The organism is Gilliamella sp. App2-1 (genome assembly GCF_001690255.1).
GTDB classification, from domain to species: domain Bacteria; phylum Pseudomonadota; class Gammaproteobacteria; order Enterobacterales; family Orbaceae; genus Gilliamella; species Gilliamella apicola_G.
In genome coordinates this window covers 57,672-115,342 of sequence record NZ_LZGR01000073.1, presented here as the reverse complement: position 1 = coordinate 115,342, position 57,671 = coordinate 57,672, and the positions used below count along the sequence as shown (strand labels likewise).

General features: G+C 35.4%; 51 protein-coding genes and 3 pseudogenes (2 of these 54 cut by a window edge). 25 read left to right on the top strand and 29 right to left on the bottom strand.

The window, feature by feature from the left end; all coding sequences use genetic code 11:
* Positions 1-764, top strand: partial view of a phage tail protein gene (locus tag A9G22_RS10465; RefSeq protein ID WP_075508846.1) — the 3' end only. Its footprint begins 1,447 nt before the window's first position; the window shows 764 of its 2,211 coding nt (coding positions 1,448-2,211); its start codon lies off the left edge, out of view; it ends in the stop codon at positions 762-764.
* A 76-nt stretch (positions 765-840) separates the two neighbouring features.
* Here A9G22_RS10465 and A9G22_RS10460 read toward each other — a convergent pair.
* The 5 genes and pseudogenes from A9G22_RS10460 to leuA form a co-directional block, all read right to left on the bottom strand.
* Positions 841-1,371, bottom strand: a pseudogene (locus tag A9G22_RS10460) (class I SAM-dependent methyltransferase); the annotation flags it as partial.
* Between the two features lie 40 nt (positions 1,372-1,411).
* Positions 1,412-2,014, bottom strand: a complete 603-nt coding sequence (leuD, locus tag A9G22_RS10455) for a 3-isopropylmalate dehydratase small subunit (protein WP_065586933.1) — start codon at positions 2,012-2,014, stop codon at positions 1,412-1,414.
* Between the two features lie 11 nt (positions 2,015-2,025).
* The gene (leuC, locus tag A9G22_RS10450) at positions 2,026-3,426 is read right to left on the bottom strand and encodes a 3-isopropylmalate dehydratase large subunit (protein WP_075508844.1); all 1,401 of its coding nucleotides are present in this window, start codon (positions 3,424-3,426) and stop codon (positions 2,026-2,028) included.
* Between the two features lie 86 nt (positions 3,427-3,512).
* Positions 3,513-4,592 carry a 3-isopropylmalate dehydrogenase gene (gene leuB / locus A9G22_RS10445; RefSeq protein WP_065586931.1) on the bottom strand — a complete coding sequence of 360 codons (1,080 nt, stop codon included), beginning with the start codon at positions 4,590-4,592 and terminating at the stop codon, positions 3,513-3,515.
* A 68-nt stretch (positions 4,593-4,660) separates the two neighbouring features.
* Complete coding sequence (gene leuA / locus A9G22_RS10440) at positions 4,661-6,208, bottom strand: 2-isopropylmalate synthase (protein ID WP_065586930.1); 1,548 nt, start codon at positions 6,206-6,208, stop codon at positions 4,661-4,663.
* A 423-nt stretch (positions 6,209-6,631) separates the two neighbouring features.
* Here leuA and nfsB point away from each other — a divergent pair, with 423 nt between their 5' ends.
* Both nfsB and A9G22_RS11195 read left to right on the top strand, forming a co-directional pair.
* Positions 6,632-7,276, top strand: a complete 645-nt coding sequence (nfsB, locus tag A9G22_RS10435; protein ID WP_065586929.1) for an oxygen-insensitive NAD(P)H nitroreductase — start codon at positions 6,632-6,634, stop codon at positions 7,274-7,276.
* A gap of 703 nt (positions 7,277-7,979) precedes the next feature.
* Positions 7,980-8,120 carry an IS3 family transposase gene (locus A9G22_RS11195; protein ID WP_082264541.1) on the top strand — a complete coding sequence of 47 codons (141 nt, stop codon included), beginning with the start codon at positions 7,980-7,982 and terminating at the stop codon, positions 8,118-8,120.
* Between the two features lie 49 nt (positions 8,121-8,169).
* On the opposite strand, the pseudogene A9G22_RS11275 reads toward A9G22_RS11195, so the two are convergent.
* Positions 8,170-8,277: pseudogene (locus A9G22_RS11275) on the bottom strand (IS3 family transposase); the annotation flags it as partial.
* A gap of 193 nt (positions 8,278-8,470) precedes the next feature.
* Here A9G22_RS11275 and ettA point away from each other — a divergent pair.
* Positions 8,471-10,138, top strand: a complete 1,668-nt coding sequence (ettA, locus tag A9G22_RS10430; RefSeq protein WP_065586928.1) for an energy-dependent translational throttle protein EttA — start codon at positions 8,471-8,473, stop codon at positions 10,136-10,138.
* A 94-nt stretch (positions 10,139-10,232) separates the two neighbouring features.
* Here the strand turns inward: ettA and A9G22_RS10425 are convergent, their stop codons facing one another.
* Genes A9G22_RS10425 through A9G22_RS10415 form a run of 3 tightly spaced genes read right to left on the bottom strand, consistent with a single transcriptional unit; the run spans position 10,233 to position 13,797 of the window.
* Positions 10,233-11,861, bottom strand: a complete 1,629-nt coding sequence (locus A9G22_RS10425; protein ID WP_075508843.1) for a DUF2813 domain-containing protein — start codon at positions 11,859-11,861, stop codon at positions 10,233-10,235.
* Positions 11,862-11,876: 15 nt separating this feature from the next.
* Positions 11,877-12,680 (bottom strand): lipopolysaccharide core heptose(I) kinase RfaP, encoded by an 804-nt coding sequence (rfaP, locus tag A9G22_RS10420; protein WP_075508842.1) that lies wholly within the window; start codon positions 12,678-12,680, stop codon positions 11,877-11,879.
* Complete coding sequence (locus tag A9G22_RS10415) at positions 12,673-13,797, bottom strand: glycosyltransferase family 4 protein (protein ID WP_075508841.1); 1,125 nt, start codon at positions 13,795-13,797, stop codon at positions 12,673-12,675. The genes rfaP and A9G22_RS10415 overlap by 8 nt, the downstream gene beginning before the upstream one ends.
* A 535-nt stretch (positions 13,798-14,332) precedes the next feature.
* Between A9G22_RS10415 and A9G22_RS10410 the strand changes: the two genes are divergently transcribed.
* Both A9G22_RS10410 and glyA read left to right on the top strand, forming a co-directional pair.
* Positions 14,333-15,259, top strand: coding sequence for a TIGR01212 family radical SAM protein (locus A9G22_RS10410; protein ID WP_065586924.1), 927 nt, complete (start codon positions 14,333-14,335; stop codon positions 15,257-15,259).
* A 757-nt stretch (positions 15,260-16,016) separates the two neighbouring features.
* Positions 16,017-17,273 (top strand): serine hydroxymethyltransferase, encoded by a 1,257-nt coding sequence (gene glyA / locus A9G22_RS10400; RefSeq protein WP_075508839.1) that lies wholly within the window; start codon positions 16,017-16,019, stop codon positions 17,271-17,273.
* Positions 17,274-17,342: 69 nt separating this feature from the next.
* Here the strand turns inward: glyA and A9G22_RS10395 are convergent, their stop codons facing one another.
* Complete coding sequence (locus A9G22_RS10395; protein WP_075508838.1) at positions 17,343-19,514, bottom strand: MerC domain-containing protein; 2,172 nt, start codon at positions 19,512-19,514, stop codon at positions 17,343-17,345.
* A gap of 198 nt (positions 19,515-19,712) precedes the next feature.
* On the opposite strand from A9G22_RS10395, the gene A9G22_RS10390 reads away from it, so the two are divergent.
* Positions 19,713-21,638, top strand: a complete 1,926-nt coding sequence (locus tag A9G22_RS10390; protein ID WP_075508837.1) for an ABC transporter ATP-binding protein — start codon at positions 19,713-19,715, stop codon at positions 21,636-21,638.
* A 72-nt stretch (positions 21,639-21,710) separates the two neighbouring features.
* Here the strand turns inward: A9G22_RS10390 and A9G22_RS10385 are convergent, their stop codons facing one another.
* Together A9G22_RS10385 and tpx are read right to left on the bottom strand one after the other, a co-directional pair.
* On the bottom strand, positions 21,711-22,892 hold the full coding sequence (locus A9G22_RS10385; protein WP_065586919.1) for a sugar transporter: 1,182 nt from the start codon (positions 22,890-22,892) through the stop codon (positions 21,711-21,713).
* A 142-nt stretch (positions 22,893-23,034) separates the two neighbouring features.
* Positions 23,035-23,547 (bottom strand): thiol peroxidase, encoded by a 513-nt coding sequence (gene tpx, locus A9G22_RS10380; protein WP_075508836.1) that lies wholly within the window; start codon positions 23,545-23,547, stop codon positions 23,035-23,037.
* A 436-nt stretch (positions 23,548-23,983) separates the two neighbouring features.
* Here tpx and A9G22_RS10375 point away from each other — a divergent pair, with 436 nt between their 5' ends.
* Positions 23,984-24,724 carry an acid phosphatase gene (locus tag A9G22_RS10375; protein WP_065586917.1) on the top strand — a complete coding sequence of 247 codons (741 nt, stop codon included), beginning with the start codon at positions 23,984-23,986 and terminating at the stop codon, positions 24,722-24,724.
* 137 nt (positions 24,725-24,861) lie between these two features.
* Here A9G22_RS10375 and apbC read toward each other — a convergent pair whose 3' ends face one another.
* Positions 24,862-25,935, bottom strand: a complete 1,074-nt coding sequence (gene apbC, locus A9G22_RS10370; RefSeq protein WP_218058803.1) for an iron-sulfur cluster carrier protein ApbC — start codon at positions 25,933-25,935, stop codon at positions 24,862-24,864.
* Between the two features lie 226 nt (positions 25,936-26,161).
* Here apbC and metG point away from each other — a divergent pair, with 226 nt between their 5' ends.
* Positions 26,162-28,189, top strand: coding sequence for a methionine--tRNA ligase (metG, locus tag A9G22_RS10365; protein WP_075508834.1), 2,028 nt, complete (start codon positions 26,162-26,164; stop codon positions 28,187-28,189).
* A 139-nt stretch (positions 28,190-28,328) separates the two neighbouring features.
* Here metG and A9G22_RS10360 read toward each other — a convergent pair whose 3' ends face one another.
* Both A9G22_RS10360 and A9G22_RS10355 read right to left on the bottom strand, forming a co-directional pair.
* Entirely contained in the window at positions 28,329-28,904 is a 576-nt protein-coding gene (locus tag A9G22_RS10360) for a hypothetical protein (protein WP_065580444.1), read from the bottom strand.
* A gap of 103 nt (positions 28,905-29,007) precedes the next feature.
* Entirely contained in the window at positions 29,008-30,165 is a 1,158-nt protein-coding gene (locus A9G22_RS10355) for an MFS transporter (RefSeq protein ID WP_065567694.1), read from the bottom strand.
* A 147-nt stretch (positions 30,166-30,312) separates the two neighbouring features.
* Here A9G22_RS10355 and A9G22_RS10350 point away from each other — a divergent pair, with 147 nt between their 5' ends.
* Positions 30,313-30,615, top strand: coding sequence for a MerR family transcriptional regulator (locus A9G22_RS10350; protein ID WP_065586914.1), 303 nt, complete (start codon positions 30,313-30,315; stop codon positions 30,613-30,615).
* Between the two features lie 616 nt (positions 30,616-31,231).
* Here the strand turns inward: A9G22_RS10350 and A9G22_RS11675 are convergent.
* The 4 genes and pseudogenes from A9G22_RS11675 to tolC all read right to left on the bottom strand — a co-directional run bounded on the left by A9G22_RS11675 (position 31,232) and on the right by tolC (position 34,082).
* A pseudogene (locus A9G22_RS11675) lies at positions 31,232-31,915 on the bottom strand (SDR family NAD(P)-dependent oxidoreductase).
* A gap of 125 nt (positions 31,916-32,040) precedes the next feature.
* On the bottom strand, positions 32,041-32,208 hold the full coding sequence (locus A9G22_RS11435; RefSeq protein WP_176700266.1) for a hypothetical protein: 168 nt from the start codon (positions 32,206-32,208) through the stop codon (positions 32,041-32,043).
* A gap of 258 nt (positions 32,209-32,466) precedes the next feature.
* Positions 32,467-32,721, bottom strand: coding sequence for a hypothetical protein (locus tag A9G22_RS11180; RefSeq protein ID WP_082264538.1), 255 nt, complete (start codon positions 32,719-32,721; stop codon positions 32,467-32,469).
* Positions 32,722-32,735: 14 nt separating this feature from the next.
* Positions 32,736-34,082, bottom strand: a complete 1,347-nt coding sequence (gene tolC, locus A9G22_RS10335) for an outer membrane channel protein TolC (RefSeq protein WP_075508833.1) — start codon at positions 34,080-34,082, stop codon at positions 32,736-32,738.
* A gap of 139 nt (positions 34,083-34,221) precedes the next feature.
* On the opposite strand from tolC, the gene nudF reads away from it, so the two are divergent.
* Positions 34,222-34,851: an ADP-ribose diphosphatase gene (gene nudF / locus A9G22_RS10330; RefSeq protein WP_065586909.1), complete on the top strand. Its 630-nt coding sequence runs from the start codon at positions 34,222-34,224 to the stop codon at positions 34,849-34,851.
* A 169-nt stretch (positions 34,852-35,020) separates the two neighbouring features.
* Positions 35,021-35,851 carry a 3',5'-cyclic-AMP phosphodiesterase gene (cpdA, locus tag A9G22_RS10325; protein WP_075508832.1) on the top strand — a complete coding sequence of 277 codons (831 nt, stop codon included), beginning with the start codon at positions 35,021-35,023 and terminating at the stop codon, positions 35,849-35,851.
* A gap of 44 nt (positions 35,852-35,895) precedes the next feature.
* Here cpdA and cls read toward each other — a convergent pair whose 3' ends face one another.
* The 5 genes from cls to fldA all read right to left on the bottom strand — a co-directional run bounded on the left by cls (position 35,896) and on the right by fldA (position 39,508).
* Positions 35,896-37,359 carry a cardiolipin synthase gene (gene cls / locus A9G22_RS10320; protein WP_065586907.1) on the bottom strand — a complete coding sequence of 488 codons (1,464 nt, stop codon included), beginning with the start codon at positions 37,357-37,359 and terminating at the stop codon, positions 35,896-35,898.
* A gap of 6 nt (positions 37,360-37,365) precedes the next feature.
* Complete coding sequence (gene yciA, locus A9G22_RS10315) at positions 37,366-37,821, bottom strand: acyl-CoA thioester hydrolase YciA (RefSeq protein WP_065586906.1); 456 nt, start codon at positions 37,819-37,821, stop codon at positions 37,366-37,368.
* Positions 37,822-37,845: 24 nt separating this feature from the next.
* Positions 37,846-38,388, bottom strand: a complete 543-nt coding sequence (locus tag A9G22_RS10310; RefSeq protein WP_065586905.1) for an inner membrane-spanning protein YciB — start codon at positions 38,386-38,388, stop codon at positions 37,846-37,848.
* Between the two features lie 70 nt (positions 38,389-38,458).
* Positions 38,459-38,917: a ferric iron uptake transcriptional regulator gene (fur, locus tag A9G22_RS10305; protein ID WP_065586904.1), complete on the bottom strand. Its 459-nt coding sequence runs from the start codon at positions 38,915-38,917 to the stop codon at positions 38,459-38,461.
* Between the two features lie 78 nt (positions 38,918-38,995).
* Positions 38,996-39,508 carry a flavodoxin FldA gene (fldA, locus tag A9G22_RS10300; RefSeq protein ID WP_065586903.1) on the bottom strand — a complete coding sequence of 171 codons (513 nt, stop codon included), beginning with the start codon at positions 39,506-39,508 and terminating at the stop codon, positions 38,996-38,998.
* Positions 39,509-39,701: 193 nt separating this feature from the next.
* On the opposite strand from fldA, the gene sucC reads away from it, so the two are divergent.
* The 11 genes from sucC (at position 39,702) to hslU (ending at position 49,578) form a co-directional block, all read left to right on the top strand.
* Positions 39,702-40,871 (top strand): ADP-forming succinate--CoA ligase subunit beta, encoded by a 1,170-nt coding sequence (sucC, locus tag A9G22_RS10295; protein WP_065586902.1) that lies wholly within the window; start codon positions 39,702-39,704, stop codon positions 40,869-40,871.
* A 27-nt stretch (positions 40,872-40,898) separates the two neighbouring features.
* Positions 40,899-41,771 (top strand): succinate--CoA ligase subunit alpha, encoded by an 873-nt coding sequence (sucD, locus tag A9G22_RS10290; RefSeq protein ID WP_065586901.1) that lies wholly within the window; start codon positions 40,899-40,901, stop codon positions 41,769-41,771.
* A gap of 100 nt (positions 41,772-41,871) precedes the next feature.
* A complete protein-coding gene (locus A9G22_RS10285) occupies positions 41,872-43,443 on the top strand; it encodes a cytochrome ubiquinol oxidase subunit I (protein WP_075508831.1) in 1,572 nt (523 codons plus the stop codon).
* A gap of 18 nt (positions 43,444-43,461) precedes the next feature.
* On the top strand, positions 43,462-44,598 hold the full coding sequence (gene cydB / locus A9G22_RS10280; RefSeq protein ID WP_065586899.1) for a cytochrome d ubiquinol oxidase subunit II: 1,137 nt from the start codon (positions 43,462-43,464) through the stop codon (positions 44,596-44,598).
* Between the two features lie 9 nt (positions 44,599-44,607).
* Positions 44,608-44,718 (top strand): cytochrome bd oxidase small subunit, CydX/CbdX family, encoded by a 111-nt coding sequence (locus tag A9G22_RS11175; protein WP_081296979.1) that lies wholly within the window; start codon positions 44,608-44,610, stop codon positions 44,716-44,718.
* Positions 44,719-44,895: 177 nt separating this feature from the next.
* Complete coding sequence (ybgC, locus tag A9G22_RS10275; RefSeq protein ID WP_065586898.1) at positions 44,896-45,291, top strand: tol-pal system-associated acyl-CoA thioesterase; 396 nt, start codon at positions 44,896-44,898, stop codon at positions 45,289-45,291.
* Complete coding sequence (gene tolQ, locus A9G22_RS10270) at positions 45,292-45,972, top strand: protein TolQ (protein WP_065586897.1); 681 nt, start codon at positions 45,292-45,294, stop codon at positions 45,970-45,972.
* Positions 45,973-45,974: 2 nt separating this feature from the next.
* Positions 45,975-46,394 (top strand): colicin uptake protein TolR, encoded by a 420-nt coding sequence (gene tolR, locus A9G22_RS10265; RefSeq protein WP_065586896.1) that lies wholly within the window; start codon positions 45,975-45,977, stop codon positions 46,392-46,394.
* Positions 46,395-46,421: 27 nt separating this feature from the next.
* Entirely contained in the window at positions 46,422-47,552 is a 1,131-nt protein-coding gene (gene tolA / locus A9G22_RS10260; RefSeq protein ID WP_065586895.1) for a cell envelope integrity protein TolA, read from the top strand.
* 149 nt (positions 47,553-47,701) lie between these two features.
* On the top strand, positions 47,702-48,229 hold the full coding sequence (hslV, locus tag A9G22_RS10255) for an ATP-dependent protease subunit HslV (protein ID WP_025316169.1): 528 nt from the start codon (positions 47,702-47,704) through the stop codon (positions 48,227-48,229).
* 23 nt (positions 48,230-48,252) lie between these two features.
* Positions 48,253-49,578, top strand: a complete 1,326-nt coding sequence (hslU, locus tag A9G22_RS10250; RefSeq protein ID WP_065586894.1) for an HslU--HslV peptidase ATPase subunit — start codon at positions 48,253-48,255, stop codon at positions 49,576-49,578.
* 68 nt (positions 49,579-49,646) lie between these two features.
* Here hslU and asmA read toward each other — a convergent pair whose 3' ends face one another.
* From asmA to mltA, 3 genes are all read right to left on the bottom strand, one after another.
* Positions 49,647-51,527 carry an outer membrane assembly protein AsmA gene (gene asmA, locus A9G22_RS10245; RefSeq protein WP_075508830.1) on the bottom strand — a complete coding sequence of 627 codons (1,881 nt, stop codon included), beginning with the start codon at positions 51,525-51,527 and terminating at the stop codon, positions 49,647-49,649.
* A gap of 31 nt (positions 51,528-51,558) precedes the next feature.
* Positions 51,559-52,140 (bottom strand): dCTP deaminase, encoded by a 582-nt coding sequence (gene dcd / locus A9G22_RS10240; protein WP_065586892.1) that lies wholly within the window; start codon positions 52,138-52,140, stop codon positions 51,559-51,561.
* A 70-nt stretch (positions 52,141-52,210) separates the two neighbouring features.
* The gene (gene mltA, locus A9G22_RS10235) at positions 52,211-53,299 is read right to left on the bottom strand and encodes a murein transglycosylase A (protein WP_065586891.1); all 1,089 of its coding nucleotides are present in this window, start codon (positions 53,297-53,299) and stop codon (positions 52,211-52,213) included.
* A 199-nt stretch (positions 53,300-53,498) separates the two neighbouring features.
* Between mltA and cycA the strand changes: the two genes are divergently transcribed.
* Positions 53,499-54,872, top strand: coding sequence for a D-serine/D-alanine/glycine transporter (gene cycA, locus A9G22_RS10230; RefSeq protein WP_065586890.1), 1,374 nt, complete (start codon positions 53,499-53,501; stop codon positions 54,870-54,872).
* A gap of 48 nt (positions 54,873-54,920) precedes the next feature.
* Here the strand turns inward: cycA and A9G22_RS10225 are convergent, their stop codons facing one another.
* Positions 54,921-55,946: a TerC/Alx family metal homeostasis membrane protein gene (locus A9G22_RS10225; protein WP_065586889.1), complete on the bottom strand. Its 1,026-nt coding sequence runs from the start codon at positions 55,944-55,946 to the stop codon at positions 54,921-54,923.
* A 184-nt stretch (positions 55,947-56,130) separates the two neighbouring features.
* Here A9G22_RS10225 and dacB point away from each other — a divergent pair, with 184 nt between their 5' ends.
* Positions 56,131-57,567: a serine-type D-Ala-D-Ala carboxypeptidase gene (dacB, locus tag A9G22_RS10220; protein WP_075508829.1), complete on the top strand. Its 1,437-nt coding sequence runs from the start codon at positions 56,131-56,133 to the stop codon at positions 57,565-57,567.
* A 74-nt stretch (positions 57,568-57,641) separates the two neighbouring features.
* Here dacB and A9G22_RS10215 read toward each other — a convergent pair whose 3' ends face one another.
* On the bottom strand, positions 57,642-57,671 hold the end of the coding sequence (locus A9G22_RS10215) for an ABC transporter ATP-binding protein (RefSeq protein ID WP_065586887.1). The gene runs 1,806 nt beyond the window's last position; 30 of the gene's 1,836 nt are visible here — the last part of the coding sequence; its start codon lies beyond the right edge, outside the window; the stop codon is at positions 57,642-57,644.

Here is a 57,671-nt window from a genome sequence, read left to right as displayed (position 1 = left end):
CTGAAGGTACTGATTTTACAATAAGAGGAACAGGCGACTTTACACCAAGTGCGGTATTAATCAGTAAACGTAAGTTAAGTAAAGTAGATACACAATTAAACGTGATTTTTAACAAAAATATGACAGATGTTTCAATTGGTAGTGCAGCTATCATTGGTAATGAAATTGTTAGAATTGATGCATTTGATGAGTTAAATGGCACCGTAACAATAGCAAGGGGATGTGCAGACACATTACCACAAACTCACAGTAAAGATTCGTTTATCTGGTTTTTTGATGGCCTATTCGAAACGGACGGCATTGAATATTTAAAAGGTGAAGTTGTTTATGTTCAGCAGTTAACACAAACTAATGCTGGAACACTCAGTGCAAATAAAGCTCCTATTCGAGCACTAAAATTTAACGCAAGAGCCGCACGACCATATCCTCCAGCTAATTTACAGGTAAATGGAGTTATTACAGAGACAATAACACTAAAAGAACAAGAAACAATAGTATTAACATGGTTACATCGAAACAAAGAAATACAACAAGATAATCTCATTGCATATAATGAAGGCAAGATTGATAAACCAGAAACCGTTGAATATCATATTGAATATTATTTAGCTGGTGAGCTAAAGAAAACAGTAGTAACAAATGAAAATTCTCACGAACTAGAAATTAATGAAACTGAACATTATGATGAAATTCGGATCTATGCATACGATACAATATCTGAATTAGAGAGTTTACAAAAACACATTTTACAAATTAAAGCTTAATATTTGTAATTTATTTTCATATGATGAAAAATACAGAATAGTTAATTATCACTTAATTTGGGCGTGATTTATCACGCTCGGCATCAGTATAGTCTCGAACGTGTGATGTGTCACGCAAGGCTTCAACGGTTTGAAGCCAAATATCTAATACAGGGTGACCAGGTGAAACAACATCCATAATAATTAATTTACCACCAGGTTTAGTTATGCGATGGAGCTGTCGAATACTTCTGCCGACATCATGCCAGTGATGTGCTGAATAACGGCTGACAACAATATCAAATTGATTATCAGTAAAAGGTGGATATTCCGCATAACCTTGCTTAACGGTTATATTTTGTAAACCGCGCTCTTTCGATGTTTGCGCTACAACCGATAACATTTCATTTGAAAGATCATAGGCTGTAACATGTTTAACATATTTTGCCGCAATAAAACTGACATGACCTGCGCCACATCCCATATCAAGTAGACTTGCCTCGGAATGTGGTATAAGTAGGTTAGATAAATATTCAAGATCAGGCCCTTGAGCATGTACTTTACTGGTTAAATAAGCATTGGCTTGTTCGCCAAACTGCTGTTTTACATTGTCATGATGTGTTGCCATTGTTGATTCTCATTATTGGGCGCAAATAAGCGCCCAAAAGTTAAGCTAAAAATGAAGGGATTTTATGTTCAAAGTCGCTAATCGCTTCTTCATGTTGTAAGGTTAAGCCAATATTATCTAACCCATTTAACAAGCAATGACGTTTAAAAGTATCAATTTTAAATGTATATCGCTTGTCGCCGGCAATAACCACTTCATTGACTAAATCAATGGTAAACTCAATGCCTTCATTGGTTTCGACCATTTTAAACAGCTCATCAACATCGTCTTCGGATAAATTAACCAATAGTAACTGATTGTTAAATGAGTTATTGTAAAAAATATCGGCAAAGCTTGAACCAATGATGGTTTTAAATCCATAATCAGCTAATGCCCAAGGGGCATGTTCACGAGAAGAACCACATCCAAAATTTTCACGTGCTAATAAAATGCTGGCACCTTTATAGCGGGGTTTATTCAAGACAAATTCAGGATTAGGCTGCTTGCCAGCATCATCTAAAAATCGCCATTCATGAAAGGCGTGTTGACCAAATCCAGTACGTGTTACTTTCTGTAAAAACTGTTTTGGAATGATTGCATCAGTATCAACATTAGCCGCGTCCAAAGGAACAACTAATCCGGTATGTTTTGTAAATTTAGCCATGACAAGTCTCCTTAAAACGGTTTGCGAATATCAGTAAAATAACCAGTAATAGCCGCGGCAGCAGCCATAGCAGGGCTGACTAAATGTGTTCTGGCATCCCGCCCTTGGCGCCCTTCAAAATTACGATTACTAGTTGATGCGCAGCGATCCCCTGGTGCTAATTTATCGTCATTCATTGCAAGGCACATTGAACAGCCCGGCAAACGCCATTCAAAACCAGCGTCGATAAAAATTTTATCTAATCCTTCGGCTTCGGCTTGTTTTTTGACAGGACCTGAGCCTGGCACGACTAATGCTTGTACACCCTCTGCCACTTTGCGACCTTTAGCAATTAGCGCTGCTGCACGTAAATCTTCAATTCGCGAATTTGTACATGAGCCAATAAACACTTTATTGATCTTAATATCTGTCATTTTGGTGCCAGCGGTTAATCCCATATAAGTTAATGCGCGCTCTGCGGAATGTTTCTCGATGAGATCAGAGAAACCATCGGGATTGGGTACTGTTGCATCAATGGACGTGACTTGACCCGGATTTGTTCCCCAAGTGACTTGAGGTGCAATATCTTTACCTTCAAGTGTGACCACGGTATCAAACTGCGCACCGTCATCGGTTTTTAGGGTTTTCCAATAGGCAACAGCTTTTTCAAAATCCTCCCCCTTTGGTGAAAATTGACGACCTTTTAAGTACTCAAAAGTCACTTCATCTGGCGCAATAATACCAGCTTTAGCCCCCATCTCGATTGCCATATTGCATAATGTCATGCGGCCTTCCATTGATAATGATTTGATGGCATCACCACAAAACTCAACCACATGCCCAGTACCACCAGCACTGGTAGTTTTACCAATAATCGCTAATATAATATCTTTGGCAGTGATTCCTTCAGCTACTTGACCTTTGACCTCGATTTTCATGGTTTTAGCTCGATCTTGCTTTAAGGTTTGAGTGGCTAGGACATGCTCAACTTCAGAGGTGCCAATCCCAAATGCTAGTGCGCCAAATGCGCCATGTGTTGCGGTATGTGAATCACCACACACAATAGTCATACCGGGTAAAGTCATCCCTTGTTCAGGACCGACCACATGGACAATACCACGTAATGGACTTTGTAAATCATATAACGAAACACCAAACTCTTTGGCATTTTTTGCCAGTTCAGTTAATTGAATGCGGGCCATTTCGCTGCAAGCATTTAAATCATTACTTTTGGTTGAAGTATTATGATCCATGGTCGCAAAAGTTTTATGAGGCTGACGCACTTTACGATTCATTGCACGCAAACCATCAAATGCTTGTGGAGAGGTGACTTCATGCACTAAATGGCGATCGATATATAAAATAGGTGTTTCGTTTGGTGCTTCATAAACGACATGTGCATCATACAATTTTTGATACAGTGTTTTTGACATTGCATATTCCTTATTATTTTTACAACAAGTACTAAAGACTGGGTTTATCGCATTATTTTATTTACGGTTATAATCAAACCATGCGGTTAAAGCAGCTTACAAATAATATCGCCCATTTCATTAGTAGATACTGGCTGCTCTTTTTGGGCTAGATCAATAGTACGATAGCCTTGCTCTAATGCTTTATTTACGGCTGTTTCGATAGCTGATGCAATATCATCTCTTTTTAAGCTATAACGTACTAGCAATGCTAAAGATAGAATTTGTGCTGCTGGATTAGCAATGTTTTTACCTGCAATATCTGGCGCACTTCCGCCCGCGGGTTCGTATAATCCAAAACCTTGCTCGTTAAGGCTGGCAGAAGGTAACATACCCATAGAGCCAGTTATCATGGCGCATTCATCAGACAAGATATCACCAAATAAATTTGAACATAAAATTACGTCAAACTGTGAAGGATCTTTAACTAATTGCATGGTGGCATTATCAATATACATATGCTCAAGTGCGACATCTGGATAGTGTTTAGCAACTTCATTCACTACTTCGCGCCATAAAATTGAGGTTTGTAGTACATTAGCTTTATCAATTGATGTCACTTTTTTACGACGTAAACGTGCGGCTTCAAAGCCCATTTTAGCGATACGTTCGATTTCAAAACGGTGATACACCTCTGTATCAAAAGCCTTTTCTTGAGCACCACTTCCTTCTCGTCCTTTTGGCAAACCAAAATAGATACCGCCAGTTAATTCGCGCATACATAAAATATCAAAACCACGCTGGGCAATATCGGCACGTAATGGGCAAAGATCTTCTAATCCTTGATATAAGCGAGCAGGGCGCATATTAGCAAATAATTTGAAATGTTTGCGTAGTGGCAATAACGCACCGCGTTCAGGCTGTTGGTCGGGTGGTAAGTTAGTCCATTTTGGTCCGCCGACTGAGCCAAATAAAATAGCATCGGCTTTTTCACAGCCTTCAAGAGTGTCATTAGGTAATGGGCAGCCATGAATATCAATTGCTGCACCACCGACATCGTATTCACTAGTAGTGATAGAAAGTTGATATTTTTGACGGATAACGTCTAGTACTTTATAGGCCTGTTTCATCACTTCTGGGCCAATGCCATCGCCGGGCAGAATTGCAATATGGTAGTTTTGTGACATTTTTTATTCCTTTACAATCTCATATAATTTTCTTATTTTGCTGTTAAACGAGCAAAACAAATTATTTGTTAATCTTGGTGTAATTTTTGTTTTTCTTGGGCAACTTGATTTGCTCTATACACATTATTTAATACATTAATTAAAGCCAAAGCGGATGAGTGAACAATATCAGTTGCAAGTCCAACACCATGGAATTTACGCCCCTTATATTCGGCAACAATATCCACTTGCCCTAACGCATTTTCGCCTTGCCCTTTAGAGGCTAATTGGTATTTAACAATCGAGATAGGTTCGCCAGTAATCCGATTTATGGCTTGGTAAACCGCATCGACAGGACCATTACCTGTTGCTGCATCGGAATACTTTTTATCGCCAATTAATAAACAGACTGAAGCAGTTGAAACCACTGTTGAACCTGACTGAACATTAAAGTAATCCAAAACATAATGTTCTTTTTCATCTTTCAATTGATTGATGAAGATTAATGCTTCTAAATCATAATCAAACACTTGACCTTTTTTATCAGCCAGTTCTAAAAACGCTTCATAGACTTGATCTAAGTTATAATCTTTATCGTGATACCCCAGTTCTTCTAAACGATGTTTAACCGCGGCGCGCCCAGAGCGAGAGGTTAAGTTTAATTGAATTTGATTTAAACCGATTGATTCTGGGGTCATAATCTCGTAAGTTTCACGATTTTTTAAAACCCCATCTTGATGAATCCCGGACGAGTGAGCAAAAGCATTACTACCAATAATTGCTTTATTGCCCGGAATTGGCATGTTACTAATTTGACTGACAATCTGACTTGTGCGATAAATTTCTTGATGATTGATATTAGTATGCACATTTAAAATATTTTGACGAACTTTGATTGCCATAATCACTTCTTCAAGTGCGGTATTACCCGCACGTTCGCCTAAACCATTCATCGCCCCTTCAATTTGGCGAGCACCTTCTTGAACCGCGCTAATCGAGTTAGCCACCGACATGCCCAAGTCATCATGGCAATGCACAGAGATAATCGCTTGATCAATGTTCGGGACACGTTCAAATAAGGTACGAATAATGCCACCAAATTGATAAGGGACAGTATAACCGACAGTATCCGGGATATTGATCGTTCTTGCCCCGGCTTTAATTGCTGCTTCAACGATACGACATAAGTTATCAATTGGGGTACGGCCTGCATCTTCACAAGAAAACTCCACATCATTAGTATAATTACGTGCACGCTTAATACAGTGCACAGCCCTTTCAATGACATCATCAAATGTCATTTTTAATTTATCTTTAACATGTAAGGTTGATGTTGCCATAAAAGTATGAATTCGGAATTGATCGGCAACTTTTAATGCCTCGGCAGCAACATCAATATCTTTATCAACACAACGAGATAAGGCACAAACTCGACTATCTTTAATAGTTTTTGCTATGGTTTGTACTGACTCAAAATCACCAGGTGATGAAATAGGAAAGCCAACTTCCATCACATCGACTCGCATTCGCTCTAATGCAAGCGCTATTTGTAACTTTTCTTTAACACTCAAACTTGCTTGTAATGCTTGTTCGCCATCACGTAACGTTGTATCAAATATAATGACTTGATCGTTCATCGTTTTTTCCTTTTTATTAGGCGCTATCACGGGCTCTATTTTGCAAAAACAAAAAAACCCGCACTTTAGCGCGGGTTTTTGTTAATTTGTAGAGTTATTCAATAAACTATCTTTTTACTCCACACAAAAACTATCCGCGCAAAAAGATGCGAGGAGGAAGCTAAGGTTGAGTGATAAATAGTTAACAAACATAAAATCTCAAATTTGATTGTAATATAGACTAAATTAGTAGTATTTTTATCAAATGATATGGCTGATGTCAATCATTTTTTCGAACTTAATATTCTATTTTTTAAATAAAATAACAAATACACAATCTATCAAGTCTTGCTTTGCTATTTAACCCATCTATTAAAATGATAAGTTGAGATATAACTTAACTTTATTATAATAATTGAAAGCATAACTCATGAGGGCACAACAATGAATATAGTTGATATTTCTCAAAAACGCTATACCACTAAACATTATGATGAAACCAAAAAAATTCCCGCCGATCAGATTGAACAATTATTAACAGTTTTAAGAAACAGTCCATCATCTGTCAATTCACAACCATGGCACTTTTATGTTATTGATAATGATGCGTCCAAAAATAAAATTTTACCCGCTATACTTGAATTTAATCAACCAAGAGTGGCTGGCGCTTCGCACACTATTGTTTTTTGTATTAAAACGCCAATAGATGAAGCCCATTTAGTCAATCTGCTTAATCAAGAAGATAAAGACGGTCGATATCCTTCAGCCGATCTTAAACAAGCGCAAGATCAAGGTCGTCGGCACTTTGTAAACCTCAATAGTGCAACCATTGAAGCGCAACAATGTTGGGAAAGTAAACAAGCTTATCTCGCATTAGGGCAACTGCTTTTTGCAGCAGCGGCAATTGGTGTTGATTCAACGGCTATTGAAGGATACGACGCCAAAAAAATGGATGAAATCTTAGATCTTAAAAGCAAAGGTCTTAAAAGTATTGTTGTTGCCACATTAGGCTATCGAGCTGAAAATGACGGCAATGCACACCGACCAAAATCACGCTTACCGAAAGAGCAAATTTTTACGTTTTTATAAAATAACTTGAAATATCCCCCTATTAATTGTGATAAATATGGGGGATATTTTTATAGTTTATTTCTATTTAACCAACACCAACTATTTATATTAAACAAAGATAATTGTTATGAAATGGTTAAATTTTATCGAATAGTAGTTTACTATTCTGCTCGCGCTATCGTTTATACTTAAATCATCATTATAAATAATGATAGACCAATGACATCATTCACTGTGGGAAACGCTGGGTTGTTTATACTTCATGATTAAAATAATTTTCTAAAAACTTATAAGACGTTTTACCCGAAATCGCTTTATGTGGTTTAACCGTTTTATAAAAATAAATAAATCCCTTAAACTTTTGTTTTCTCTTTTTTGAATCGTTAAATATTTGCTGTTTATGCTACATCTCAATTAAAGTACTTATCTCTCTTTCTGCTTTACCATTGGTTTTTGGGCAGGCAGGTTTCGTGAATTTATGATTGATACGATGATTATGATGGAAAATCATCCATGACCCAGATATGCCCGTTACTTGGCGCTAGTGCATCGGGTTATTATGCGGGGTTAAAAAACAAACAAATCAGCCAAACTCAGCGAGTATATCAAAAAGCAGTACTAGCAGCATAAGGCACGTTTTGGGGTGCATCGAGTCTATTTCATGATGCTAGAGATGCAGGATATCAAGTTTCAGAAAGGACGATGATCCTAATCATATTTTATTCATGATTGTTACTGCAAAACGAGGAAGCTGGCTAATAAAGCACTATTTGAATATATTGAAATCTATTATAATCGAATACACCGTCATTCATCCAACAGCTGGGTATCATCAGAACAATATGAACAACAATATTACTAAAACGACAAAATGATAGAGGTGGGCACTGTCTCATATTTTGGCGAGGATCAGAAATTGAAATCAGTTGACTTAACAATTTCCGAGAAAAATCATCTACCACATTCAATAATCTAAATCGACGATGGTTAGCGAGTTGATCGAAAGCGAAATCCATAGATCATCGTTTATTTTTGGGAATAGGTCAGTGATGATTTAAATGATCATTATTTATAGCACTTTGATATATAAGCCATTATCCAAATTCTAACAAATAACCCTAGACCCAATCTTCAGAATCGCTACAATATACGCCATTAGTCATATAGCAAATACTTTTTGCTATTTTTAATCAATTAAACGGATGATGTTTTATGGCGCAATATGTTTATACCATGAACCGCGTTGGGAAGATTGTTCCCCCTAAACGCTATATTTTAAAAGATATCTCTTTAAGCTTTTTCCCTGGTGCAAAAATTGGTGTGCTGGGTTTAAATGGTGCGGGTAAATCTACTTTACTGCGCATTATGGCGGGGGTGGATACCGAAATTGAAGGTGAAGCACGACCACAGCCTGACATTAAAATTGGTTATTTACCACAAGAGCCGAAATTAGATCCTAAACAAACCGTGCGCGAGGCTGTAGAACAAGCAGTTGGTGATGCTAAACAAGCACTGGCTCGATTAGATGAAGTGTATGCTGCTTATGCCGATCCTGATGCCGATTTTGACAAATTGGCTAAAGAACAAGCTGAACTAGAAGCCATTATTCAAGCGCAAGATGCGCATAATTTAGATAACCAATTAGAACGGGCAGCCGATGCGTTGCGGTTACCCGATTGGGATGCGAAAATTGAAAATTTATCGGGTGGTGAGCGCCGACGTGTGGCTATTTGTCAGTTATTGCTGGAAAAACCTGATATGTTATTAATTGATGAGCCAACCAACCACTTAGATGCGGAATCGGTTGCATGGTTAGAACGATTTTTACATGACTACGAAGGCACGGTTGTTGCGGTAACTCACGATCGCTACTTTTTAGATAACGTAGCTGGTTGGATTTTAGAACTTGACCGTGGTGAGGGCATTCCATGGGAAGGTAACTACTCATCTTGGCTTGAACAGAAAGATCAGCGTTTAGCGCAAGAAGCCTCGACCGAATCGGCACGTCGTAAATCGATTGAAAAAGAACTTGAGTGGGTACGGCAAAATCCAAAAGGGCGCCAAGCAAAAAGCAAAGCCCGTTTAGCCCGTTTTGAAGAACTCAACAGCAACGATTACCAAAAACGTAACGAAACTAACGAACTATTTATTCCACCTGGGCAACGTTTGGGGGATAAAGTGATTGAGGTGAATAACCTCACTAAATCGTATGGCGATCGTGTGTTGATTGATAATCTGTCTTTTAGCATTCCTAAAGGGGCAATTGTTGGCATTATTGGTCCAAATGGGGCAGGTAAATCAACGCTATTTAGGATGCTATCAGGCAAAGAACAACCTGATTCAGGTACCATTACTTTAGGTGAAACTGTGCAGCTAGCCTCGGTTGATCAGTTCCGCGATAACATGGATGATAAAAAAACTGTTTGGGATGAGATCTCAAATGGTCAAGATATTATGCGTATTGGTAATTTTGAAATTCCAAGCCGTGCTTATGTTGGTCGTTTTAACTTTAAAGGTGTTGATCAGCAAAAACGAGTGGGTGAACTTTCAGGCGGTGAACGTGGACGCGTGCATTTAGCTAAATTATTGCAAGTGGGCGGTAATGTTCTGTTACTTGACGAACCGACCAATGACTTAGATGTCGAAACGCTACGTGCGCTGGAAAATGCATTATTAGAGTTTCCGGGCTGTGCCTTAGTGATTTCGCATGACCGTTGGTTTTTAGATCGCATTGCGACCCATATTTTGGATTACCAAGACGAAGGTCATGTTGAATTCTTTGAGGGTAACTTTACCGAGTACGAAGAGTGGAAAAAACGCACACTGGGTGCTGAGGCATTAGAGCCAAAACGCGCTAAATATAAACGAATCACTAAATAGCCTTAACTTGCATTCCATTCCGCTGAAATAATGTCAGCGGAATGGTTTTATCTTCTTAATATCTATCTTAAAATATTTTTTACACAGCGATGACTTAAACTAACGCCTTAGAAACTTTAATAATGTTGGCAAAGGTATCGGTTAATAAACGCGGTATGGCGTTTATTCCACGTGATTTTGCATCATCACAAATGGCAATCGCAAGATCAGGTTTTGAACTTTTATGAATCGCTTTTTGAATAATTTGATGTACAGGCAGATCAATATGCTGTGTGGTATTATAAGCAGCGAGTTTATAAACGTGGCTAAATCCATGTTTAAATAAAAAGTTTTCAATATCTCGGGCAGGTAAAACGGTTAAGTAATCATTGGGGTTTTTATCGTCACCACATAGCGACTTTATGGTATCGGCATATTTTTTACCAGCCATATCTCCATCAGTTATCACATACCAATTGATGCCCATTTTATTGGCATATTTTATGAGTGGTTTTAAGCCGCACTGAGCAAACTCAATGAGCTGAACTCCTTCTGAACTCAAATGGTAACCACTTTGTTCTGCAAGCTCACGCAATAACCACACTTCGGTTTCGCCCTCGACTAATAACCAACATCGTGCAAATAAGGCGTTTGAGCGCCGGTAAAGAATATGAAAGGCAATACGACGGCTATCGCTAATACTTAATGAATGGGGAGCAATGTATTTGGAAACTATTTTATCAGGCAGACGAATTAACCGATAAAGGCTTTCTAATGGAAATAACGAAACTAAATCGCTCGAGTTTGAGGTAATAATTTTTTGCGTAGGAAAATGTTTTAACAACCGAAAACCCACCGACAAAATAATAGGATGCAGTTGGCTTTCAGGCTCTTCTAAAATCAAAATGGGCACAGAACTTTGCAAAAGTGAATTATTCCCTTTGGCATTGATGATAGAACCTAAAATACCCAATAATGCAGTGCGTAAAAAGTCGTTATCAAGCCCATCCAACACATTATTAATACGCTCAAGCGAATCCCAATCTTCACTACGTGGCGTCCCTTGTTTGGCTACTTGCTTATAATGGTAACGATGCTCTTGATCAGCAAAATAATATTCTAACAACGCTTTGGCGGCTTGCAAACCGCGGTGTAGATGATCTTGCGTTAATTGTGCTGAGTGAGCCTTTAACTGTTCAGAAAGTTGCAAAGTATAGTATTCCGATAACGGCTGATTGGTAATGGGCAGATTTTGAGGACTAATCGAATGCTTAAGTGCCATAACAGGATTGAGATCAATTAAATTGGCGATTAATGGCTCGTGATTCTCAAATGCAAAAGGTTTACCTTGTAAATCCACCAACATGTGCTGAGTAATAATTTTATCAACTTGCTTATTAGCCGTAATTAGGTAAGTAATTCGAAATAGTTTATCTTGATCTGAATGATAGGCAACGGGTAATAATGACTTATAGTCTAGATTATTAAGTTCATTGAGATAGGATTCACAATACGTTATTTGGATATTAATTTTATTACCATAGATTTCATTTCGGTCATGGTAAAAATCGGAATCGACAAATTGATAAAACTTATTATCAAGCGATAATAGTTGTAGCGCACTAATTAAACTCGAGCGCCCCCAACGATTTTCCCCCATGAGTACACTAGAGCCCGCATTTAATTTTAAAGATAGCTGACTGATCCCCTTAAATCCTGAAATATCAATTTGTTCAATAAACATAATGTATCCTTATTGCTAAAGGTGATACTTTTCGGTGCGTTTACGAATTCGTTCTGCTTTTTTGTGCGTACTATTAATTAATTTCGATTCATCATGCAAAATGGATTTCAGAGGCTTATTAAAATAGATTTTTAAAAACAGCCAAATATCACGATCAGTTAAGCCAATTTTAGTAGATGAAAAATAAAGCCCAATTAAATCTTTATCTCGCCAGCGAGTAGGCACTTTATTGCGAGTCTGTGCTCGGTGTAAATCGATAACCGATAATTTGATTTGCTGCTGATTTTCAAATAACGGTAAATCCAGCAAAAAATGACACAAATAACAGTCACGATGATTAACACCGGCTGCATGCATTTTTGCTACCATGTTAGCTAAATAAACAATTAAAGAACGCTTTAAGTGATAGCTTGGCGGCTTAGTTAGCCACGAGTTTGTAAAATCTTCTAAACTGATTGTCGGATTAAGATCTTGAGTGATAATAAATGAATGACGAGTCAGCGGATTTAATCCTTTGCGTCCAAAAGCACGCCCATCCATGGTATTTATGCCAGCTTGCGCTAGGCGATGAATAGCCTCCCATTCTTGCTTAGCATCTAAAACGGGTAAACGTAACGAAATTAGATTTTTCACAATTTCTTTAACCGTTGTGCCACGATGAATTTTAATAAAGTAAGATTGTCCAGCAAGCTCAAAATTTAACGTTTTGCGTTGTTTAACAGCACGATAGACTTTACCCGATATTAACTCAACCTCAGCAAATGGATCTTTACCACACCACAACTTCTCAAAAGGTGATTTTAACTTAATTTCATTCATGATTATCACAACCTAAAATAATATCTGCGGCACGCTGCGCTAAATGATATAAATCCGCCGTTTTGCCATAATCTATCGCATTGTTATGCCATGTTAGTAATTGATCGTGATTGGTTAGGGCATTTTGCAAAGTTTGATTGAGATCTGCTTGTACAAAAGGTTCGGCAAGTATCTGTCCAGCATTTGCATCATGTATATGATAAGCATACCCTGAAATGCCCGATACAATAACCGGCACACCAGCGGCCAATCCTTCAATTAAAACCATACCTGCAGCTTCTTGCCTTGCTGGATGTAACAGTAAATTGGCTGCAAATAAAATATCGGCAATGTCATTGCGTCCTGCAAAAAATCGGACTTGCTGCTCAATACCCAATTGTTTAGCCAGTTTTTGATAAGCATCGGGTTTATCTTGCCCAACCACTAAAAAAGTGACTTTTTGCTTTAATTCGTCAGGTAAAGCTGCAATGGCGATTAACGAACGATCCACCCCTTTACGTTTAAAATCTGAGCCAATTTGCACAATCACAAAATTATGTTCATCAATTTGATTGGCTTGCCTAAATTGCTTACCTTTAGCGAGCGATTCTGGAAAATATTGACGATCTTTCGCAATACCGGGTGGCAATAAGTAGAATCGTGATTGCTCAGTATCATAATACTGCACAAAATCACTGATTTGTTGTTTAGTTAAAACCATCACTTTGGTTTGACTATGTCGATTAAAAACCGCATCTTCAAAGGCTAAATAGTGTTTACAGCGTTTTGATATCTTATACCAAAAGCCCTTGTGTGACACTTTTTCAGCATAACAAGTATCACCCGCAAAATAGACATCAAGACCGGGCATTTTATTAAACCCAACCACACAATCAACAGGATTTGCTTGTAAATGCGCCTTGACCCACTGGGAATAAGATTGATTACGGCTATGATTAGATAAGCCTTTTTTAGGAACCAAAATAATATCAAACCCAGCAGGCTTATCGCCTTGCCACGCCATCACATAAATCCGCACACGATGACCACGAGCTTGACAAGCCTTAGCAATTTGCAAAAAATCGCGTTGCAAACCACCAAAAGGGAAATATTTATAGATACAAAATGCCAGTTGCATGCAGGTTGCCTCAATATTGAAAGGGGTATTATATACTTGTTGATAAGCAAGGTGCAAAAATAGCTGGTTTTGTGAGGATTCACTTAAAAATCAGTCAGGTAGGATATTGATTTTATTGATATTTTATTTATTGTTTTTTGTTAAATTTAAGCATTTACATAAGTTCAACAAAAAGAAAATATTTCACAAACCTTAATAAGCAAAGGTAAGTAAGTCTTTACCATTAATTAAAATCGATACTTTGTTAGCCAAAAAACATTCAGGTAGTATATTGATTTTATTTAATTTTTTGTTTGTTGTTTTTTATTAAAATCAATCAATCACATAAATTTAACAAAAAGAAGATGTTCCATAAATCTTATTGATCAAAAATAAGTAAACCTTTACTCTTAATTAAAAGGGTTGTTTCATAGCACAAAAATAGTGAGTTAGGAAATTGATTTTATTATTTAATGAGTAAATAATCCCATACATCGCCGCTTGAAGTAAGCCCTCTAACTCCGTAAAATAAACAAAATTTTATTTTTGGTCTATTATGCAACTTCATCTTGTTGTCAATACTTTTGGCTCCGATCTTCAGCGTCGATATGGCGAAAAGATCTATAAACTGACCTTACATGGGGGATTTAGCTGCCCTAACCGCGATGGCACTATCGGCTTGGGGGGGTGTACTTTTTGTAATGTTGCCTCGATTATTGATGAGTCGATTCAAGTTAAATCAATTGCCGATCAACTTGTATCGCAAGCTCATCAAATGAAAAAATCTAAACGCTATCTTGCATACTTTCAAGCCTACACCAGTACTTATGCTGAAGTTGCAATCCTAAAAAATATGTATGAACAGGCACTAAATAGTGCTGATATTGTTGGGCTTTGTGTGGGTACTCGCCCTGATTGCGTACCGAATGAAGCACTTGATTTACTGGCAGGTTATCAATCTCAAGGTTTTGAAGTATGGTTAGAACTGGGCTTACAAACCGCTCACGATAAAACCTTGCATGATATAAATCGTGGACATACTTTTAACGATTATCATCAAACCGTACAAAAAGCTCGTAATCTTGGTATTAAAGTGTGCACTCACTTAATTATTGGCTTACCCAAAGAAACCAAACAAGATAATTTAATCACGCTTGAACGTGTATTAAATAGTGGTGTTGATGGCTTAAAATTGCACCCTTTGCATATTGTTGATGGCAGTATTATGGCAAAAGCATGGCGAGCTGGACGTCTTGGCGTTTTATCATTAGATCAATATGTCGATATTGCTGGCGATATCATCAGGCAAACGCCCGCCAATATTTTATATCATCGCATTTCAGCTAACGCTAGAAAGCCAACCTTGCTAGCGCCAGATTGGTGCGAAAACCACTGGCAATCAATGAACGCAGTCGATCATAATTTGCGCCAATTTGGCGCCCAAGGTAGCGCGATTGGCGATCGTTATTGTTTTAAGTTGTAGTAGCTTTTTTGAACGGTACTACAAAGCAGGTAAAATAATCATAACATCATAATTTAAATTAAATTAAAAGGATTTTAGGTCGATTATGAAACTTGTTTCATTTATCTATTTGTTTTTTTACTATGTTTGATTAATTTATTTTCAACCTCTCATTACGAATAGATGTTAGAATCAGGCGATATCGACTACCTGTGTCAACTTCCTTCGGGTGGACGATATACTGCCGAACCTATAGTCTTTTTAATTCCCAGTATTTGTCTGTTATTATTAATAAAAAATAAAAAAATAAGATATGCATACCTCTTGATAGCAATCGTGTATCTTTTATGGTCTTTTTGGGACGTTATAATTGGTGTTAACAGCTTAAAACATCCTAAAACTACTTCACCTAAATCCACAATAAACTTAAAAACATTATAAACAATTTGTTTTATTAAAAATATTTGTATTAAAACTTTAATAAAATCAATTCTATATCTGAGTGTTTTTTGACTTTTTAATGCAGTATTCAAAGTTTTCATCAAAAGCCTAATCAAAGCTACCTTCGGCTTCATATTATTGATAATGCTCACCTTCTTAAGGCCATTTTTACTCGTCCATTTAATATAAATATTTTTTATAACTCCAAAAAAAGATTGAAATCACACGCTGATTAAGTAAGGATTATTGACTGTGATGTTTTTTATACCACATTGTGTATACACACATTGTGCAACCATGCCTTTAAGGCGGATGCAATGAACTATAAGGAGTCAACATGTTTAGTAAAGATATGACTATTGCCGAGTATGATAAGGAATTGTGGGATGCCATTAAAGGCGAAGAGCAGCGTCAAGAAGATCATCTTGAGCTGATCGCATCAGAAAATTATACCAGTCCACGTGTAATGCAGGCGCAAGGCTCACAACTCACCAATAAATATGCCGAAGGTTATCCAGGCAAACGGTATTATGGTGGTTGTGAATATGTTGATGTTGTTGAAAAATTAGCAATTGAACGTGCTAAGGCTTTATTTGGCGCCGATTATGCTAATGTGCAACCACATTCAGGTTCGCAGGCTAATTTTGCGGTTTATATGGCGCTATTAAAAACAGGCGATACGGTTTTGGGTATGAATTTGTCTGAAGGAGGTCATTTAACTCATGGTTCGCCGGTTAGCTTTTCAGGCAAGCTTTATAATGTGGTTGCTTATGGGGTTGATGATTTTGGACGTATTGATTATGACAAGTTGGCTACAATAGCTCAAGAATCTAAGCCAAAAATGATTATTGGTGGGTTTTCGGCCTATTCTGGCGTGGTTGATTGGAAGCGTATGCGCGAAATTGCTGATAGTGTGGGGGCTTACTTATTTGTGGATATGGCGCATGTAGCAGGTTTGGTTGCTGCAGGTGTTTATCCAAATCCAGTGCCTTATGCACACGTTGTGACTACAACAACTCATAAAACCTTAGGAGGACCACGTGGGGGATTGATTTTAGCTAAAGATGGCAGTGAAGAATTATATAAAAAGTTAAATTCGGCTGTTTTTCCAGGATCCCAAGGTGGACCTTTAATGCATGTGATTGCGGCTAAAGCGGTGGCATTAAAAGAAGCAATGGAACCAGCTTATAAAGAATATCAACAGCAAGTGGTTAAAAATGCCAAAACGATGGTTGAAGTGATTGTACAACGTGGTTATAAAGTCGTTTCGGGCAAAACACATAACCACCTATTTTTAATTGATTTAGTTGATAAAAATATTACAGGTAAAGAAGCCGATGCCGCTTTGGGGAGTGCCAATATTACTGTCAATAAAAATAGTGTGCCTAAAGATCCACAAAGCCCATTTGTGACATCTGGCGTGCGTATTGGTACGCCGGCTATTACTCGTCGAGGCTTTAAAGAAGCTGAGTCCCGTGATTTGGCAAATTGGATTTGTGATGTTTTAGATAATATTGATGATGAACAAGCCATTCAAGCGGTAAAAGACAAAGTTTTAGCTATTTGTCGCCGCTTACCCGTTTATCAACATTAACTACTAGCTAATTTCGCCGATGATTGTCGGCGAAATTTTATAGTGTCGGCTTATTTTATAAAACGATTTTTATTCGTTAATATTTGTATGGGTATTATTTTGGGTTTGTTCTTGCTTTTGTGGTTCGATATAGCGATCAAAACAACCTTCATGCCATAACCAGCCTATTGTTGCTCCAACACCCAGTAAAATAGCTAACCAAAATATGGCGATCAGTTTTTTGTGACGTTGTTTCATTGGATCATGCAAATTACGTTTTGCGTTTGTTGGTAGTTCAGCTTTGCTGGTCAGTAAGCCACCTAGCATTAAGTTGATTTTAACTTGCCCGTTAATTGCCCAACCTGATGCTTCAAGCAGTGGACCAAGGGTTCTTCGGCGTAATTTTAACCATGCTAAAATCACAGAAGGTCCAGAAATAATCAGGAATAATCCAACAAAAAACAAAGGGAATTGCCACCAAGTGAGCGAAAAAATTGCTTGGAAAATTGAAGCTAATGCCGTGCCGATTGCACCAACGGCCAAACCGATTGCCGCAAAAATTCCGACGCTTTTGCCAATATCAAATTTATTGGCTGGGTTTTGTAGTGCCTGTTCACTCGATTTTTCAACATCGGCATCTTTGCTGCTTGCCCATTTGTTAATTTGTTCGGTAATACAGCGCCCAATCCGCTGATAAGGTGCTAAAATCGCTTGCTGAATGCTAATTGGCTTAGTGATGATTTTTACAACATTAGCATCCCAATCGTTCCCGTCATTGTCGATAAACACACCATTGCGACCTTCAATTAATAAATCACCTTGTCCGGCTGTCATTGCTGCAGCAATCAGCAATTTTTGTCCATGTCGTGTACATTCACAATAAAGTAAACAAAGTTCGGAATAATCTGCCATGGTTGCGTGTTTGGCAATATTGTCGACTGCAACGCAAAGGGTTGCACAGCGGCCATCTATATAAAGATTACCCAGTTGAAATGCAGATCGAGTTTTTGGCGAGAAGAAGTCCGCAAAAGAAACAAAGTTAACTAGTAAGCGGTAAAGATGTTTGTGAAACAGGACTAATTTTTCTAACACTAGCACGTCAGACGCGGATATTGGCGTTTTATTATCTTGTTCAACCATTTGCTTAAATTCGTTCAGTAAATCATCGTTAGCTAGATCCGTAATGACGCTATTTGGCATATCTTCTATACTAGTCGAAGGTTCAATTTCAACGGTTAATTGTACCATTTCTGGCTTAGCGCTAATAAGTGTGGAGTAAGCTTGCAAACTTTGTTGAATATTTTGCCATTCTTGCTGTGTTAGTTGATCGGGATTGGATAAAGATGATTCCACTAAAGTTTTCAATCGGCTGATTTTAGCTTTCCAAAGTGGATTAAGACCATTGACGAGATCAAGCGCATTGGTTGTGTCGATTTTTGATAGCGGTAATTCAGCTAAGGCTTCATCAGACAGTAATCCGTTTTGTGTTGGTACAATATATTTTTCGTCGACGTTGAGTGCAGTTTGCGCTTGTGGAGCGTATTGTGCTAGTTCGATGCGTAAAAAATAATCATCAATTTTGGGTTTTAATAACTGGATTAATTTCCAAATTTCGGCAGTATTTTCCCCAAATGGGGTTTGCGTATTACTTATTTTGGTTTGCCATTGTAACCACGTTTTTAGGTTGTCAACAAAGGTGGTGGCTATGTTTAAATCAATGCCATCTTGTCCACTCATATCTTTTTGCGCCCCTGTGGTTTTGATTGCCGTTTGAATAAACGTTTGCATGTCGGGCGATAATTCAGTTGATGCAGGAAAGATTAAATCACCATTGTAAAGTTTGTCAGCATTGATTTTTATACACTGCTGTATGTCATCTTGCGTTAAGTAATCCACGTTGCTTTTATTCAAGCTAGCTAAAATGCTATGTGCAGTGACAGAGAGTTTTTTTCCTTGTGGTGTCGATGTGTTGATTTCTGATAACGGTAGCGTTTCACTCGTTTTTAAAATGCTATCAAATGAGATGATTTTATCTTGAGTCCAACTAATGGCATCTAAAATATCAGGTATGCGAATACGTCCATCGTTGTCAGAATCAAGTAGGGCTAAGGTTCGCCTATCAAAATCTAATCCTGTTGTTGGGCAACTTAGAGCAACCCATAATTTAGGATCTAAATCCGGTAAATTGATAATGTCATTGGCACTTTTAAATACAACTTGATCAAGTCCACCGACACGTTGAAATGTCCACATATGGCTCATAATAATCTCCGCACAGAAATCTAATAATATCTTTGTAAATTAATATAACAGTATTTGTTTTTTTTTATAGAATAGAACGGTAATTTCTAATATTTGTAAGACCTATTGATGTATCTTTGGTTTTTGATTTAGTTGCCTTTGGTAACTTTATGATAGAATAATGTCTTATTACTTAATATCCAAATAAAAATCACCAATATGTCATTAATTAATCTTACCAATGCTTATCTTTCATTTAGTGATGCACCATTGCTCGATCATATTGATATGTCTATTGAGCCAAACGAGCGTGTTTGTCTTGTTGGTCGCAATGGTGCCGGCAAATCAACGTTACTTAAAGTGTTAAATAAAGAAGTACCATTAGATGAAGGGCAAATTATTTATGAAAATAATGTGATTGTTTCACGCTTACAGCAAGATCCCCCTCGCGATGTGCAAGGCAATGTGTTTGACTTTGTGGCAGAAGGATTACATGAGCAAGCACAGTTATTACGAGATTATTATGATTTAATCCATCGGGTTGAGCACGATCCTTGCGAAAGTAATTTGGCTAAATTAGCAAAAATGCAAGAGCAGTTAGATCATCAAAATGGCTGGCAATTAGATAGTCGTATTCGTAATGTTATTTCGTCGTTGTCGCTTGACGGTGATGCCTTGTTATCTTCGCTATCTGGTGGCTGGCTGCGTAAAGCTGCTTTAGCTAAAGCGTTGGTTTGTCAGCCATCGGTTTTATTGCTCGATGAACCAACAAACCATTTAGATATTCAAACCATAAAATGGTTGGAAGAGTTTTTGAAAAGCTTCAATGGCAGTATTGTGTTTATTTCTCATGATCGTTCGTTTATTCGCCAAATGGCAACGCGTATTATTGATTTAGATCGGGGTAAAATTGCCTCTTGGAGCGGTAATTACGATAATTATTTACTTGGTAAAGAAGAAGCACTGCGCGTTGAAGAATTGCAAAATGCTGAATTTGATAAAAAATTGGCTCAAGAAGAGGTCTGGATCCGCCAAGGTATTAAAGCACGCCGTACACGTAATGAAGGGCGAGTGCGAGCATTAAAAGCAATGCGCCAAGAGTATAGCGAGCGTCGCCAAGTGATGGGTAGTGCCAAAATGCAAATTGAAGAGGCATTACGTTCAGGAAAAATCGTTTTTGAGCTTGAAAATGTGTCCTATCAGATTGAAGATAAGCTGCTAGTTAATGATTTTACTGTGCAAGTATTGCGTGGTGATAAAATTGCCCTGATTGGTCCTAATGGTATTGGTAAAACGACTTTGTTAAAACTGATGTTAGGTAATTTAACACCAACCTCAGGTAGCGTGCATTGCGGTACCAAGCTTGAAGTGGCTTATTTTGATCAATATCGGTTAGAGCTCGATCCTGAAAAAACCGTGATGGATAATTTAGCCGAAGGTAAACAAGAGGTGATGGTGAATGGACGATCACGTCATGTGCTTGGTTATTTGCAAGATTTTTTATTTCCGCCAAAACGCGCCAGAACACCTGTTCGTGCATTATCAGGTGGGGAGCGTAACCGCTTATTGTTGGCTAAACTATTTTTAAAACCTAGCAATTTATTAATACTTGACGAACCGACTAATGATCTTGATATTGAAACGTTGGAATTGTTAGAAGAGTTGGTTAATGATTATCAGGGAACGGTCTTATTGGTTAGCCATGATAGACAATTTGTTGATAATGTCGTTACCCAATGTTGGTTTTTTGAGGATAAAGGGCATATTGGTATTTATGCAGGAGGTTATGCTGATGCATTGCAACAACAGCAACAGGCACAACCGGTTAAAGTAGCGGCAGTGAATAATGTTAAACAGCCCAAAAAAGCGTTAAGCACGTCGAATAATAAAAGCAATGAGATAACCAATAAAAAGAAGGTTAAGCTGAGTTATAATGAGCAACGAGAGTTAGCACAATTACCAAGCAAAATAGAACAATTAGAATTAGCAATTGCCGATTTACAAGCACAAATTAGCCAAAGTGATTTTTTTAATCAGCCACACGAAGTCACGAGTCCAATCTTACAAACTTTGACCGATAAAGAAGCCGAATTAGAATCTGCTTTCGAACGTTGGGAACAGTTAGAGTCTTTAAGTAAATCATAAGAAAGGCTGGGCTTTCAGCATTATTTATTCGGGTTATAAAATAAATAATGCTGTTTTTGGGCTTTTAGATTTTTATAAAATGGTTTTATTGTTCCACAACTTTCTAGAATAAAGACAGAAAAATAATAACGCAATGAGGACAAAAATCGCACCAACAAAACCAATATCACCAATTGAAAGTAGAATTAATACTTTACTGCCTATAAACGCCCCGCCTCCTATACCAATATTGTAAATACCTGAATAAACAGATGTGGCAATATCGGTTGCATCGGGCGCTGCATCGATAACTTTGCTTTGCATAACCATGCCAATAATGGTTATGGAAAGCCCCCAGATTAGACATTGAATGATTGCGGTATAAAGCGTGAATGAGCATACATAAAGCGATAATAAGCAAGTGATCAATGACAACATTGGGATCACTAAAATAGCGGTTGGATTTTTTTCGGCGTATCTTGCAAAAATAACGCTGCCAATCATGCCAGAAAAACCTATGACTAATAATAAAGTGACGATAACACTTTGATTAAATCCGCCAATATCTTTCATAAATGGCGTAATATAGGTATAAGCCGTGAAGTGGCCGGCAATAATAATGGCTATTAATAGATAAATGTTTAGCAGTATTGGGCGTTTTAATACATTCGGAATATTTTTGACAGAAATAATATTCATGCTTGGCACAGCAGGTAGCAAGTAAAGCAGTAATATCATCACGCAAAAAGCGATAAAGGCAATACATAAAAAAGTCACTCGCCAGCCGACAAGTTGCCCAATAATGGTACCAATTGGAATACCTAATATGGTTGCCATTGATACGCCAATAACAATAAAGCCCATGGCTTTAGCTTTTTTTCCATTAGGCGCTAACCGAACGGCAAGTGGTGTTGTAATTGCCCAAAATACTGCATGAGCACAAGCAATACCAATTCTTGCTATCATTAAGCTGCAAAAATTCCATGCAAATCCAGCTAAAATATGACTACCAATAAATAAGAAAAATAGGAAGATAAGCAGCTTTCTTCGTTCCATTTTTGACGTTAATACCGTCAATGGCAATGATAATAACGAAACAGCCCATGCATAAATGGTGAGTAATAATCCTGCATGAGCGACATCCATTGAAAAGCTTTCAGCAATATTGGGTAATAGCCCGACAGGTACAAATTCCGTTGTATTAAAAATAAATGCTGCAAATGCAAGGCAAAGAATTGATGACCAAATGCGAGATCGGGTAATACTATTGTTCATGATTAAGATTATGAGAGGAAGATTAGGTTGTTTTTGATTATAACTGAATATTTTTGTCTATTAAATAGCTACTGCGAATTAATCTAACAGTAAATCGCCACCACTATGGGTAATGGCTGGCGATATCTATTATTGCTGCAATTTATGCTAATGCTTTAGCAGCCGCTAGGGCTTTGTCATAATCAGGTTCAGATGACGTTTCTTTAACATATTCCACATAAACAACTTTGTCATTTTTATCAATAACAAATACGGCACGAGAAAGTAAACGTAATTCTTCAATAACAGTGCCATATTTTAAACCAAAATCAAGGTCTTTATGATCTGACGTCACTTTAACGGTATCAATGCCTTCGGCAGCACAATAGCGATTTAATGCAAAAGGTAAATCAACGCTAATTGAAAATATTACAGTATCGGTTAATTTTGCCGCTTCGACATTAAAACGGTGGACTTGAGCACTACATACCGAAGTATCAATAGATGGCACCGAATTAATAATTCTGATTTTACCTTTAAAATCGGATAATTTAATGGGCTTCATTGCTAAATCTTGCACGATAAAATCAGGTGCCATATCGCCAACGTTGATTTTGGAACCTAATAAAGTAATAGGGGCTCCGCGCATAGTAACTTCATTAACTCTTTTTTGCATAATTGCTTCCTTAGTTTTGTGACAAGTCACGTTGTTTCGGTGGAGTAAACTTATTGAGGTTTTACAGCTTTATTTACTATAAATCTAGCATGATTCGGCTGTCATACTCATATTATGCTAGATGTGATGATTTATCCAATGAATAACATTTTTAATTACTCAATTTTGTGAAAATGATAATTCAAAAAATTTCAATACAAATAAATGTGATAGTTATCACATATAAAAAAATCGTTTGTTTATTAATAAAAGAATTATATTTATGATTGACTAGCTATTAATTAGCTAATGTTGTTAAGTAACCACATTGATATACTTATAATAAAATATTTATTGGCAATATTATAAGGCAATTTATCTATTTTAAATAACTGAGTTGATTATCATGAGTTGTTGGATATCGAGAGTGATAATGCTTTTTAATAAGGAAACTTATATGCAAAAAATTTTCGTAAACAGTATTATTATGTGTTCTTTAATATGTACAAGTGTATATGCCAGTAATATTAAAGATGTGACATCTGATCCACAAGATTTTTACCTTAAAGAAGATCAAGCGCCTAATAGTTTGTTTTTATTACCTCCGCCTCCTTCTTTTAATAGTATTGATTTCCTTAGGGACAAAGCAATGTACGATTGGGGAAAGTCAGTTCGTAATTCTGAACGAGGGTATCAAGCTTATTTAGATGCTGATTCTAGTAAGGATAATGTTACTAAACAGTTCTCACTTTCGTTTGGTTTTGATATTTCTGCAATTAACACCCCCGAGATTTATAAACTTATTACAACCATGAAAGAAGATGCTGGTGACCTGGCGACGCGTTCCGCTAAAAATTATTATAAACGAATGAGACCATATGCCTTTTTTCACGAACCAACTTGTCGACCAGAAGATGAAAAAACATTATCAACCAATGGTTCTTATCCATCAGGTCATACCACAATGGGATTTGCTATTTCGCTAGTACTTGCTGAAATCAATCCTGAGAGACAAAATGAAATTCTTAAGCGTGGTTATGAAATAGGTGAAAGTCGGGTAATTTGTGGTTATCATTGGCAAAGTGATGTCGATGCAGCAAAAGTTATGGCCGCAGCTGTTGTGGCTCAACTACATACAAATTCGGAGTTTAGTCAACAACTAGCTAAAGCAAAGATAGAGTTTAGTCATTTAAAATAGTAGATACTAGGTGATCTCATTGATTATTATGTGTTGAAAAACGCCTGATTGTTTACATTTTATTATTAATAATTTTACAAATTCAATCTTAATATATTGGCTGATGATAGTTAGCAGCCAATATATCGATTTTTAATTTACATGGTTTTAAACGAGATATCAGGTAAAATTGTTTCGCCTTGCCAATAGAGTTCACTGGCAATACGCCCTGCAATTTGGCAATAAAGTTGGGTAAATTCGCTATCAGGGTGGCTAATAACGGTAGGTTGCCCGGTATCAAGGTCTTGGCGTAACATTTTATGAAGAGGGACTTGCCCAAGTAATTTTGTTTGATATTGCTCAGCTAAACGCTGTGCTCCCCCTTCGCCAAAAATAGCTTCGTGATGACCACAATTTTCACAAATATGATAGCTCATATTTTCAATAATACCTAGCGTTGGGATGTTGACTTTATTAAACATGGCCATGCCTTTTTTGGCATCCATTAATGCGATGTCTTGTGGTGTACTGACAATGATTGCTGCCGTTACAGGAATACTTTGCGCCAGGGTTAATTGAATGTCCCCTGTGCCTGGAGGCATATCAATAACAAGATAGTCGAGTTCAGGCCAAAGCGTGTCTTGCAAAATTTGCAATAGCGCTTTGCTTGCCATGGGCCCACGCCATACCATGGCTCCATCGGAGTCAACTAAATAGCCAATAGAATTACTTGCAAGCCCATATGCTAGGATGGGAGTCATATGCTTATTGTCTGGTGTCAGCGGGCGTTCTTTTTCTGTGCCTAGCATGGTGGGAATTGAAGGTCCATAAATATCCGCATCTAAAACCCCTACTTTTGCGCCTTGTTTTTGTAAAGCTAGTGCAAGATTGACGGCTGTTGATGATTTGCCCACGCCACCTTTGCCTGAACTTATGGCGATAATATTTTTTATATTGTTAATGGCATGTTGGTCATTAGCGCGTTTTAATGTGGCAATTTTATATTCAATGTGCCAGTCAACGTTGTTAATGCCGTTAAGCTTAAGTAATTTTGGGGTGGTTATTTTTTTTAACTCGTCAAAAGCGTTTTGCCAAGCAAAGGGCATGGTTAAATTAATGGATAAATGCTGATTAACTATTTCACATTTAGTTAGTGCACCAAGTTCAAGTAAATTTTTTTGTAAGGTTGCATGAGTAAAATTCTCAAGAATCTTTTTTACTTCAATGTTCATTGCTATTATCTCTTTATGCATTGATATTTATACTTGTTCATTTTTAATACTCTTCTTTAAAGAGGCGGAAAAATGATAATATTTTACATTCTTCAAAAAGGATTATTTGCCATTTGCAAAGTGAATCGAGTATAGAAATTTTATCAAATTATGGCATAAATCTAGCGATAATCCCACGATTGATGTACTATTTCTGCCATTATGTAATAAAGGGTAATAAATCAACATGACAACTCAACGCAAAATATTGGTGACTTGCGCACTGCCTTATGCCAATGGTGCAATTCACTTAGGTCATATGCTTGAACATATTCAAGCTGATGTATGGGTACGTTATCAACGTATGCGTGGTAATGATATCTATTTTATTTGTGCCGACGATGCGCATGGCACCCCAATTATGCTCAAAGCACAACAACTTGGCATTACGCCTGAACAGATGATTAGTGAAGTAAAAACTGAGCATCAGCGTGATTTTGCTGGATTTAATATTAGTTATGATAATTACCATTCAACCCATAGCTCAGAAAATCGTGAAATATCAGCACAAATTTATAAGCGTTTAAAAGCTAATGGTTATATTAAAACCAAAGTCATTTCACAGCTATTTGATCCTAAAAAACAGATGTTTTTACCTGATCGCTTTGTAAAAGGTACTTGCCCACGTTGTAAAGCTCCAGATCAATATGGCGATAACTGTGAAGTGTGTAGTGCAACTTACAATCCGATTGATTTAATTAATCCTAAGTCTGTGGTTTCGGGGGCAACGCCCATTTTAAAAGAGTCAGAACATTTCTTTTTCGATCTGCCGGCTTTTTCAACTATGTTACAAGAGTGGATTCGCTCAGGGACACTACAAGACCAAGTCGCTAATAAAATGCAAGAGTGGTTTGAATCAGGCTTACAGCCGTGGGATATTAGCCGCGATGCCCCTTATTTTGGTTTTGAAATCCCCGATGCACCAGGTAAATATTTTTATGTCTGGTTAGATGCACCAATTGGTTATATGGGATCTTTCTTAAATTACTGTAATAAGCAAAATAAACCGATTTTTGATGAGTTTTGGAATAAAGATTCGAGTACTGAACTTTATCACTTTATTGGTAAAGATATCGTGTACTTCCATAGCTTGTTTTGGCCTGCTATGCTAGATGGTAGTGAATATCGTAAGCCATCGAATATTTTTGTGCATGGTTATGTAACTGTTGACGGCGCAAAAATGTCTAAATCACGCGGTACTTTTATTCAAGCAAGTACCTATTTAAAACATTTAGATCCTGATTGCTTACGTTATTATTATGCGGCTAAACTATCACCACATATTGATGATATTGATTTAAATCTTGAAGATTTTGTGCAACGTGTAAATAGTGATTTAGTCAATAAAGTGGTAAATATTGCTTCGCGTTCGGCTGGTTTTATTTATAAACGCTTTGACGGCAAATTATCAGAAAAAGTGGCTGAGCCAGAACTTTATGCGTTATTTGTAGAAAAAGCAAAAGTCATTGCTGATTATTTTGAACAACGTGAATCAGGTAAGGCGATCCGTGAAATTATGGCACTAGCTGATGAAGCCAATCGTTATATTGACGAAAAAGCGCCATGGGTGGTTGCCAAACAAGCGGGGCAAGATCAAGCATTGCAAGATATTTGCTCAATGGGTATTTACTTATTCCGCATTTTAATGACTTACTTAAAGCCGATTGTACCGTCATTAGCAGAGCGAACAGAAGCATTTTTAAATAGCAAATTAGAGTGGGATACTATTGCTAATGCGTTAACTAGCCATAAGATTAACCAGTTTAAAGCTCTATTTAACCGTATTGATATGGATAAAATTACTGCCATGATTGAAGAAACAAAAGAACAAGCTGCCCTAGCAACACCAGCTAAAACAAATGTTGCTGAACCTATTGCCGATACAATTAGTTTTGACGATTTTACCAAAGTTGATATGCGTGTTGCTTTAATTAAACATGCCTGTTTTGTTGAAGGTTCCGATAAATTACTCCAGTTGACGCTTGATATTGGTGATGAAACCCGTAATGTATTTTCAGGCATCAAACAATTTTATCCTGATCCAGAAGTGCTAATTGGGCGTTTAACCATTATGATTGCCAACTTAGCACCTCGTAAAATGCGATTCGGTGTTTCCGAAGGGATGGTGCTTTGTGCCAGTGGTAAAGATGATGGTGACGGCGTGTACTTGTTATCGCCAGATAGTGGGGCTAAACCGGGAATGCGCATTTCGTAATTGATATCTTTATTATAAAAACTGCATCTTAACAAGTTAATATACTTGTTAAGATGTTTCAGGAAATTATGCGTTTCAGTATAAAATTTGCTTATTTGATAAATAATTGTAGCGTTTGTTTTTTAGAGTTGTTTTTCTATTATAAGTGTTTAGCTAACCAACTATCATGTAACCATTTTTGAGTTTGCCTTCCTGCTCGAATAAAATCCCAGTCAATATCTCTTTCAAAAACCATTACTGTTTGATCAGGTCCTATAATAGTCCAAAAATAGAGGCCAGTATTTAAATCACGGCATTTGACTTTCATTCCAGTTAGTGTGTTTTTTTTGCCATCAACAATAATAGTTTCGTTATGGGTATTGATCCAATTATTATTATAGTTTTCTAATAAATCTGGTGCATAGTCTTTAAGAAAATTTAGAGTAATTTGTAATGCGATTTCTTTGGAAACTTGTTGGCTAGAAGACTGATATTTAGGTAGTAATCTTACTAATCCTTGTAAATTTTTAGTAGTATCATTTATTAATAATGAAACATGTTGTTGTTCAAGATGTATGCTTTCATTGGGTTCAAAACGATAAAGAGTGACAGGCTGTTTATTGTGGAGTCCTTGTTTAGTTAATACAAAATTAAAATCGCGTTCTGCATTTTGTAATAACTTTTGAAAATTTGGTTCAAGTATGTTTTTTGCTTGTTGTATTTGCGTTGAGTTCATAGTGGGTTCCTTTATTGTACTCATTTCTTCGGCGTAACAAGTTGAATTTAAAAAACTTGTTATAATTATTAAGCTAATAAATATTTTTTTCATTATAAAAACCTTAATGGTAATTTCTTTTATTTAACATTAGTTGCAATGCACAAATAAATAGGAAAAGGGTGACGAGTAAAATTAAAGTATTTGTTTCAAAAATGGTTGGTAAAAAGGCGCCTACACTCGCACCAATAAATAAAACACAGGTGTATAGCGATATGGCAATGCCACGACTTTCAGCTTCAGATTCGATTGTAATACATGTAATCATTGATGGAATGGCATAGGCTAGTCCAAAAATAAATATAAAATGGATAATAAATAAAAAACTAACAAAATTTAATTGGTCATTAATATAAAAACAGTGAATTAATAACGAAATGCTCATTAGGCATAATGCCATGAATAATACGTATAATGGTTTGATTAGCTTAAATATATAACCAGCTGTTAGACTAAATAATATAGCAATAATGCTTATATTACGTAGTGTTGGTACATAAATGATTAATGAGCTATGGTGTAATATTGAATAAAGACTAACGAAACTAAGTAAAACAAAGAGCGAACAACAATAGATAGGAAATAATTTTTTATTAAACAAAATATTGGGAAGTTTACTAAAAATTGAAGTTATTGTTGTTTTTTGGGGTGTTGGTTTTTTTCTATTGCTTTTTGAACTGTTGAAATAAAAGCATACAGCGCCTAATGCGTAAATAATACCTAAAAACCACATAGACTTATGCAGTGAATCAACAATCATTATTGAACCAAACCATTGCCCAATGGTTGTTGCGAGTAGAAACGCACAACTAATAATTGAGATTGCTTTAGATTTTGTTGCATCAGCAAGGTTGACCGAAATCCACGCTAATGCAACAGGTGGAAATGAGGCTGCACAAAAGCCTTGGATGGAACGTGCTAGCAATAATAAATAATAACCACTTATCAATGGAATAATAAAAGTGATTAATGCTAAAAGTAGTAAGCCTATTGCTAAAGTAAAATCTTTGCCTATTTTATCCGATAAAATTCCCCAAATAATTAGTCCAATCGCGTAAAAAATACCAAACACACTTGTCAATAAGCTGACATTACTTGGTGTGCTACCTTTGATAAAAATTAGTAAATTTTCTGGAATGGGTAAAAAAATGTATAGAAGGGTAACAACAGCAAGTGCTATAAAAGGAATTAATGTTGTTCCTACGATTAACTTATATTTCATTGATGAGTCCTTTAAGTTTTATTGTTGTATTTAAACTGCAACAATTGGAGTATATATCCATTATGGTTTTTAAATCAACATAATTTGTTGTACAATATAATTTAATCGATAAAATATAAAAAAATAAACGATGAAAAAGGTTTTATTATGGAAGATATCTCTGCTAAAAATTCATATGATGACTTTTTATCAACCGTGATTGTTGGTATTGGAGAGGTTTCTGAGATGACAAAAATTCCAGTTAGAAAATTACGATATTGGGAAGAAAAAGGCATCATTAAAACGGTTGATCCACAATCTAAGTCTCGTCAATTTGATTTAGCGAATATAAAAAAAATTGTTTTAATTCAAGAATTGATGGAAGATGGATATTCATTGGATGGTGCAGCCAAAAAAGTTGAAGATAGAATTGCAAAAATAGAATCGTTAATGAATCTAATTCAAATGTAATTGTGTGTATATTGGTTTTTATATTGTAATAATATTAATTCAAGTTCTATTCATTAATTAGTTTTATAATTTATTTTCAATATGGGTATTTTATTATTTTGCTTATTAATTGTTGACTTTATTAAGTTTCTTATTGATAGGTTTTTATTAATAAGCATTTTTTGGGATAAACAGATAAAACCGATATTTAATGTTACATTAAACCATTAGCTCAAGGCAAATCGTTTGTTGAAGTTGATGGTGTTTGCTATGATGAAAAACTAGAGGCTAGTATTTAGAAATGGCCTTCAGTTATGATGACTGCTATATTTTAATTTTTGTGACGGAAGAGGGTAGTCCTTGGGAAGAAGTTTTATTCATCTATTTACTTGATTCAAAAAACTACAATAAAAAACCTTCCCTTTTACATTTAGGAACCTATTTCATATCTACCCCCAATTTCATTTAAACACCATTTTTTGATCGAAGTAAATAAAACTTCACTTTAAATCAATATGCTATGTGTCTCTATTTATCCTGAAATTTGGCAATCAAAATAACGACTGCCAAAGCTCTATTTTGTTAAAAATCATATTTTGCTGTTTGATTTAACATTGCATGTAAATTCGTTATTGCATTATTTTTGATTTTCTGACGGATTTCCTGAATAAGGAAATATGCTGTCTTTTAGTGAAAAAGAGAAATCTTTTGTATTAATTTCACCAATAACTTTGTTGCTATCGTATAAAGCTAGTAGAAAATCGGCCATTTGCTTTGCTGTTAATTGGGCGTTAGCTTGCTTTAATTCCTGTGCTAGCCCTTCGGTAAAGGCATTGACATAGAATTTTGTTGCGCAATAGGTTACCGCATTAGGAACGATCGTATATCCACCACGGGAGGAGATGTTTATTAGTTGTGTCCCAGATTCATTTTGATATTTTCGTACATACAGTGTTTAAAAAATTGTTAGGACTTCAATATTTAAATGAAGCATTGTTTCGATTTTTCCTAAATCTTGATCGCTAACACTGCCGTAATGACCAAGACCGGCATTATTAATCCATGTTTCAATAAAATAGTTGTCTAAATCATTAAAAAGAGAATAAGCGTTGGTTGGTTGTGATAAATCACAAAGTTTTATAATTACTTCTAATGCTGGGGCAATTTTTGCAATTTCTTGTTGTAAAAGTGCCAAATTTTCTTGTCTTCTTGCAATAACAATAAGGTTTTTATTTCGTTTTGCAAAAGCAATAGCTGTTGCATAACCTATGCCTGAACTTGCGCCGGTTATGACGGTATATTTTTTATGTGTATTGGTCATTTTTATTTCCTCTAATATTTCAAATATCTGTATTTAATTAAAAACATTCAACCAATTGAATATACGATAAATATATCTTTATTCTGCTAGAAGGTGGGGATTTATTTTGGTCTTTTATATTTTTCTTATTGATTATTTGTTTGCCATGAATTATGTGGTAATTCAACTTCATGAGAGGCTTGAGATAAGGCATCATTCAATCGTTGGCAGCTTAAAGGTATGCAATAAGTTGGTTTTGCACGCTCAAACCGCCAACTGTTTGATAAAGCACCTACATCCATCAATATAATCATAGCCAATACTTTCTAGAAGAGTGAAAACAATTTGTTTGGCATCGAAGTCATCTCCAGCTATAGGTATTGCTCTTCTATTTGATTTATTCTTTGGCTTTGCATCTTTTATAATTTCTTTTGCGAGAATTGCATTAACAACTTTAACTACTCTAGATTTATCAAGATGTTTAGCGACTAACTCGCTAGTTGTTGTTTCATGATTATCTAATTTTCCTAAATGACCATCGCGGGCTGGATAATAGCTAGTGGCATCAAGTATTATTTTGCCACTGAGTAGCTCTGCAGGTAATTGTGTATAATTGATAAAGGGAATGGCAACGAGAAAATTATATCACCAAATTTAATGGCTTCTTCTTGGCTTCCAATTTGGCAGTTTAAGCGTGTGGCTACGCAAAACAGCGTCTTTTTATCTCTAGAATTTATTGAATTTGTGTTGAATGCAATATCGTAATAGGTGTGTTTTTTATACATAATAAAAAAGGCGATTTGCTCGCCTTTTTTAACAGTTGTCATAAAAGAACCAATAGTTATTTTATCGTCACTAAAGTGCTCACTTCTTTACCTAACATATTGTTTAGATAAACTAAATCGTTAGCAGTTAAGGTTCCTACTGCATATTTTAGTTGTAATAAGCTAGTTAAATAATTATATTTTGCATCAGATAAATTTCGTTTAGAACTGTAAAGCTGAGTGGTTGCGTTTAATACGTCAACAATTGTTCTAGTTCCAACTTGATAACCAGAATTAGTTGCTTCTAATGAACTTTGTGCCGAAACTACTGCTTGTTGATAAGCTTTGATTGCGCTAATTGATGATGAAATATTGTTGTACGATGAGCGTACGTGATTAATCACACCACGATTGGTACTTTCTAATTTTTCGCTGAAGCTCACGTAATTTTGTTGTGCTTGTTCAACTTTAGACATTGTTGCACCACCCGAAAAGATAGGTAGGTTTACACTAACACCAACATAGTTATTTCCTGAATAAGATTTACCACCCTGTGTACCTGCAGCTACGTTATTCCCATATCTATCGGTTTTGTTGAGGTTTGTTGATGCATCTAAACTTGCTGTAGGTAAATGACCTGCTTGAGAGAGTTTGATCTGTTCACGTGCGATGTCTTGATTTAATTTCATTGTTAATAAATTAAGATTAGACGTTTCAGATTGTTTTAACAATAAGCTGATTTGTGCTGGGGTTTCTGTTTTAAAGTTATTAGTATTAACACTTGCCAAACTTGAATAAAAACGCCCACTCACTTGGCGTAACTCTTCGATTGCATTATTTAACTCATTTAATGCGTTGACTTGTTGCGCAACAGTTAGGTCATAGTTAGCTTGGGCATTTTGTACATCAGTAATGGCCACTAAACCAACTTGGTGTTGTTGACGAGTTTGTTCTAACTGACGGCCTATTGCTTTTTTCTGTGCATCAATAAAACTCAATGCATCCAGCGCTTTTAACACATTAAAATAAGCGACGGAAGTATTTAAAATTAAGGTTTGACCTTGGTATTGATAAGCAATATCAGCAATACTTGCTTGTTTTTTAGTAATATCCAAGGCTTTCCAACTTGAGAAATTAAAAATACTTTGAGATACTGCTACTTGGTATAAGTTCCCGCTTTTGGACTTTATCCCACTTGCATCACGTCGACCATGAGTTACACCATAAGAAGCACTTAAACCAACTTGTGGTAGTAAACTTGCTCGAGAGCCAGAAATTGCTGCGTATGCTTTATTTTTTTCTGCTAATGAACTGCGTAGATCTGGATTGGTTTCTTTTGCTTGTTCATAAATTTGTATCAAATTTTCAGCAAAAACAGATTGGCTTAACGCTAATCCAATTAAAAAAGTTAAAGTTTTTTTCATCAATCTTCTCTTTAAAAATCATTAAAATATAGTAGTATCTTTAATAGTGTAATTTTAACAGATAATTAACATATAGTAAGCATAGTTTGCATGCCATTCGCACTTTTTATTCAAATTTATTTTAAAATCGGAATCTTATATGAAAATTAAAAACAATCCAGTACATTTTGACAAAAATGATGTATTGAATCTAACTAAACGAATCTTGTATAAAGGTTTTTTTTCTTTGTTTGAATATCGTTTTCAGTATCGAAAATTTGATGGTTCAATGAGCGAGGTTGTCACTCGTGAAATTTTAGAACGTGGGCATGCGGTTGTGCTTTTAGCTTATGATGCAAAACGTGATGAAGTTGTGCTAATTGAACAAATTCGGATTGCTGCTATTGAAACGCAAGATAGTCCTTGGATGCTAGAACTCATTGCTGGAATGATGGATCACGACAATGAATCATTTGAAGAAGTAGCAAAACGTGAAGCAATGGAGGAAGCAGGAGTCGTTATTGGTCGATGTAAACCTATCATCAGTTATTTAGCATCGCCTGGGGGGTTAACAGAACAATTGCATATTTTGGTGGGCGAAGTTGATTCATCAACCGCCAAAGGTATTCATGGTCTTGCTGAAGAAAGCGAAGATATTAAAGTTCATGTTGTAAGCCGAGAACAAGCGTATCAATGGATTAAAGATGGCGTAATTAACAATGCTGCATCAATTATTGCACTACAATGGTTAGAGCTTAACCATATATTGTTAAAAAATGAGTGGGCATAAATTTTTTACTGATTACATTTAATTATTTCTTTCATAAAAGTGTAATCTATTTTACAATTTTATATAACGTTCAGATTTATAATAAAAATTGTGTTTCCAGTCACAATGTCTATTTTGTTGCTGACATTATTAACCATAATTATAGATTAATAAATAATTGGGGTGAATTTTGGAGTCATTTTTAAAACTTCCAATCTGTAATAAAAATTACGGTAAAATATTACATATAACTGATACTCATCTTTTTGCTGATGACGATGGCTCGTTGCTTGGCGTTAATTCTAATGCAAGTTTTTTAGCAGTTATTAATGAAGTTGAACGTAGTAATAAGCAGTTTGATTTAATTGTAGCAACCGGTGACTTTGTGCAAGACGGTTCTAAAAAAGCTTATGCTCGTTTTGCAGAACAAATAAACAAGTTTAATACACCTTGTGTGTGGTTGGCAGGCAATCATGATAATTATGCTTATATGCAAAAAGTGTTTGCAAATTATCAACTTGCCGATGATAAAGTAGTATTATTAGGAGATAAATGGCTGATTATTTTATTAAATAGTCAAGTTGTTGGTCAGGCTTATGGCTTTTTACCCGATTCTGAACTCGAATTTTTAAACAATGCTTTAACTCAACATCCTCATAGGGATGCATTAGTTTTTTTACACCATCATCCAGTTAATTCCGGCTGTCATTGGTTAGATCATCATATTTTAAAAAACAGTGACCAATTAGAGCAAATTATTCAAAAACATTCCAATGTAAAAGGAATTGGGTGGGGACACATTCATCAAAAACAAGATTATGTTTGGCATAATTGTAAGGCATTTTCAACTCCTTCAACTTGTTTTCAATTTAAATCTGAATGTTATGATTTTCAATTATCAAGTGACGATGCGCCAGGCTGGCGAGAAATTACACTTAATATTGATGGGTCTATTGAGAGTGATGTTTATCGATTAACGGATAATCAGTTTTTACCAGATGTTTCTCAAAATGGTTATTAGTAAGTCGTAACCATAGTAAAGATAAATATAAAACTAGTCAATAATCATAGCAAAGGTGCAAAAAAGTAAAACAAGCGCTCAACGATGCGTTGCCAAATTGGGCGTTGATTCCATTTTACGGTGTTTATTTTATCTGAATTAGCTAAATAATTTTGTAAGAGATTTGATAGCGATTTAGCAAATTCTGCATCATCGATTACTGTTGTAATTTCAAAATTAAGCCACAAGCTGCGCATATCTAAATTAACAGTACCAACAAGACTTAGTTGATTATCAATTAAAACACTTTTGGTATGTAATAAGTTATCATTGAATTGATAAAGTTTTACACCACCGTTTAATAATTCAGAAAAAAAAGCTCGGCTTGCCCATTTTACCATCAGTGAGTCAATATTTTTGGGAATAATGATGATGACTTCGACACCTCGCTGTGCAGCTGTGCACACTGCATGTAAAATATCATCACTCGGTACTAAATAAGGTGTGGTAAAAATAATTTGCTCTTGCGCTGAATAAATTGCGGTTAATAACACTTGATGGATCATGTTTTCCATATAACCTGGACCCGATGCGATTAATTGCATAATGTGTTTTTTATCTTCGGGTGGCTCGGCAAAATCAGTGATTTTGGGTAAAGCTAAATATTTGCCTGTTTCTAACTCCCAATCACTAGCATATATGGCGCCCATTAATGTTGTAACTGGACCATTCATTCTGACCATAATGTCAACCCATTTACCGACATGTTTATTCTGTTTGAAGAAACGCGGATCGACAATATTCATACTACCAGTATAAGAGATATAGTTATCGATAATGATTACTTTGCGGTGTTGACGTAAGTCTAGCCTTCTAAACATAAATCGAAGTAAGTTTACTTGTAAAGCTTCTACAATGATGATGCCTGCATCATGCATCCTTTTGCTAGCATTGCTTTTAATAAAATGCCGGCTACCGGCAGAATCAACCATTAATCGACAAGTTACGCCTCGCTTAGTTGCTTGAATGAGTGCTTGTTCGACCTCATCAGCACGACCGCCTTCATTCCAGATATAAAATACCATTTCGATATTTGACGTTGCTCGATTTATATCTTCAATTAAACGGTCAAAAATTGCGTTAGTTTCACTTAGTAGCTCAATGTGATTACCCTTAATTCCATCAAGGCCTGTTTGATGTTTACAAAGCTGAAAAATCGGTTTGCTAACTTGGCTAACGTTGCAGGTAAAAATATCTGGGAAGTCACTTAGTTGGTTGATAAATTTAGAAATAGTTGGGCGCATTTTTTGCGCTCGTTTGACACGTTGCTGACCTAAGTGAGCTTCGCCCAACGAAAAATAAAGAATCACACCAACAAGTGGTAAGATATAAATTACTAACATCCATGCAATTACATACGTTGTAGGTCTTCGTTTGAAGACAATACGTAATGTCGTTGCAACGATGATCAACCAATAAACAAGAAAGATCAAGGTGCTAATTAATGCATGAAATGAAGTAAATTGCATATTTAACTAGCTATTATTTACGTTTAATTTAGATATTGGATCTTTAGTACAATCATAATTTTGAAAAATTTCAGGTAATGGTTTTGGGTTATTATGCTTATCTACGGAGACATAAGTAAATACGGCATCTGTTATGCAGAAGCGTTGTGTGGTGTCAGATGTATCAATAACTTTTTTAACCCAAACTTCTAGACCAATAGTGATAGACGTTTTCCCCGTTTTGATGCAATGTGCATAACAACAAACAACATCCCCAACCATTGCTGGTTTGTAAAATGTAATACTGCTAGCATTAACCGTTACGACTCGGTTTCTTGCGATTTCTTTTGATAAAATACCACCAGCAAGATCCATTTGAGACATTATCCAACCACCAAAAATGTGTCCATGAGGATTGGTGTCAGCAGGCATTGCAAGCGTTCTAAGCACTAATTGACCTTTAGGGGCTATATCTTGTGTCATGCTAAAATACTCCGTATGTACAATTTATTTATTGTCTATATCTTTATTCATATTTTTATAGATATAAATACCTGATATCAAGGATAATAGTAATGATGCGCCAGGTAAAATAAATACTTTAAATTTCCAAAAGAAATCATCTGTAGTGTAATAAGTCGCACCTAAGCTAATGGCGCCACATAGTGTAAAAAAGAAAATCCATAATAAATTTAGTTTATTCCAACTATTGATATCTAACTGTATTTCTTTGCCGAGCATTTTTTGCAATAGATTTTTTTTGAAAATAAATTGGCTCACTAATAAAGTTGTAGCAAATAAAAAATTAATAATAGTCACTTTCCATTTAATTATATTGGGATCACGCATATAAAGTGTAAATCCACCAAAAATCATGATCATTAGATAAGAAATCAATTCTACTTTATCTATTTTTCTATATAACATAAGAATGATAAGAAAGCATACCGTTGCTGCGATCATTAATGCTTGAACACCAACAAAGACATCATACATGGTCAGAAAAACAAAAAAGAATACAAGAGGAATAAAATTTAAAAGCTGTTTCATTTAATTATTAACCTAGCACATAAAGATGAATTGATATATTGTAAAAAAGTAAAAGCCTATTGGGATAGGCTTATTTTTTGTGATGAAGTTCAGGATGTTCCTTGCAATTACCCGATTGGCAATGTCCATAAAGATATAAACTGTGAAAAGTTAATTTAACGCCATATTGTTCGGCGATTTCTTTTTGTCTAGTATTAATTATTTCATCGCGAAACTCAAATACTTCACCACAATCTAAGCAAATTAAATGATTATGATGTTGTTGTGTTGCCAGTTCGAAAACCGCCTTGCCACCTTCAAAGTTATGTCGTGTAACAATTCCAGCATCGTCAAATTGATTCAAAACACGATACACGGTTGCAAGCCCAATTTCTTCCCCCATATCAAGTAGTTTTTTATAAAGGTCTTCTACTGTGATATGTTGACATGAAGGATCTCGTAATAATTCTAAAATCTTTAATCGTGGTAACGTAACTTTTAAACCAGCACTTTTGAGTGCCGCATTATTATCATTAACATGATTTGTCATATTACTTCCCATTAAGTTATTAATAGCCATCTATTATAGGAACTATGTACGGTAAATAAAAGAAATCATTTTAATAGATTAAATTTTCATTTCGGCTTTGACTTGATTTACCCAATTGTTGATGCGTTCTTCAGTTAAATCTGGTTGACGATCTTCGTCAATGGCTAAACCAATGAAATGCGTGTCATCCACTAAGCTTTTTGAAGCTTCGAAACTGTAACCTTCGGTTGACCAATGTCCAACAATTTTTGCGCCTTTAGGTTCAATAATATCGCGAAGTGTTCCCATGGCATCACAGAAATATTCGGCATAGTCTTCTTGATCACCACAACCAAAAATAGCTACTGTTTTGCCACTAAAATCAATTTTTTCTAAATTAGGAAAAAAGTCATCCCAGTCTGCTTGAGACTCACCATAGTACCAAGTTGGAATACCAAAAAATAGGTAATTGTATTGTTCAATGTTCTCTTTAGTGATTTTTGCGATGTCAAAAAGTTCAGCTTTGTCACTACCTAAAATGAGTTGGATTTGCTTTGCTACATTTTCTGTATTGCCTGTGTCACTACCAAAAAAAATACCAACTTGTTTCATATTTGTACCTTTATTATTTACGATATAAAAATATTTTAGGAGTATATCATTGTCATTTACTGTCAGCAATCATTCTAAATTACACAGAACATCAGAACATCAGAACATAAGTTATTATGTGCTATACAATTAATTCATCTTGCATTAGAATTATTGCCTGTTTTTATATTAACTTAGGCTGTGGAATTTCATTATGAACTTGCATGAGTATCAATCTAAATATCTTTTTAAACAATATAATTTACCCGTACCAGAAGGGTACGTTTGTAACTCAATTGGTGAAATACAAGATACATTAGCTGAATTATCTTCAGGGACAGATACAGGCGCTTGGGTTGCTAAATGTCAAGTTCATGCCGGTGGGCGGGGTAAAGCCGGTGGCGTTATTTGTACTCAAAACTATAGTGAAATAAAGCAATTTGCTGAAAAATGGTTAGGGCAATATCTTGTTACTTATCAAACCTCTGGTAAAGGTCAGCCTGTTAATAAGATATTAATTGAAAAAGCGTCTAATATTCAGAAAGAACTTTATTTAGGGGCAGTGATTGATCGTAGCTCTAAACGTGTTGTGATTATGGCTTCGACCGAAGGCGGTGTTGATATTGAAAGTGTTGCTGAAAAATCACCTCACTTAATTTTTAAAACTTCACTTGATCCTTTAACCGGACCTTGTGCTTACCAAGGTCGTGAACTTGCTTTTAAATTGGGATTAACAGGAAAATTAGTTAATCAGTTTACAAAGTTGTTTGTTAATTTTGCAAAGCTATTTTTAGAAAATGATGTTTCATTGGCCGAGGTTAATCCATTAGTGATTACTGATTCAGATGAGCTGATTTGTCTAGATGCAAAAGTTATTTTAGATGATAATGCCATCTTTAGGCATCCTAACTTAAGTATTTTGAGAGATACAACTCAAGAGGATGAACGTGAATCAATCGCTGCAAAACAAGGTCTTAGCTATGTATCATTAAATGGTAATATTGGTTGTATGGTTAATGGTGCAGGTCTTGCTATGGCAACTATGGACATTATTAAATTGCATGGCGGTGAACCAGCTAACTTTTTGGATGTTGGTGGTGGTACTACAAAAGAGCGCGTTGCTGAAGCATTTAAACTGATATTATCTGATAAAAATGTGAAAGCGATTTTGGTCAATATTTTTGGCGGGATTGTACGTTGTGATTTAATCGCAGATGGTATTATTAGTGCAATTAAAGAAATCAGTCTTACGGTTCCTGTTGTTGTTCGTCTTGAAGGTAATAATGCGCAGATCGCCCGAGAAATTTTAGCTAAAAGTAAACTTAATGTTATTACAGCAGAAAGCTTAATAGATGCGGCTCAAAAAATTGTTGCTGTTGCCTAATAATAGGATGCGTGGAGAATAGCTAATATGTCAATTTTAATTAATAAAGAAACAAAAGTTATCTGCCAAGGATTTACTGGTAGTCAAGGCACTTTCCATTCACAGCAAGCGCTTGCCTATGGTACTAAGTTAGTCGGTGGTGTAACGCCAGGCAAAGGTGGTACAATCCATTTAGGTTTGCCAGTTTTTAACACTGTTAAGGAAGCGGTTAAGGCAACTGGTGCAACAGCAAGTGTTATTTATGTACCAGCAGCATTTGGTAAAGATTCTATTCTAGAAGCGATTGATGCGGGTATTAAATTAATTGTCTGTATTACGGAAGGTATTCCAATCTTAGATATGCTTGTGGTTAAAGAAAAATTGCAACTCAATGATGTTGTAATGATTGGTCCAAACTGCCCAGGTATTATTGTTCCTGATGAATGTAAAATAGGTATTATGCCAGGACATATTCACCGTGCAGGAAAAGTGGGAATTGTTTCTCGTTCTGGTACATTAACTTATGAAGCGGTCAAACAAACCACGGATATTGGTTTAGGTCAATCAGTGTGTGTTGGCATTGGTGGTGACCCTATTCCTGGTAGCGACTTTATTTCTATTTTAGCGTTACTTGAGCAAGATCCTAAAACTGAAGCCATTGTTATGATCGGCGAAATTGGTGGGAGTGCTGAAGAAGAAGCTGCTGAATATGTTAAAAAACACGTAACTAAACCTGTGATTGCGTATATCGCGGGGGTTTCAGCACCATCAGGCAAACGCATGGGGCATGCAGGTGCGATTATTTCAGGAAATAAAGGTACAGTGGCAGAAAAATCCAAAGCATTGCAATTTGCGGGAATTACAGTTGTAGCAAGTCTTACTGATATTGGTGATGCGGTAAACAAACGAATTAGGGGATAACCTTTTTTGATATATATCAATTTTTATTCTGTCATTATCGGTGTATAATAATCGCCAATAATGTAAAAATTTGAGAGCATTTAAGGATTAGGGAGCATTTATGTTAGATATAGTAGAACTTTCACGTCTCCAGTTTGCGCTCACAGCAATGTATCATTTTATTTTTGTACCATTAACGCTAGGTTTGGCGTTTATGCTAGCAATTATGGAAACGGTATACGTTGTTAGTGGTAAGCAAGTCTGGAAAGATATGACAAAATTTTGGGGTAAACTGTTTGGTATCAACTTTGCAGTAGGTGTTGCAACTGGTTTAACCATGGAATTTCAATTTGGTACTAACTGGTCTTATTATTCACATTATGTGGGTGATATTTTTGGTGCTCCGTTAGCCATTGAAGGTTTGATGGCATTTTTTTTAGAGTCAACCATGGTAGGTTTATTCTTTTTTGGTTGGGATAGATTAAGTCGTGGTAAACATTTAATGGTGACTTGGTGCGTGGCATTTGGTTCAAATTTATCCGCACTTTGGATCTTGGTTGCTAATGGATGGATGCAATTCCCAGTGGGTTCTGAATTTAACCCTATTAATTCACGCATGGAAATGACTAACTTTTTTGAGCTAATTACTAACACTGTTGCTCAATATAAATTTGTTCACACTGTTGTCGCAGGTTATCTAACAGGCGCTATTTTCGTTTTAAGTATTAGTTCTTATTATCTGCTTAAAAAACGTGATGTTCCCTTTGCAAAACGTTCTTTTGCTGTGGCGGCTATGTTTGGATTTATCATGTCGTTTGTTGTTGCTGTTATGGGTGATGAAGCAGGGCATGAGATGACAACCGTACAACCGGCAAAACTTGCTGCCATTGAAGCTGAGTGGGAAACTCAACCTGCGCCAGCATCGTTTAATGTTATTGCATTTCCATCACAAAAAAATAAAGAAAATTTATTTGCAATAGAGATCCCTTATGCAATGGGTATAATGACCACTCGATCACTTGACACTCAAGTGATAGGTTTAAAAGATATTTTAGCAAATAATGAAACAAGGATTCGTAATGGCATATTAGCCTATAGTAATTTGGAAAAAATCCAACAAGGTAATGAAGATCCTGCTGTACTTAAGGCTTTTGAAGATAATAAAGCTGATTTAGGTTATGGTTATTTAGTTAAACGCTTTACCGATCGTGATAATTTAACAATACCTGAAGCAACAGAAGAACATATTAAAGCGGCAACAGAAGACTCAATTCCTACTGTTGCGCCATTATTCTGGGCGTTTAGGATTATGGTCGGTCTCGGTGTGTTAATGATTCTTGGTACTGGACTTGCTTTATGGACAACTTATAAAAATAAAATTGGTGAAAAACGTTGGTTACATCGTTTATTAATTCTATTTTTACCGTTTCCTTGGTTAGCGTGTGAATCAGGCTGGTTTGTTGCAGAGTATGGACGTCAACCTTGGGCAATTCAGGATATTTTACCGACTGGAGTAGCAAATTCATCATTAACAGCAGGTGAAGTGTTATTCACAATGGTGCTTATTTGTGGCCTTTATACGCTGTTCTTAGTTGTTGAATTATTCTTAATGTTTAAGTTTGCCCGTTTAGGACCAAGCTCTTTAGGTACTGGTAACTATCATTATGAAAAAACACAATCGGTAATAGAATAGGGTATAGGAGTATACACAATGATTGATTACGAAATTGTACGCGTCATCTGGTGGGTGCTGATTAGTGTTGTTTTAATCGGCTTTGTTATCACGGATGGTTTTGATATGGGCGTCGGTATTTTATTACCGTTTATTGGTAAAACAGATACAGAGCGTCGTATTATGATTAATTCAATTGCTCCTCATTGGGATGGTAACCAAGTTTGGTTAATCACTGCCGGTGCTGGAATATTTGCCGCTTGGCCAATGGCATATGCTGTGTCATTTTCAGGCTTTTATATCGCGATGATTTTAGTGCTTTGTGCACTATTTTTTAGACCCATTGGTTTTGATTATCGCAGTAAATTAGAAAATTCAAAATGGCGCAATTTATGGGATGGTGGCATCTTTGTAGGTAGCTTTGTGCCTGCATTGGTTTTTGGTGTCGCTTTTGGCAACTTATTAGAAGGTGTTCCATTTAGATTTGATAACTCTTACCGTGTATTTTATGATGGTAATTTCTTCGGTTTGCTTAATCCTTTTGCGTTATTGACTGGCATTGTGAGCTTAATGTTATTTATTGCGCATGGCGGTGCATGGCTACAAATGAAAACATCGGGTGAACTTTATTTAAGAGCGAGAAAAGCTACACAAATTGCTAGTTTAGTAATGTTAATTACATTTGTTTTAGCTGGTGTTTGGGTGGTATTTGGTCTTCATGGCTATGCTGTTACTAGTGTGATTGATTATAATGCAGCATCTAATCCATTAACTAAAACAGTATCTATTGATACTTCGTGGTTAACCAACTATATGAATTATCCTATTTTGTGGATAGTACCTCTATTAGGTGTTGTATTTCCGCTGTTAACTATTCTTTTTTCTAGTTTAAATAAAAATGCGTTAGTATTTATTTCATCAGTATTAACCATTTTTAGTGTTTTATTTACCTATGGTATTGCAACCTTCCCATTTATTATACCTTCAAGCATTATGCCAAACGCAAGTCTGACAATATGGGATGCATCGTCAAGTCAATTAACACTTAATATTATGTTTGCCGTTGTTCTTGTATTTTTACCTATTGTTCTTTTATATACCATATGGACATATATTAAAATGTTTGGACGATTGGATAAGAATCATATTGAAAATAATAAACATTCTCTTTATTAAGGAACTATTATGTATTACATTTTATGGTGTATAGGACTTATTGCTGCCTGCATGTTATCAGTCGTAACTGGCTTATGGGTTGAGCGAGACAGTAGCGAAAAAGAGTCTAACATTAAATAATATTAATTAAAAATTAATGATAAGGGTGACAAATCGTCACCTTTTTAATTATTGGATATGAAAGTTAACAATAAAACACAAATGATAATTTTTTTCATTTGTGATTTTTTATATCATAGTGCAGCGAAATTTATATTCAGATATAATAGCACCAAATTTAATTAGTGCGGTTTGGATATGAGACAATTCGATTGGAATGCAAGAGTTTATTATGAAGACACAGATGCTGGTGGTGTAGTTTATCATGCTAGGTATCTTGCGTTTTTTGAACGAGCTAGGACCGAAATATTAAGACAACTTAATATTAGTCAACAAAAGTTACTACAAGAAGGTATTGCTTTTGTTGTCAAAAAGATGGATATTAGCTACCATTTTCCGGCTCGTTTAGATGATATGCTGATTATTAGCAGCAAGGTTGACCAAGTTCGCAAGGCGTCTATTATTTTTAAACAAACTATTTTTAATCAGAATAAACAAGTTATCAGCACAGCGGATGTTCTTATTGCTTGTGTGGATATCACTAAGATGAAGCCGTGCGGGCTTCCTAAGTTATTAGTTTTGGAGTTTATATAAGTGGAAAATCTGAATATTATTGATCTGTTTTTGCAAGCAGGTTTGTTAGTACAATGTGTTATGTTGCTGTTACTTACTTTTTCTGTTATGTCATGGGCAATTATATTTCAACGAACTAAGATTTTAAGTAAAGCTAAAAAACAAATTGAGCAATTTGATAATAACTTTTGGAATGCTGATGATTTGAATGTTTTATTTGATAAAGCGAAATTTCATAAAGAAGAAATTAGCGGTACAGAACATATTTTTTATTCAGGGTTTAAAGAGTTTTCTCGACTGTATCAAATTAACCCGAATATGGCTGAATCAGCTTTAGATGGTGCATCACGCTCTATGCGTTTGGCAATGAATCGTGAGCTTGATATTCTAGAATTGCATATTCCTTTTTTAGGTACAGTGGGTTCTATTAGTCCATATATCGGTTTGTTCGGTACTGTCTGGGGTATTATGCATGCATTTATTTCTTTAGGTGCTGTTAAGCAAGCCACTTTACAAATGGTTGCACCAGGAATTGCTGAAGCATTAATTGCAACTGCAATTGGTTTATTTGCTGCTATTCCTGCGGTGCTTGCTTATAATCGTTTGTCATTGGGTGTAAGCCGCATTGAACAAAGTTACCTTAACTTTATTGATGAGTTTTCTGCAATTTTACAACGCCAAGCAGTTGCTGTTAGGAAATAATTATGCGCAGACATTCACGTTATTCAACTAAAGCTGAAATTAATATAGTACCTTTACTGGATGTGCTATTAGTGCTAGTGCTTATTTTTATGGCCACAGCCCCAATTATTAGTCAAAGCGTTGAAGTTGATCTTCCAGAGGCATCGGAATCTAAAACGGTTTCGTCGTCAGAAAATAAACCAATCATCATTGAAGTATCCGATATTGGTGTATATGCACTAATTATTGATCAGGAGCGTCAAGCTAATTTACCACAAGAACAAATTGTTGCAGAAGTTAGACAACAGATGTTACTTAATGAAAAGGCTGTTTTTTTAGTTGGTGGGGCTAAAGATGTTCCATATGAAGAAATTATAAAAGCGTTGAATTTATTACAATCTGCAGGTGTTAAATCTGTAGGATTAATGACTCAACCAATTTAAATAATATAATATAACAAGATGTCAGCAATGTCTTATAAGTCAAATTCCAAATTAAGTATAGCTATTATAATATCCATTATATTACATGTGATTTTAATTATCATTTTGGGTTATCGAGCTATGTATAATGATGATGCTAACTATGGTAGTGTTAATGGAAATTCTATTGATGCTATTATGGTTGATCCTTCCGTCATGACTGAACAATATCAAAGACAATTAAAGTCACAGGTTAGTCAAAAACAAGCTGAGCAAAAGAGACAGCAACAAATAGATGAGCAGGCTCGGAAGCTACAAGAACAACAGCTTGCCCAAGAGCAGCGACTTAAAGAGTTAGAAAAAGAACGTCTAAAAGTAGAAGAGCTACAAAAGAAAGAAGCAGAGGCTGCACAAGCAGCACGCGTTGCAAGACAAAAAGAAGAAGATGCTCGCAAAGTTAAAGAACATTTAGAACAGCAAAGAAGACAAGCTGAAAAACAGCGTTTAGAACAACAGCAAGCAGAGTTGGCAAAACAAAAATTAGAACAAGAAGCTCGATTAAAAGCTGAGAGAGAATTACTAGATAAACAACGTGAAGAAAATTTGCGTAAAGAAAAAGAGCTAGCAGAGCAAAAAGCCGAACAAGAAGCTAAAGTGAAAGCTGAACAAGAATTTATCGAAAAGCAAAGAAGTGAAAATGAACGTAAACAAGCAGAACTAGCGAAGCAAAAAGAAGAACAAGAAAAAAAACAAGCCGCAGAAAAAGCTGCGGCAGATAAAGCAGCTGCCGAAAAAGCGAAACAAGCAGCACAAGCAAAAAAAGATAAAGAACTTGATAATTTGTTAGGTGGGCTTACATCGGGTACACCCAGTCCATCAAGCGGTGTAGCCAGCCGTAAAGGTGTTTCAGATGGAGAACTTGATAAATATAAATCTTTAGTTCAAACTGCTATTAGTAATAAATTTATTAATCCTAATAAATTATATAGTGGTCGGAATTGTGTATTAGAAATTCAAATTGCACCTGATGGTTTATTACTTAATGTTAGTGCGAAAGATGGTGATGAGGCATTATGTCGAGAAGCGCTTTCAGCAACTAAACAAGCTGTAATTCCAAAGCCTGCAAGTGCGTTTTATAATCAAGTAAAAACAATGACAATTGACTTCCAACCAAAATAATTTTTATACATAAACGCTATATTCCCTGAAAAATTTTTACAATAAATTATCAATATCTTCAAATGAAAATGTTGAAAACACATTAATGATCCCAATATATAGCCTATTCATTCCGAATCAAGTTATCTAAGTGAAAGAAGGAGCAAAACATGACAACTATTGTCAGTGTTCGTCGTGAAGGGCAAGTCGTTATCGGTGGTGATGGGCAAGTTACACTAGGCGAACGTATTATTATGAAGGGTAATGCCCGTAAAGTTCGTCGTTTATATAATAACAAAGTAATTGCAGGTTTTGCTGGTGGTACTGCTGATGCTTTTACATTATTTGAACTATTTGAGCGAAAACTAGAGATGCACCAAGGGCATTTAACTAAAGCTGCTGTTGAACTAGCTAAAGATTGGCGAACAGATAGAATGCTACGTAAACTTGAAGCACTACTTGCTGTTGCTGATGAAAGCGCATCATTGATTATTACAGGTACTGGCGACGTCATTCAACCAGAAGATGATTTAATTGCTATTGGTTCTGGAGGTCCTTATGCGCAAGCAGCGGCGCGTGCGCTATTAGATAATACTTCACTTTCTGCACATGATATTGTGCAAAAATCATTATCAATTGCTGGTGATATTTGTGTTTATACTAATAACTTCCAAACAATTGAAGAACTTAATTATTAATCCGATTTAAGAGAAATTTAACTATGTCTGAAATGACTCCTCGTGAAATTGTAAGTGAACTAAATCAACATATTATTGGACAAGAAAAAGCGAAACGTTCTGTCGCAATTGCGCTACGTAATCGTTGGCGTCGTATGCAACTAGATGAAACATTGCGTCATGAAGTTACGCCAAAAAATATACTGATGATTGGGCCAACGGGAGTTGGTAAAACTGAAATTGCAAGACGATTAGCAAAACTAGCACATGCACCATTTATTAAAGTAGAAGCAACTAAATTTACTGAAGTTGGTTATGTGGGTAAAGAAGTTGATTCAATTATTCGTGATTTAACCGATTCTGCGGTGAAAATGATCCGTCAGGAAGCGATTGAACGCAATCGTAACCGAGCCAAAGAATTAGCTGAAGATCGTATTTTAGATGTACTTGTACCACCAGCTAAAGACGGATGGGGGCAAGTTGAAGATAATAATTCAACAGCAAGACAAGCTTTTCGTAAAAAATTACGTGAAGGTTCACTTGACGATAAAGAGATAGAAATCGAATTAGCTGGTGTTAATATTGGTGTTGAAATTATGGCTCCTCCAGGTATGGAAGAGATGACAAATCAATTACAGTCGATGTTTCAAAATTTAGGTGGACAAAAGACTAAACCACGTAAAATGAAGATCAAAGATGCACTAAAACAACTTATCGAAGAAGAAGCTGCTAAATTGGTTAATCTTGATGAGCTTAAACATGAGGCTATTGAGGCAGTTGAACAAAATGGAATTGTCTTTATTGATGAAATAGATAAAGTCTGTAAGCGTGGTAACTCATCGGGACCAGATGTTTCACGTGAAGGTGTACAACGAGATCTTTTACCTTTGGTTGAGGGTTGTACTGTGTCGACTAAACATGGATCTGTTAAGACAGATCATATTTTGTTTATTGCATCAGGTGCTTTCCAAACAGCAAATCCATCTGATTTAATCCCTGAGTTACAGGGTCGGTTGCCAATTCGAGTTGAATTACAAGCACTAACAAGTGAAGATTTTGAGCGGATTCTAACCGAACCAAATGCGTCACTTACTGTTCAATATAAAGCGTTAATGGCAACGGAAGGTGTTAATATCGATTTTACTCCTGATGGTATTCGTAAAATTGCGGAATCAGCATGGCAAGTGAATGAACAAAATGAAAATATCGGTGCGCGCAGGTTGCATACCGTATTAGAACGCTTGATGGAAGAGGTTTCTTTTGAGGCCAGTGAACTTGGTGGACAAACAGTTACAATTGATGCTAAATATGTAGGTGATCATTTAGATAAACTTGTTGCAGATGAAGATCTAAGTAAGTTTATTTTATAAATAGCTCATCTTTTAGACTAGATATAAAAAGGTGAAGGTGATTTTTAATCAACTTCACCTTTTTATTATTATTTTCTTAGTAATTCACCTAAAAAATCTGCAGCCTTTGATTTGGAATTTGAATTATTTTTAGAATCATGGCTCTTTAATTTTTCATGGAGTTTGTCTAAACGCTCTTGTAATTTATCGCTTAGTGTATCGGTAATTAATTTACCTATATCGATTTGATAACGAAGATTAGCAAATTGGCCATAAATACGTAGTGGTATTGTTAACTTTTGCAGTTTTCCGATTTTTTCATTTTTACCGTTCCAGCCGCCGAGCAATTTTAAGTTCAAATTGACATCCAAATCCTGTTTTAATATTCCGATTCTTCCTGAACCATCAATGACATCAAGTGTTTCAGAATTAGCATTTAATGTCGACAACTCCAAATTACCTTTCTTCAAGTAAGCATTAGTCGAAATTTTATGAAATTCGGTGTATTTTTTTTGATTCTCAGGCGTCATGTCATCTTTTGAATATTGAGCTGCAGCATTTTGAATTATATTTTGAATATTCAAATTATTAAGTCTTGCATTAGTCACAACAATGGCAACATTGCCTTGCAAGTTAGTTAAAAGTTGGGAACCTGATAAGCTGTTACTCTCTAAATCCCCTGTAGCATTAAATAAACCTTCTAGATCATGAGCTGTATCTATCTGGTTAAAAAATTTATTTAAATCAATATTGCTTATTGTAGTATTAAGCTTCATTAGTGTGGTTTTTTGTTTGCCATTTGCTACACCAGTTGCAGCTATATGACCTTTAGCAAAATCAAAACTAATATTTTTGAATATTGCAATACCATTATTATTAGTCATATCAACGTCGATATTGTTTAATACTATTTTGTTGGCATTGAACTGTTTGATCTGTAATTTAGCTTTAGCATTAAAAGTATTTAGAAAGCTTAATTCATTATCGGTCTTTGTGATATTTGACACCACTGGTGAAGCTTGTTGGGTGGAAGGCTCGTTATTTGAGTTTTTATCTATTTTCAAAAACGAAGTGAGATCGATTTTATCCGAATTTAACTGTAAATCTATATACGGTTTATTTGCTAAATCAGCATTTATAACACCAGTAAAATGATTTTCATTAATTAAAAAAGATAAATTTTGGCTTTTTAGTAACATTGGAGATTGCCGATAGTTAAATACGCCACGAATGTTACCTTTTAGTTCTTTTGCTGAATTAGCGACACCTTTATAAATGAAATCTAACTTTTTTAAATCGATTATTGCTTGTTCTGGGAATTGATTTAAATCGACACATGCATGTACTAGATAAGATATATTTTGTTGATTTTTATCTATGTTTCCTTTTAAATCAATGGAAATATTTTTCTTATTATTTTGTTGTACTACTAGATTAATATTTCTAAAGTTAATTAAATCATCATTATGTTGTAATGCCACAGTACTATCAGTAACTTCAAATTTATTTAAGCTAAATTTCCAATTAGATGAAATTTTTTGACCTTTAGAATCAGTTGTTTTATTAGTGGTAGCATTAGATGGTGTTTTAGCTTCATTTCTTGCAATATTTCCTTTGCTTTTATCGGTAATGTTGATGATTGCAGATTTTATAAAAACATTTTTAACTGATAATTTTTTTGAGAAAAGAGGTAGTAATTCAACATCTAGTCTCATATTATCTGCCGTTAAAATGGGTTTTGGGGAATTGGTATCAGATAGCCTGACTGAATCAGTTAAAATACTCACTTGTGGCCATATATGCCAACGTAAATTACCATCAATAGATAATTCATAACCTGTTTTATCTTTTACTGTATCTGAAATAAATCCACGAAAGTTGTTAGGATCTACAAAAACAATAAGCGAAACAATACTAGCTGTGATAACTAAAATTAAAGCAAATAGAATAACCAATATTTTTTTGATCATATCAATGTTCCCTTATTAAGGTTATAAAACGTTAGTCTTTATCAATACGACTGGCGACAGCGCCATATTGGTCTTTATATTTTGCATTTTGTCTTCGATTGTATGGTCTTGCAGCAGGACCTGTTAGTGTTTCAAAACTAAGTGCTCCGATTGTCATTCCTGGTCTAAGTGCAAGTGGAATTTTTCCTGAATTGTAAAATTCTAATACAATTTTCCCCTGCCAACCGGGATCTATACGATGAGCTGTCACATGAACCATAAGTCCAAGTCTAGCGAGTGATGAACGTCCATCCAACCAACCAACTAAATCGTCAGGGATAGTGACTGATTCTAATGTTACAGCTAATGCTAATTCACCTGGATGCAAGTAAAAGGCATCACCTTCTGGTAACACTATTTCTTCGCTCATTACTCTTTCTAACGCTGCAGATACTTCTTCTTTTGGTCCACTTAAATCTATATATGGTGTGGTGTGCTCTCGAAATGTTCGAAATTGGTTACCTAATCTAACGTCAACAGTTGCACCATTAATGCAGCTCACCGTAGGTTGTGGAGTTATTTTTAATTTACCATTTTGTAGATATGCTTCAATATCTCGGTCGCATAATCTCATGGGTTACCCTTAATTCAGATTGTATCGTTTTATTCTAGCAGATTCTTTTAATTGCGTCGATGTTAGTCGTTTAAGGTTTTATCACCCATGCACGTCCATAGTGGTTATAGTAACCTGCTAATTTACCTGGTTCATCACCAACTCCTAGATAAAGGTCAAAATGTTGTCCTTTAATTGCTCCTCCTACATCAAGCGCAACCATTAAACGATTTTCTCGTCTACCACGATATTGCCCATCGTTATCAAGTAGAGGAACATCAACTAATACCACAGAACCAATTGGTACTATTGATTTATCAGATGCGATAGATGCATTGGCAACTAAAGGTACCTCAGCTGCTCCTCTTACTTCAGCGTTATATTGAGGTTTGAAAAAAACAAATGAGGGGTTTTGAATTAATAATTCTTTAAGTTCCTTTTCACTTTTATTTTTAGCCCAATCTTTAATAGCTTGTATCGATATTTTTTCTTTTTCGATTTCACCTTGCTCTACTAATAAACGTCCAATACTTGAATAGCTATGGCCATTTTTACCACCATAGCAGAAGAACACTAAAGGCGAATCATCTTCAAAATCAATATAAGCACTACCTTGTACTTCCATAATGAAGTTATCCATTAAAGAATTACTGTATGCTATTTCAAGACCTTTATCTTCAAGTGTACCATTATAAATTTGCTCACGATTTGGTAGTGGCTCTTCTATATTATTGGGCATTTTATAAATAGGATATTTAAATTCTGCGGTTGCTTGATGTCTTGCTTTGATTATCGGGGTGTAATAACCAGTCAAATGTACATTTCCATACCCATCTTGCCCAGACATTTCATAGCTATTAAGTCCAACTTTATTAAACTCATCTGTCCGCAAAGAACGATTAATCCAATCATCGATGGCTTTATAAATATGTTCATTTTTACGATACAAAGATGGTGATGATGATTTTATTTTGGCAATTTGAGTGATGTAGTTTGAAATATTAACCGGAATAGTTAATTGAGGGTAGCTTACATTAAGTGGTAAAAAAAGGTTTCCATCTTTATATTGTTGACCTTGTTTGATTGGTTTATTTGAATGGTTTTGGCTACTAGTTAAGAGGGATAAAATAAATAAAGTACATAAAACATAAAAACTATAATAGTGTTTTTTTTCTTTCATCTTGGTAAATAATTATAATTAAATTAAGTAATATAGTTATTTATGCTACACAATTCTATTATAAGAAACTACCAATAATTATGATGTAACCATAAAAATTTTTCATAAAGATTCAGCTTGCGATTTAACGTTAGAGACTTTATAGTCCTAAATTAAAAGAAATATTGGAACATTTTGAAAACTAAGGGTAATAAAAGCGATGAGCATTATATCCTCAAAGCATGATTTAAAGCGCAACCTTTCTAACCGTCATATTCAATTAATTGCAATCAGTGGAGCAATCGGTACTGGCTTATTTATGGGCTCGGGAAAGACAATTAGTCTTGCTGGGCCTTCTATTATTTTTGTGTATATGATTATTGGTTTTATCCTATTTTTTGTTATGCGTGCGATGGGGGAAATCCTTCTTTCTAATTTAAAGTACAAATCTTTTAGTGATTTTGCCAACGATCTGTTAGGCCCGTGGGCTGGTTTTTTTACTGGTTGGACTTATTGGTTTTGTTGGGTGATTACAGGAATTGCCGATGTTATTGCAATTGCTGGATATGCTCAACATTGGTTTCCTGAGCTACAATCTTGGATACCTATGTTATTGACGGTTGTATTACTATTGACCTTAAATCTATTGACAGTAAAAATGTTTGGTGAGACTGAGTTTTGGTTCTCAATGATTAAGATTATTGCGATTCTAGCACTAATAGGTATTGGACTCATACTTATTTTAACTGATTTCTATTCCGAACAAACTAATACCACAGCAGCGTTTTCGAATCTATGGAAATACGGCGGTTTTTTCCCCCATGGTACAATGGGATTTTTTGCTGGCTTTCAAATTGCTATTTTTGCTTTTGTGGGGATTGAATTAGTTGGTACAACGGCTGCAGAAACCGTCGATCCGAATAAAAATTTACCTCGTGCTATTAACTCTGTACCAGCGCGTATTATTTTTTTCTATGTTTTTGCTTTAATTATTATTATGAGTGTAACTCCATGGACGTTAATTTCTCCAAATAAAAGCCCGTTTGTTGAGTTATTTACTTTAATTGGTTTACCTGCTGCTGCAGGTGTTATTAATTTTGTAGTACTAACTTCAGCAGCATCTTCAGCCAATAGTGGTATTTACTCCACAAGCAGAATGCTATTTGGACTTGCTAAAAAGCAAGATGCGCCTGAGCCTTTTGGGAAATTATCAAGTCGTTCAGTACCGGCTAATGGGTTGCTATTTTCGTGCACTTGTTTATTGGGGGGAGTTGTTTTGATTTACTTGATACCTAATGTCATGGTGGCCTTTACTATAGTAACCACAATTTCGGCTATTTTATTTATGTTTATTTGGTCGATGATTCTTATTTCTTATATTGCTTATCGTCGTAAAAAAGTAACCTTGCATGAACAATCTCAATTTAAAATGCCTGGTGGGCTTTTGATGTGCGGCGTCTGTTTAGTTTTTTTTGCTTTTATGATCGTGTTACTCACTTTCGAGGCTGATACTCGCCAAGCATTAGTGGCAACACCTATTTGGTTTGTTATTTTAGGTGTAAGTTATTATATTCGATCCTTAAAACGTCAATAAATCTAAATTCAAACTGGCAGGGGGTACCTGCCAATATCATTATTACAATTATTGATATTTTTTAGTTCCTGGCCAGATGATACTGGCAATAATCCCTAAAGCTAGTATGCCTAAAACGACATAAAGACTTGTGCTTGGATCTATATCAATACCATATCCAAATAGATGGTTACTTGCATTTAAAGCTAATTTTCCAGCAATAAAAAAGAGCAAACAAATAACCGCTTTACCTAAGTGGACTAAATACTGTTTCATAGCTTGTAAAATAAAGTACATCGTTCTAAGACCTAAAATGGCAAAGATCATCGAGCTATAAACAATTAACGGTTCTTGGCTGACAGCAATCACCGCAGGAACTGAATCAAAGGCAAACATAACGTCACTTAGTTCAATTACAGCAATACATAAAAACAGTGGCGTTGCATAAAAAATACTTTTAGGTATTGTGCCAACTAAATTGCTGTTTTCAGGTTTTTTAAGCTCTGTATCAAGTTGTTTTTGTGTCAATAAAAAGTGATGACCGACAATTTTGGGGTAAGATGGGAAAATACGTTTGGCGATGCGAAAAGCAAAGTGATGTGAGTAATCTTTAATGTCTTGGTCATTATCTTGATTTTTAATCATTATTATTCCTGTGCCTGCAACTAATATTGAAAATATTAATTCCATCCAAGGACCTAAATATAATAAACCTGTACCTATTGCTACAAATATGGCGCGAAATATAATAGCTCCAATAACCCCCCAATAAAGTAAGCGATGACGATAATTATTTGGTACTGCAAACCACGAAAATATAGCCATAATCACAAACAAATTATCGACCGATAATGCTTTTTCAAGGACATAACCTGTAACAAATAAGCTAGCTATAGCACTACCGTGATGAAGATACAAATATAGTGCAAATCCCAATGCCATCATTATCCAAAATAGTGACCAAAGGATGGCATTGTTTAAACTGATAGGTTTATCGTTATGGTGAGCATATAAATCAATAATAATCGCTGCTAAGGCTAATCCAACAAAGACCAAAACGGTTTCTATTGGGAAACCTAATGAATTTTGAATCATAATTTTACTACCTAGTATTAAAAGTTATATGGAGTTAATTTTGATTTTTAGTTATGTTGAATTTTTCAATAGAACATAATTATAAAAGTGGTTGAGTATATATTGCTAGTCAAATCAAAAAAAGTTATATTTGCATGTCCTCGTTAACTATTTTTATTTCACGATATATTTTGAGCCAATTTTCATGACAAAATTCCGGGTAATTGTTTTCTTGCTTCTTCCTTTTTTTTCAGGATTATTAAAGGCACAACCAGTAGAACCTTATATATCTTTTTTACCTAAAGGAAGTGATTTATCCATTTTAGTTCAATCTGTAGGAAGTAATCCTAAGACATTAGCAAAATATAAAAGTGAGCTTTTTAAACAACCAGCAAGTACTCAAAAAGTGATCACCGCTTTAGCCGCTGAACTGGAACTAGGCAGTGATTTCCGATTTATAACGCGCATACAAACTAACGGTTCAATAAGGAATAAATGGTTAAATGGTGATCTTATTATTCAATTAAGCGGCGATCCTACTTTTACTGGTGATCGATTAAAAAGCATGATTGCAACACTGCGTCAAAAAGGTATCGAAAAAATTTCAGGAAATGTGATTTTGGATACTTCAATATTTACAAGTCATGATAAAGCAGAGGGGTGGTCGTGGAATAATTTAACAGCTTGTTACAATGCTCCACCATCCGCAGCGATTATTGATGATAATTGTTTCTATACAATATTGACGCCAGGTAAAATAGGGGAGAAAGCCTCCATTTCTAAGTCATCAAATATTCCTGTTATGGTGACAGGAGATGTGAAAACTATCGCAAAAAATAGTAACGATTTTAATGATAAGTATTGTGAATTAGATGTTAGCTATTCAGATAAAAATCGTTATCATTTATCAGGATGTATTTCTGCAAGTTTGGATAAAATGCCGTTAAAATTTGCGGTAATTGATGGTGTAGAATATTTTTCTACGATTTTAAAAAATCAGCTCAAACAGCAAAAACTAACTTATACAGGCTTACTTTTAGAACGTAATCATAAAACTAATACTCAGTTGACTTTATTAGCTTCTAGCCAATCAGCACCGCTTTCTGAACTGTTAGCTGTGATGCTTAAAAAATCAAATAATTTATATGCAGACGCCATTTTTAGAACTTTAGGAGCTCACTATTATAATGTTCCGGGTACATGGCGTAATGGTGGTGATGCTATTAAGCAAATTTTGCGCAAAAAAGCAGGTATTAATCTTGAGAACTTAGTTATTGCTGATGGTTCTGGATTATCACGATTAAACTTGATGAGCGCTGACAAATTAATGGAAATTTTACAATACATTGCCGCCCATAATACACAATTAAGGATTATTGAAATGTTACCAATTGCTGGAGTTGATGGTACGTTGCAAAATCGTAAGAGTTTTAATCAAGTACCTTTTAAAGAAACAATACGAGCCAAAACAGGTTATATTCAAGGATGCTATAATTTAGCTGGATTTATCCAAAAGTTTGATGGTAGATATTTGGCTTTTGTGCAGTTAATATCGGGTTACTACGCCGATAGACAAGATGAGCCCAAAAATAGTGCAATTATGCGATTTGAATCAGAATTTTATAAAAATTTCATTAATTAATAAGCTAAAAGACACATAAGTTTACATGAAAATGAAATATGTGTCCTGATTTATTGCCAGTAAAATGTATTAAATTAAATATTATTTCCTAAGAATCCACCGCT

Coding starts and splice junctions, on each gene's coding strand:
- A9G22_RS10395 (WP_075508838.1), bottom strand. CDS start 19,514: ATGAGCCATATGTGGACATTTCAACGTGTCGGTGGACTTGATCAAGTT.
- A9G22_RS10385 (WP_065586919.1), bottom strand. CDS start 22,892: ATGAACAATAGTATTACCCGATCTCGCATTTGGTCATCAATTCTTTGC.
- dcd (WP_065586892.1), bottom strand. CDS start 52,140: ATGAGATTATGCGACCGAGATATTGAAGCATATCTACAAAATGGTAAA.
- ybgC (WP_065586898.1), top strand. CDS start 44,896: ATGAGACAATTCGATTGGAATGCAAGAGTTTATTATGAAGACACAGAT.
- metG (WP_075508834.1), top strand. CDS start 26,162: ATGACAACTCAACGCAAAATATTGGTGACTTGCGCACTGCCTTATGCC.
- A9G22_RS10225 (WP_065586889.1), bottom strand. CDS start 55,946: ATGATTCAAAATTCATTAGGTTTCCCAATAGAAACCGTTTTGGTCTTT.
- tolA (WP_065586895.1), top strand. CDS start 46,422: ATGTCTTATAAGTCAAATTCCAAATTAAGTATAGCTATTATAATATCC.
- A9G22_RS10310 (WP_065586905.1), bottom strand. CDS start 38,388: ATGAAACAGCTTTTAAATTTTATTCCTCTTGTATTCTTTTTTGTTTTT.
- sucC (WP_065586902.1), top strand. CDS start 39,702: ATGAACTTGCATGAGTATCAATCTAAATATCTTTTTAAACAATATAAT.
- ettA (WP_065586928.1), top strand. CDS start 8,471: ATGGCGCAATATGTTTATACCATGAACCGCGTTGGGAAGATTGTTCCC.
- tpx (WP_075508836.1), bottom strand. CDS start 23,547: ATGCAAAAAAGAGTTAATGAAGTTACTATGCGCGGAGCCCCTATTACT.
- tolR (WP_065586896.1), top strand. CDS start 45,975: ATGCGCAGACATTCACGTTATTCAACTAAAGCTGAAATTAATATAGTA.
- A9G22_RS10355 (WP_065567694.1), bottom strand. CDS start 30,165: ATGAAATATAAGTTAATCGTAGGAACAACATTAATTCCTTTTATAGCA.
- hslU (WP_065586894.1), top strand. CDS start 48,253: ATGTCTGAAATGACTCCTCGTGAAATTGTAAGTGAACTAAATCAACAT.
- A9G22_RS10410 (WP_065586924.1), top strand. CDS start 14,333: ATGCAACTTCATCTTGTTGTCAATACTTTTGGCTCCGATCTTCAGCGT.
- tolC (WP_075508833.1), bottom strand. CDS start 34,082: ATGAAAAAAACTTTAACTTTTTTAATTGGATTAGCGTTAAGCCAATCT.
- mltA (WP_065586891.1), bottom strand. CDS start 53,299: ATGAAAGAAAAAAAACACTATTATAGTTTTTATGTTTTATGTACTTTA.
- leuD (WP_065586933.1), bottom strand. CDS start 2,014: ATGGCTAAATTTACAAAACATACCGGATTAGTTGTTCCTTTGGACGCG.
- A9G22_RS10390 (WP_075508837.1), top strand. CDS start 19,713: ATGTCATTAATTAATCTTACCAATGCTTATCTTTCATTTAGTGATGCA.
- fldA (WP_065586903.1), bottom strand. CDS start 39,508: ATGAAACAAGTTGGTATTTTTTTTGGTAGTGACACAGGCAATACAGAA.
- leuC (WP_075508844.1), bottom strand. CDS start 3,426: ATGTCAAAAACACTGTATCAAAAATTGTATGATGCACATGTCGTTTAT.
- glyA (WP_075508839.1), top strand. CDS start 16,017: ATGTTTAGTAAAGATATGACTATTGCCGAGTATGATAAGGAATTGTGG.
- cydB (WP_065586899.1), top strand. CDS start 43,462: ATGATTGATTACGAAATTGTACGCGTCATCTGGTGGGTGCTGATTAGT.
- nudF (WP_065586909.1), top strand. CDS start 34,222: ATGAAAATTAAAAACAATCCAGTACATTTTGACAAAAATGATGTATTG.
- cycA (WP_065586890.1), top strand. CDS start 53,499: ATGAGCATTATATCCTCAAAGCATGATTTAAAGCGCAACCTTTCTAAC.
- rfaP (WP_075508842.1), bottom strand. CDS start 12,680: ATGAATGAAATTAAGTTAAAATCACCTTTTGAGAAGTTGTGGTGTGGT.
- leuA (WP_065586930.1), bottom strand. CDS start 6,208: ATGAACGATCAAGTCATTATATTTGATACAACGTTACGTGATGGCGAA.
- A9G22_RS10425 (WP_075508843.1), bottom strand. CDS start 11,861: ATGTTTATTGAACAAATTGATATTTCAGGATTTAAGGGGATCAGTCAG.
- hslV (WP_025316169.1), top strand. CDS start 47,702: ATGACAACTATTGTCAGTGTTCGTCGTGAAGGGCAAGTCGTTATCGGT.
- A9G22_RS11175 (WP_081296979.1), top strand. CDS start 44,608: ATGTATTACATTTTATGGTGTATAGGACTTATTGCTGCCTGCATGTTA.
- A9G22_RS10350 (WP_065586914.1), top strand. CDS start 30,313: ATGGAAGATATCTCTGCTAAAAATTCATATGATGACTTTTTATCAACC.
- asmA (WP_075508830.1), bottom strand. CDS start 51,527: ATGATCAAAAAAATATTGGTTATTCTATTTGCTTTAATTTTAGTTATC.
- dacB (WP_075508829.1), top strand. CDS start 56,131: ATGACAAAATTCCGGGTAATTGTTTTCTTGCTTCTTCCTTTTTTTTCA.
- A9G22_RS10285 (WP_075508831.1), top strand. CDS start 41,872: ATGTTAGATATAGTAGAACTTTCACGTCTCCAGTTTGCGCTCACAGCA.
- A9G22_RS11435 (WP_176700266.1), bottom strand. CDS start 32,208: ATGATTATATTGATGGATGTAGGTGCTTTATCAAACAGTTGGCGGTTT.
- yciA (WP_065586906.1), bottom strand. CDS start 37,821: ATGACACAAGATATAGCCCCTAAAGGTCAATTAGTGCTTAGAACGCTT.
- fur (WP_065586904.1), bottom strand. CDS start 38,917: ATGACAAATCATGTTAATGATAATAATGCGGCACTCAAAAGTGCTGGT.
- A9G22_RS10360 (WP_065580444.1), bottom strand. CDS start 28,904: ATGAACTCAACGCAAATACAACAAGCAAAAAACATACTTGAACCAAAT.
- cls (WP_065586907.1), bottom strand. CDS start 37,359: ATGCAATTTACTTCATTTCATGCATTAATTAGCACCTTGATCTTTCTT.
- A9G22_RS10375 (WP_065586917.1), top strand. CDS start 23,984: ATGCAAAAAATTTTCGTAAACAGTATTATTATGTGTTCTTTAATATGT.
- A9G22_RS11180 (WP_082264538.1), bottom strand. CDS start 32,721: ATGACAACTGTTAAAAAAGGCGAGCAAATCGCCTTTTTTATTATGTAT.
- sucD (WP_065586901.1), top strand. CDS start 40,899: ATGTCAATTTTAATTAATAAAGAAACAAAAGTTATCTGCCAAGGATTT.
- nfsB (WP_065586929.1), top strand. CDS start 6,632: ATGAATATAGTTGATATTTCTCAAAAACGCTATACCACTAAACATTAT.
- leuB (WP_065586931.1), bottom strand. CDS start 4,592: ATGTCACAAAACTACCATATTGCAATTCTGCCCGGCGATGGCATTGGC.
- apbC (WP_218058803.1), bottom strand. CDS start 25,935: ATGAACATTGAAGTAAAAAAGATTCTTGAGAATTTTACTCATGCAACC.
- A9G22_RS10415 (WP_075508841.1), bottom strand. CDS start 13,797: ATGCAACTGGCATTTTGTATCTATAAATATTTCCCTTTTGGTGGTTTG.